Source organism: Almyronema sp., from assembly GCF_052168255.1.
GTDB lineage: Bacteria > Cyanobacteriota > Cyanobacteriia > Phormidesmidales > Phormidesmidaceae > Sphaerothrix > Sphaerothrix epifaneia.
The window spans coordinates 57,672-115,342 of record NZ_JBQLZL010000039.1; the positions used below are offsets into that span (position 1 = coordinate 57,672).

The 57,671-nt window shown below is 50.9% G+C and carries 47 protein-coding genes (2 of these 47 cut by a window edge); 25 read left to right on the forward strand and 22 right to left on the reverse strand.

Annotated features, from left to right (window positions below):
• On the forward strand, positions 1-578 hold the final stretch of the coding sequence (gene nadB / locus ACTS3T_RS08905) for an L-aspartate oxidase (RefSeq protein WP_377964145.1). Its footprint begins 1,105 nt before the window's first position; 578 of the gene's 1,683 nt are visible here — the last part of the coding sequence; its start codon lies off the left edge, out of view; the stop codon is at positions 576-578.
• A gap of 380 nt (positions 579-958) precedes the next feature.
• Here nadB and ACTS3T_RS08910 read toward each other — a convergent pair whose 3' ends face one another.
• Together ACTS3T_RS08910 and btpA are read right to left on the reverse strand one after the other, a co-directional pair.
• Entirely contained in the window at positions 959-1,882 is a 924-nt protein-coding gene (locus ACTS3T_RS08910; RefSeq protein ID WP_462934912.1) for a vitamin K epoxide reductase family protein, read from the reverse strand.
• 239 nt (positions 1,883-2,121) lie between these two features.
• The gene (gene btpA / locus ACTS3T_RS08915; RefSeq protein WP_377964149.1) at positions 2,122-2,976 is read right to left on the reverse strand and encodes a photosystem I biogenesis protein BtpA; all 855 of its coding nucleotides are present in this window, start codon (positions 2,974-2,976) and stop codon (positions 2,122-2,124) included.
• Between the two features lie 421 nt (positions 2,977-3,397).
• Between btpA and rimO the strand changes: the two genes are divergently transcribed.
• The 8 genes from rimO to ACTS3T_RS08955 all read left to right on the forward strand — a co-directional run bounded on the left by rimO (position 3,398) and on the right by ACTS3T_RS08955 (position 12,126).
• Positions 3,398-4,714 carry a 30S ribosomal protein S12 methylthiotransferase RimO gene (gene rimO / locus ACTS3T_RS08920; RefSeq protein WP_377964151.1) on the forward strand — a complete coding sequence of 439 codons (1,317 nt, stop codon included), beginning with the start codon at positions 3,398-3,400 and terminating at the stop codon, positions 4,712-4,714.
• Positions 4,715-4,758: 44 nt separating this feature from the next.
• A complete protein-coding gene (locus ACTS3T_RS08925; RefSeq protein WP_377964153.1) occupies positions 4,759-6,171 on the forward strand; it encodes a DEAD/DEAH box helicase in 1,413 nt (470 codons plus the stop codon).
• Between the two features lie 295 nt (positions 6,172-6,466).
• The gene (locus ACTS3T_RS08930; protein ID WP_377964155.1) at positions 6,467-6,664 is read left to right on the forward strand and encodes a hypothetical protein; all 198 of its coding nucleotides are present in this window, start codon (positions 6,467-6,469) and stop codon (positions 6,662-6,664) included.
• 282 nt (positions 6,665-6,946) lie between these two features.
• On the forward strand, positions 6,947-7,420 hold the full coding sequence (locus ACTS3T_RS08935) for a Tic20 family protein (RefSeq protein ID WP_377964157.1): 474 nt from the start codon (positions 6,947-6,949) through the stop codon (positions 7,418-7,420).
• A gap of 126 nt (positions 7,421-7,546) precedes the next feature.
• Positions 7,547-8,437 carry a ribonuclease HI gene (rnhA, locus tag ACTS3T_RS08940; protein WP_377964159.1) on the forward strand — a complete coding sequence of 297 codons (891 nt, stop codon included), beginning with the start codon at positions 7,547-7,549 and terminating at the stop codon, positions 8,435-8,437.
• A gap of 262 nt (positions 8,438-8,699) precedes the next feature.
• Positions 8,700-10,139, forward strand: a complete 1,440-nt coding sequence (locus ACTS3T_RS08945) for a folate/biopterin family MFS transporter (protein ID WP_377964161.1) — start codon at positions 8,700-8,702, stop codon at positions 10,137-10,139.
• 87 nt (positions 10,140-10,226) lie between these two features.
• Entirely contained in the window at positions 10,227-11,720 is a 1,494-nt protein-coding gene (locus tag ACTS3T_RS08950) for a carotenoid oxygenase family protein (RefSeq protein ID WP_377964163.1), read from the forward strand.
• 76 nt (positions 11,721-11,796) lie between these two features.
• A complete protein-coding gene (locus ACTS3T_RS08955) occupies positions 11,797-12,126 on the forward strand; it encodes a hypothetical protein (RefSeq protein WP_377964165.1) in 330 nt (109 codons plus the stop codon).
• A gap of 139 nt (positions 12,127-12,265) precedes the next feature.
• Here the strand turns inward: ACTS3T_RS08955 and ACTS3T_RS08960 are convergent, their stop codons facing one another.
• Positions 12,266-12,760 (reverse strand): hypothetical protein, encoded by a 495-nt coding sequence (locus tag ACTS3T_RS08960; protein WP_377964167.1) that lies wholly within the window; start codon positions 12,758-12,760, stop codon positions 12,266-12,268.
• A 23-nt stretch (positions 12,761-12,783) separates the two neighbouring features.
• Between ACTS3T_RS08960 and folD the strand changes: the two genes are divergently transcribed.
• The 4 genes from folD to ACTS3T_RS08980 all read left to right on the forward strand — a co-directional run bounded on the left by folD (position 12,784) and on the right by ACTS3T_RS08980 (position 15,947).
• On the forward strand, positions 12,784-13,668 hold the full coding sequence (gene folD / locus ACTS3T_RS08965) for a bifunctional methylenetetrahydrofolate dehydrogenase/methenyltetrahydrofolate cyclohydrolase FolD (RefSeq protein WP_377964169.1): 885 nt from the start codon (positions 12,784-12,786) through the stop codon (positions 13,666-13,668).
• Between the two features lie 43 nt (positions 13,669-13,711).
• The gene (gene crtE, locus ACTS3T_RS08970; protein ID WP_377964171.1) at positions 13,712-14,632 is read left to right on the forward strand and encodes a geranylgeranyl diphosphate synthase CrtE; all 921 of its coding nucleotides are present in this window, start codon (positions 13,712-13,714) and stop codon (positions 14,630-14,632) included.
• Positions 14,633-14,644: 12 nt separating this feature from the next.
• Entirely contained in the window at positions 14,645-15,100 is a 456-nt protein-coding gene (locus ACTS3T_RS08975) for a divergent PAP2 family protein (protein WP_377964173.1), read from the forward strand.
• Between the two features lie 118 nt (positions 15,101-15,218).
• Positions 15,219-15,947: a DUF429 domain-containing protein gene (locus ACTS3T_RS08980; protein ID WP_377964175.1), complete on the forward strand. Its 729-nt coding sequence runs from the start codon at positions 15,219-15,221 to the stop codon at positions 15,945-15,947.
• Positions 15,948-15,959: 12 nt separating this feature from the next.
• Here the strand turns inward: ACTS3T_RS08980 and ACTS3T_RS08985 are convergent, their stop codons facing one another.
• The 8 genes from ACTS3T_RS08985 to ACTS3T_RS09020 all read right to left on the reverse strand — a co-directional run bounded on the left by ACTS3T_RS08985 (position 15,960) and on the right by ACTS3T_RS09020 (position 24,412).
• Positions 15,960-16,619, reverse strand: coding sequence for a hypothetical protein (locus ACTS3T_RS08985; protein WP_377964177.1), 660 nt, complete (start codon positions 16,617-16,619; stop codon positions 15,960-15,962).
• A 23-nt stretch (positions 16,620-16,642) separates the two neighbouring features.
• Positions 16,643-16,975 carry an MgPME-cyclase complex family protein gene (locus tag ACTS3T_RS08990; RefSeq protein WP_377964179.1) on the reverse strand — a complete coding sequence of 111 codons (333 nt, stop codon included), beginning with the start codon at positions 16,973-16,975 and terminating at the stop codon, positions 16,643-16,645.
• A gap of 71 nt (positions 16,976-17,046) precedes the next feature.
• Complete coding sequence (locus ACTS3T_RS08995; RefSeq protein ID WP_377964181.1) at positions 17,047-17,769, reverse strand: pyridoxine 5'-phosphate synthase; 723 nt, start codon at positions 17,767-17,769, stop codon at positions 17,047-17,049.
• 89 nt (positions 17,770-17,858) lie between these two features.
• Positions 17,859-20,057, reverse strand: coding sequence for a GumC family protein (locus tag ACTS3T_RS09000; RefSeq protein ID WP_377964183.1), 2,199 nt, complete (start codon positions 20,055-20,057; stop codon positions 17,859-17,861).
• Positions 20,058-20,120: 63 nt separating this feature from the next.
• The gene (locus ACTS3T_RS09005; RefSeq protein WP_462934913.1) at positions 20,121-21,278 is read right to left on the reverse strand and encodes a polysaccharide biosynthesis/export family protein; all 1,158 of its coding nucleotides are present in this window, start codon (positions 21,276-21,278) and stop codon (positions 20,121-20,123) included.
• 292 nt (positions 21,279-21,570) lie between these two features.
• Positions 21,571-22,296 carry a cyanoexosortase B system-associated protein gene (locus ACTS3T_RS09010; RefSeq protein ID WP_377964187.1) on the reverse strand — a complete coding sequence of 242 codons (726 nt, stop codon included), beginning with the start codon at positions 22,294-22,296 and terminating at the stop codon, positions 21,571-21,573.
• 26 nt (positions 22,297-22,322) lie between these two features.
• The gene (crtB, locus tag ACTS3T_RS09015) at positions 22,323-23,219 is read right to left on the reverse strand and encodes a cyanoexosortase B (protein ID WP_377964189.1); all 897 of its coding nucleotides are present in this window, start codon (positions 23,217-23,219) and stop codon (positions 22,323-22,325) included.
• A gap of 11 nt (positions 23,220-23,230) precedes the next feature.
• The gene (locus tag ACTS3T_RS09020; RefSeq protein WP_377964191.1) at positions 23,231-24,412 is read right to left on the reverse strand and encodes a DegT/DnrJ/EryC1/StrS family aminotransferase; all 1,182 of its coding nucleotides are present in this window, start codon (positions 24,410-24,412) and stop codon (positions 23,231-23,233) included.
• A gap of 234 nt (positions 24,413-24,646) precedes the next feature.
• Here ACTS3T_RS09020 and ACTS3T_RS09025 point away from each other — a divergent pair, with 234 nt between their 5' ends.
• Positions 24,647-24,988, forward strand: coding sequence for a Dethiobiotin synthetase (locus ACTS3T_RS09025; protein ID WP_377964193.1), 342 nt, complete (start codon positions 24,647-24,649; stop codon positions 24,986-24,988).
• A 2-nt stretch (positions 24,989-24,990) separates the two neighbouring features.
• Here the strand turns inward: ACTS3T_RS09025 and ACTS3T_RS09030 are convergent, their stop codons facing one another.
• Positions 24,991-25,686 carry a COP23 domain-containing protein gene (locus tag ACTS3T_RS09030; RefSeq protein ID WP_377964195.1) on the reverse strand — a complete coding sequence of 232 codons (696 nt, stop codon included), beginning with the start codon at positions 25,684-25,686 and terminating at the stop codon, positions 24,991-24,993.
• A gap of 269 nt (positions 25,687-25,955) precedes the next feature.
• Between ACTS3T_RS09030 and ACTS3T_RS09035 the strand changes: the two genes are divergently transcribed.
• Positions 25,956-26,942 carry an NADPH:quinone reductase gene (locus ACTS3T_RS09035; protein WP_377964197.1) on the forward strand — a complete coding sequence of 329 codons (987 nt, stop codon included), beginning with the start codon at positions 25,956-25,958 and terminating at the stop codon, positions 26,940-26,942.
• A gap of 72 nt (positions 26,943-27,014) precedes the next feature.
• Here the strand turns inward: ACTS3T_RS09035 and ACTS3T_RS09040 are convergent, their stop codons facing one another.
• The 3 genes from ACTS3T_RS09040 to ACTS3T_RS09050 all read right to left on the reverse strand — a co-directional run bounded on the left by ACTS3T_RS09040 (position 27,015) and on the right by ACTS3T_RS09050 (position 31,169).
• A complete protein-coding gene (locus ACTS3T_RS09040) occupies positions 27,015-28,019 on the reverse strand; it encodes a hypothetical protein (protein ID WP_377964199.1) in 1,005 nt (334 codons plus the stop codon).
• Between the two features lie 178 nt (positions 28,020-28,197).
• Positions 28,198-29,424, reverse strand: a complete 1,227-nt coding sequence (locus tag ACTS3T_RS09045; protein WP_377964201.1) for a glycosyltransferase — start codon at positions 29,422-29,424, stop codon at positions 28,198-28,200.
• Positions 29,425-29,483: 59 nt separating this feature from the next.
• Complete coding sequence (locus ACTS3T_RS09050) at positions 29,484-31,169, reverse strand: glycosyltransferase family 39 protein (RefSeq protein ID WP_377964203.1); 1,686 nt, start codon at positions 31,167-31,169, stop codon at positions 29,484-29,486.
• 255 nt (positions 31,170-31,424) lie between these two features.
• Here ACTS3T_RS09050 and ACTS3T_RS09055 point away from each other — a divergent pair, with 255 nt between their 5' ends.
• On the forward strand, positions 31,425-32,663 hold the full coding sequence (locus ACTS3T_RS09055) for a tetratricopeptide repeat protein (RefSeq protein WP_377964205.1): 1,239 nt from the start codon (positions 31,425-31,427) through the stop codon (positions 32,661-32,663).
• A 34-nt stretch (positions 32,664-32,697) separates the two neighbouring features.
• Here ACTS3T_RS09055 and ACTS3T_RS09060 read toward each other — a convergent pair whose 3' ends face one another.
• Both ACTS3T_RS09060 and clpB read right to left on the reverse strand, forming a co-directional pair.
• Positions 32,698-33,285, reverse strand: coding sequence for a late competence development ComFB family protein (locus ACTS3T_RS09060; protein WP_377964207.1), 588 nt, complete (start codon positions 33,283-33,285; stop codon positions 32,698-32,700).
• A gap of 556 nt (positions 33,286-33,841) precedes the next feature.
• Entirely contained in the window at positions 33,842-36,460 is a 2,619-nt protein-coding gene (clpB, locus tag ACTS3T_RS09065) for an ATP-dependent chaperone ClpB (RefSeq protein WP_377964209.1), read from the reverse strand.
• A 246-nt stretch (positions 36,461-36,706) separates the two neighbouring features.
• On the opposite strand from clpB, the gene larB reads away from it, so the two are divergent.
• Both larB and ACTS3T_RS09075 read left to right on the forward strand, forming a co-directional pair.
• The gene (gene larB / locus ACTS3T_RS09070; RefSeq protein WP_377964211.1) at positions 36,707-37,486 is read left to right on the forward strand and encodes a nickel pincer cofactor biosynthesis protein LarB; all 780 of its coding nucleotides are present in this window, start codon (positions 36,707-36,709) and stop codon (positions 37,484-37,486) included.
• Between the two features lie 9 nt (positions 37,487-37,495).
• A complete protein-coding gene (locus tag ACTS3T_RS09075) occupies positions 37,496-38,881 on the forward strand; it encodes an FAD-dependent oxidoreductase (protein ID WP_377964213.1) in 1,386 nt (461 codons plus the stop codon).
• A 254-nt stretch (positions 38,882-39,135) separates the two neighbouring features.
• On the opposite strand, the gene ACTS3T_RS09080 is transcribed toward ACTS3T_RS09075, so the two are convergent.
• The gene (locus ACTS3T_RS09080) at positions 39,136-41,049 is read right to left on the reverse strand and encodes a transketolase C-terminal domain-containing protein (protein ID WP_377964215.1); all 1,914 of its coding nucleotides are present in this window, start codon (positions 41,047-41,049) and stop codon (positions 39,136-39,138) included.
• A 245-nt stretch (positions 41,050-41,294) separates the two neighbouring features.
• Here ACTS3T_RS09080 and ACTS3T_RS09085 point away from each other — a divergent pair, with 245 nt between their 5' ends.
• Entirely contained in the window at positions 41,295-42,491 is a 1,197-nt protein-coding gene (locus tag ACTS3T_RS09085; RefSeq protein WP_377964217.1) for a hypothetical protein, read from the forward strand.
• Positions 42,492-42,493: 2 nt separating this feature from the next.
• Positions 42,494-43,375: a mechanosensitive ion channel family protein gene (locus ACTS3T_RS09090; protein ID WP_377964219.1), complete on the forward strand. Its 882-nt coding sequence runs from the start codon at positions 42,494-42,496 to the stop codon at positions 43,373-43,375.
• 94 nt (positions 43,376-43,469) lie between these two features.
• Here the strand turns inward: ACTS3T_RS09090 and ACTS3T_RS09095 are convergent, their stop codons facing one another.
• Positions 43,470-44,543: a radical SAM/SPASM domain-containing protein gene (locus ACTS3T_RS09095; protein WP_377964221.1), complete on the reverse strand. Its 1,074-nt coding sequence runs from the start codon at positions 44,541-44,543 to the stop codon at positions 43,470-43,472.
• A 187-nt stretch (positions 44,544-44,730) separates the two neighbouring features.
• On the opposite strand from ACTS3T_RS09095, the gene ACTS3T_RS09100 reads away from it, so the two are divergent.
• Complete coding sequence (locus ACTS3T_RS09100) at positions 44,731-46,272, forward strand: adenylate/guanylate cyclase domain-containing protein (protein ID WP_377964223.1); 1,542 nt, start codon at positions 44,731-44,733, stop codon at positions 46,270-46,272.
• 7 nt (positions 46,273-46,279) lie between these two features.
• On the opposite strand, the gene ACTS3T_RS09105 is transcribed toward ACTS3T_RS09100, so the two are convergent.
• Entirely contained in the window at positions 46,280-47,050 is a 771-nt protein-coding gene (locus ACTS3T_RS09105) for a class II glutamine amidotransferase (RefSeq protein ID WP_377964225.1), read from the reverse strand.
• A 176-nt stretch (positions 47,051-47,226) separates the two neighbouring features.
• Here ACTS3T_RS09105 and ACTS3T_RS09110 point away from each other — a divergent pair, with 176 nt between their 5' ends.
• From ACTS3T_RS09110 to ACTS3T_RS09120, 3 genes are all read left to right on the forward strand, one after another.
• On the forward strand, positions 47,227-47,880 hold the full coding sequence (locus ACTS3T_RS09110; protein WP_377964227.1) for a DUF4033 domain-containing protein: 654 nt from the start codon (positions 47,227-47,229) through the stop codon (positions 47,878-47,880).
• 120 nt (positions 47,881-48,000) lie between these two features.
• On the forward strand, positions 48,001-48,363 hold the full coding sequence (locus tag ACTS3T_RS09115) for a PAS domain-containing protein (RefSeq protein WP_377964229.1): 363 nt from the start codon (positions 48,001-48,003) through the stop codon (positions 48,361-48,363).
• 20 nt (positions 48,364-48,383) lie between these two features.
• A complete protein-coding gene (locus ACTS3T_RS09120; protein ID WP_462934914.1) occupies positions 48,384-52,814 on the forward strand; it encodes a PAS domain-containing hybrid sensor histidine kinase/response regulator in 4,431 nt (1,476 codons plus the stop codon).
• Here the strand turns inward: ACTS3T_RS09120 and ACTS3T_RS09125 are convergent.
• Complete coding sequence (locus ACTS3T_RS09125) at positions 52,811-54,079, reverse strand: tetratricopeptide repeat protein (protein ID WP_377964233.1); 1,269 nt, start codon at positions 54,077-54,079, stop codon at positions 52,811-52,813. The two genes, ACTS3T_RS09120 and ACTS3T_RS09125, sit on opposite strands and share 4 nt — an antisense overlap.
• 62 nt (positions 54,080-54,141) lie before the next feature.
• The gene (gene hpsE, locus ACTS3T_RS09130) at positions 54,142-55,272 is read right to left on the reverse strand and encodes a hormogonium polysaccharide biosynthesis glycosyltransferase HpsE (RefSeq protein ID WP_377964235.1); all 1,131 of its coding nucleotides are present in this window, start codon (positions 55,270-55,272) and stop codon (positions 54,142-54,144) included.
• 533 nt (positions 55,273-55,805) lie between these two features.
• On the opposite strand from hpsE, the gene ACTS3T_RS09135 reads away from it, so the two are divergent.
• Positions 55,806-57,671, forward strand: partial view of a hypothetical protein gene (locus ACTS3T_RS09135; protein ID WP_462934915.1) — the 5' portion only. The gene runs 3,834 nt beyond the window's last position; 1,866 of the gene's 5,700 nt are visible here — the first part of the coding sequence; its start codon is at positions 55,806-55,808; its stop codon lies beyond the right edge, outside the window.

Here is a 57,671-nt window from a genome sequence, read left to right on the forward strand (position 1 = left end):
GCGAAAACGCCAGTACAGGCGTGCATGGAGCCAATCGGTTAGCCAGTAATTCTCTGCTCGAGTGCTTAGTTTTTGGCGCTCAGCTTCGTTCGCTCACGCTGCTTGAACCTGAAAACCCGCTTCCAGCAACAAGCTACCGACCGTTGCCTGAGAACTGGCACTATCAAAGGGCACAGCTACACCAGTGGCGGCAAGCACTGGCAACGCTGATGTGGCAAAGTGCAGGCATCTCGCGAGAGCAAACAACTCTAAACCTAGCGATCGCTCAGGTTCAGCAATGGCGGCAACAACTACACCAGTTGGAAATTAGCAGCTTCATGGCGCAGCTACAACCGGGGGAAAGGGTCAAACTCTCACTGGCAGCAGAGCAGTTTTTAAGAGAGTGGGGCGAACTTCACAATCTGCTTGATATTGCTGGGCTAATTCTTCGCAGTGCGGTTTTTCGTACCGAAAGTCGGGGCGGGCACTACCGCAGCGATTATCCCCAATCTTTGACCCGCTGGCAGGTGCATACACTCATTCAAGCCGATCGCTGCTGGCCGTCAGAACCCATCTCCACTAACGCGTCTATGGTTTAAGAAATCGCTGTGCTACCAGAGTAGGCCATTTAATGGCTGCAAGCTACTTATAGAAAACCTTTCGCGCTGCCTTTGGCTATAAAGGCCATTCAATAGATTGCAAATCTTTGAGCGGTTTGCCGAATGTTAAAGTGTCTGATTGAAGATAACCAGACAGCAAATAAAAGATAGAGGTAAAAGCGATCGCATGCAGGAGTGTTGAAAAGCGCCAGCTATGAAGTTTTGCCATGAAGCCCGACCGATAGAAAAACCTACTCTAGTTGTGTCATACCAAAGATAGATTTCCCGTGATCAGGCAAGGATAGAGGCGTAATCAAGATCACAAGCCACTCGCTGCTGGTGCTGATCTCACCCCTACCTCATCGCCCATTTAATTCAGCTTAGTTTTTGAAATCACGTGGCCCTTCATAACCAGAAACATCCGCTAGCGTTTCCAAGCGCTGCGTGCCCGAATAAAATTCACCGTTTACTTCCCAGGTGGGAAATCCTTGAATCTGATCACTAGCCTGACAAAGTGCTGTTTGAGCATTGGCTCCCTGGGGATCACACTCTATATAAGGAATTGCTTGGGCAGCTTCCTGACCAAAGAGTTGCTTTTGATCATGGCAGTGCGGACACCACCAAGCGCCATACATCTTTGCTCCCACCGCAGCCAAGTGATCTGCCAGCGCTATTTCTGCCACCCCAGAAGTGGTTGTAATAGCAGGGCCAACTTCACCTGCCGCAGCGGTCTGGGAATTTCCACCGCCATTGACAGGCGCATAAACTCCCAGCGTGCCGACCAAAGCAACAACCGCTACAATCAACCCCGTAAACATAATCTGGCCTGTGTCTTCCCAGCGGTGGCCAAGTAGGGTCAGCCCCAGCATTAACACAGTAAAGATGGCTGATGTCAGGCAGTACAAGCACAAAGCCTTAATTTCAAAAGCCAGCAGATACATCAAGTAGCCGCTAAACACCACCATGCTGACCGATCCCACCAAGAGTAACAGCCGGGTCCAATCATGGACTTTTTGCCGTAGCTCTTTGTGAGTTTCGGGGTTGATTAGCAAAGGCGCGATCGCCAGAACCGCCATTGAGAGATAGGCGAGAAAGCCAAAGAGCGTTAGAGGTAAGCCAAAAATCTCGGCGTAAGGGCTAGACAATACGCGATCGCACCCCTCAGTCGGGCAAGCAGCTTCGCCCCCCATAAATTTAACAACGGTCAAATAAGCGGTTCCAGTCGCTCCAATGGCTGCGATTGTGGCGATTAGCGGTCTTGCCCAGCGATGTATCCAGCGATCTTCTTGACGGCGGCGTCTCATATCAAGTTACCCAATAAATTCTCTAGCGTCTTGTTGCTCAGCATAAGGGTCAGTGGCTTTAGTTTGTTCACACCCAGGCTGGCAGACAAACCTAAAACCAAATTGTTAACCTAGCACTCCGCATCAACTGCTTCTATTTTGCCCTAGACAGTCTAAGCTGCCAAAGCGATCAGCCCAAAAATAGGCTGATCAAATCTGAAAACCCTATCAGCTTTGCTCGGCTCGAACTGCATCAGCGCTTAACGTTCAGACGCAATTGGCAAGGCTGACATCGTACTTGTCTCTTGCTTCATGGCAATGCTACGGTGAGTAGCCTCAACAAATTGGCTGACTCGGATGGGATCGATGGGCTGATCGATCAGGCCATGGCGCTTCAGTGAGCTTGAGACAATAACCCCATCAGCCGCCTGCATCAACTTGGGGATATTTTCCCAGTTGGCACCGCTGCCAATAAACACAGGGGTTTCGCCAGCCGCAGCTTTAGCTAGCTCTAAATCTGCCAAGCTAGGTGGGCTACCTGTTGCCCAACCAGACAAAATAACGCCATCTGCCAAACCCCGTTCAATCGTTTCTTGTACCGCTGTTGTTAGATTGGGTGAACCCAGCGGACGAGCATGCTTGACCAGCACATCGGCCAAAATCTTGACATCGCTGCCCAGTTCTCGCCGATAGCGCATGAGCTGATGGGCCTGTCCTTCAATCAATCCTTGGTCGGTCGCCATTACCCCAGTCAAAACATTGACTCGAATAAAAGCTGCTTTTACACAGGTGGCGATCGCTAAAGCACTGCGAGCATCATTGCGCAGCACATTGATCCCAATTGGCAACGCCACAATTTGCATCAGGCGTTGCACAATCAAACTCATAGCACTGACAACGGCTGGATCGACTTGATCCTTAGTGAAAGGAGCATCAAAAAAGTTTTCGATCACCAGGCCATCAACGCCGCCTGAAGCAAAGGCCGTTGCCTCTTGCTCAGCACGAGCCATAACCGCCTGAAAATTTCCCTGCCAGCGAGCAGAGGTTGGCAGCGGCAAAAGGTGAACGACGCCAATGATGGGGTTTGGGGTATTGAAAATCTGAATTAAGTCCACTGGTGGCTTGTTCTCGGACTTGGCACTTGCTAAACATACGAGTGAGAAAGGCAAACGTACCTTTCTCTCAATCTCAATTTACCTTAACAATGGTTAGTCTCTAAGTGTGAACCAATCGTTTGAATAGAGACAACCCCGCTGTATACCCCACCCTGAGAAAATGTCTGCTCTACAAAATGTTTAGATATGTTATGATGAGGCATCAAGGCTGGATAGTTTCGCCTCCTAAATTCACGAAGTAGTCTTACTTCAAGGCAAACAGGCGTCGGTAGACGTTGCCAAGTTTTATCAGGTGTCGAACTACACTTCTGCAAGGCGCTATCCGCTTCTAAGCCCTAGACTGCTCTAAGATTTTGTTCAGATTTGGGCGGTTTAAGGCAGCGCTGGGATCAGGAATTCGATTACTGTATTGGTTCTGTATATGGGTCATAAGCCGACGATTGCGGTTGCTCACTTGGGCTGTGAAAAAAATCGAGTAGATACCGAACACATGCTGGGCTTGTTGGTCAAGGCTGGCTATGGGGTAGACTCCAACGAAGACTTAGCCGATTACGTCATAGTTAACACTTGCAGCTTTATCGAGTCTGCGCGAGAAGAGTCTGTACGAACGTTGGTAGAACTGGCAGAAGCTGACAAAAAGATCGTTATTACGGGTTGTCTGGCTCAGCACTTCAAAGATGACTTATTAGGAGAATTGCCCGAAGCGATCGCTCTTGTTGGTACGGGCGATTATCATCGAATTGTTGAAGTAATAGAACGCGCAGAAGCCGGAGAACGCGTTAAGCTGGTTTCTGCTGAACCCACCTACATTGCAGATGAAACCGTACCACGCTACCGCACAACCTCAGAGGGCGTTGCTTACGTGCGTGTGGCAGAAGGCTGCAACTACCGCTGTGCTTTTTGCATTATTCCCCATTTGCGCGGGGATCAGCGATCGCGCCCGATCGAGTCTATCGTGGCTGAAGCTGAGCAGCTAGCGGCAGAAGGTGTACGAGAAATCATTTTGATTTCTCAGATCACAACTAACTACGGCGCAGATATTTACGGTGAACCCAAGCTAGCTGAGTTGCTGCGGGCTCTAGGCCAAGTCGATGTGCCCTGGATCAGGATGCACTATGCCTATCCAACCGGCCTAACGCCAGCCGTGATCGCCGCTATTCAAGAAACGCCTAATGTTTTGCCTTATCTAGACTTGCCACTACAGCATTCTCATCCAGATGTGCTGCGGGCAATGAACCGTCCCTGGCAAGGACGCGTTAACGATGGCATTATTGAGCGGATCAAAACAGCCCTGCCCGATGCAGTGATGCGAACCACGTTTATCGTTGGTTTTCCGGGTGAAACTGAAGCACATTTTCAGCATCTACTTCAGTTTGTTCAGCGTCATCAGTTCGATCACGTCGGTGTGTTTACCTTCTCGGCTGAAGTGGGCACACCTGCTTATGCCTTGCCTGATCCCGTGCCGTCAAGGGTGATGGATGAGCGACGCCAGCAGATTATGCTGGCTCAGCAAGAAATCTCGTTCCAACGTAATCAAGCAGAAATTGGCAAGACTGTTGATGTTCTAGTTGAGCAAGAAAATCCCACGACGGGTGAGCTTATCGGCCGATCGGCCCGCTTTGCTCCTGATGTGGACGGTTTGGTGTATGTCAAAGGCGAAGCCGCACTAGGGCAGCTGACGTCTGTGGCAATTCAAGCAGCCGATACTTACGACTTGTTTGGCTCCGTCGTCCCCTAATTCAAACGCTTTCGCTCTTTGTTACCGACTCATAAGGAGATTCAATGACCCTTTCTTTTGCGAGCCTTGGGCTATCTGAAACACAAGTTCGTCAACTTGAGAAAATTGGGTTTACTGCACCCACTCCCATTCAAGCCCAAGCCATCCCGCATTTACTCGCTGGTCGCGACGTCGTCGGCCAAGCCCATACTGGCACGGGTAAAACGGCAGCTTTTTCATTACCCATTTTGGAGCAAATCGATCCCAAAAATTCTGCGGTGCAGGCGCTGATCCTAACGCCTACCCGAGAGCTAGCCGTACAGGTTTGTCAGGCAATTCGTAATTTTAGCGAAGACCGTCGTGTTTATACCTTAGCTATTTATGGTGGCCAATCAATTGAGCGCCAGATTTCGCGCCTAGAGAAAGGTTGCCAAATTGTGGTAGGTACACCGGGTCGAGTTCTAGATCTGCTCCAGCGGGGATCGCTAAAACTCAATCAGCTCAACTGGCTGGTGCTGGATGAAGCTGACGAAATGCTCAACATGGGCTTTATCCAAGATGTAGAAAAAATTCTGAGTCAGGCTCCTTCCGAGCGACAAACAGCGTTTTTCTCTGCCACGATGGAAACAGCCGTGCGCGAGTTGGCAGCTAAGTTTCTGCGATCGCCTGTTACTGTCACCGTTGAGCAACCCAAAGCAGCTCCAACTCGAATTAACCAGGTGGCTTACGTTTTGCCCCGAGGTTGGAGTAAGTCACGAGCACTGCGCCCCATCTTAGAAATGGAAGATCCGGATTCTGCCATTATCTTTGTGCGCACTCGGCGGACAGCGGCTGAATTGACGCGGCAGCTACAGGCAGCAGGGCACAGCGTAGACGAATATCATGGCGATTTAACTCAATCTCAGCGTGAACGGCTGCTACTGCGGTTTCGTCAGCGGCAGGTGCGTTGGGTGGTCGCCACTGACATTGCGGCGCGGGGTCTGCATGTGGATGACCTGACCCACGTAATTAACTACGAATTGCCCGATAGCCCAGAAAACTATGTACACCGCATTGGTCGAACTGGGCGAGCCGGCAAAGAAGGCGTTGCTATTTCTTTGATTCATCCTCTAGAAAAATACAAGCTCCGTCAGATCGAGCGGCACGTACGTCAAAAGCTGGAATTTGGCAAAATTCCGACGCGGGCAGAAATTGCGGCTCGGCATTTGGAAAAGTTACAAACTCAGGTACAAGAAGCTATCACTGGAGAGCGTATGGCCTCCTTCTTGCCAATCGTCTCTCAACTTAATGAAAGCTACGATCTGCGCACGATTGCCGCTGCTGCTTTGCAAATGGCTTACGATCAAACCCGCCCAGCGTGGATGCGGGTAGACGCTCAGCCCGACCATCAAGAAGAATCTACTCCCGCTGCCCCCATCCGCAAAGGATCTAGTCGGCCTACGCGGAAGCAAGCTTCAGCTTCTCCGCACAAAGACTAAGTTACGGCTAGGCAGTCGTTGCCTAGCCCAAAGCAAAAGGAAAGCTTTTCTGTTGGGGTTTGCAGCTATTCGGAGGTTCAACGCTTGTAGCTACAGCGATCGCTTGTAGACAGTTCTTCGCATTACCTCAAACTCACCGCGCCGCTAGCTTCTTGTTTCTCAATCAGAAGCAGCGGTGCGAATACAAAGAGGTGATTAAGCTGTGTATGCTCCACTACAACACTCCCTTAGGTGTGACTTACAATTGATCCTAAAGAAGGATCCTGCCTGTAAGTGACGTGGGGGTGTTGCTGTTATGTTGGTTATTTTGATGGATGACCAGCTCCTGCTGCCTCAAAAGGTATGTCAAAGCTGCTTGATGGCTGATCAAACAGGTCAGCCCCGGTGGCGGCAAGGTCGGTTGCGCTGTGGGCGTTTAGTTGAAAAACTTTCAGATACTCAGCCTGACCAGTACGAGTGTCAAATGGGGTTTCGCGTGGCTAACATTGAGTGAGGTTAGGTGTTGGCCGCTTAGGTGATGCTTTGAAGTTCTTAAGGAACTGAGCACATTAAAACGCCATTTTTTGATGTATCAAAATCAAACTAGACTTTAGGTAATTGAGTATAGACACCTAAATTTTATGGCTTGGCTTAAAGGTTGGAAGCGGATAAAGCCGTTGCTGGCAGAAACCATTTAGCTATCTTGACTGTGCCTGTTGGGTGATGTTTCCCATACGGCAAATTCCCTATAATTGAATGATTAAAAATTAAACTTTATCAAGGAGTCCCTTGTTTTATGAACTGGCGTGGGTCAACAACTGTTTCAGATAGAATCTTTGCTGCTCTGCCTTATATATTGCCGTTAGTATATGGCATTGGCTTTGGTGTCTTTATTTTCAGAGATTTTCCCATCGTTCAACTGTTACTAGTGCCGCTGACTCCTTTCTTGGCCGTTTATAATTTCCCCTTTGCTGGCATCATTATCTTTTTCTTGCTCTTTTTCCTGGTTGTCAGAAATCCGGACATTAGCCACTTTATTCGCTTCAACACGATGCAGGCGATTTTGCTGGATATTATCTTGTTTCTTTGCCAGTTGGTGTTTGGTCTTTTGGCAGGTTCACTAGGCGAAGGTTTATTGGTGCAAACGCTATCTAACGTCATCTTTTTGGGAATGTTGGCGGCTGTTGTTTATTCAGTAGCTCAGTCTTTGATGGGGCGCTACGCAGAAATTCCAACCCTGTCTGAAGCCGTACACATGCAGGTACGGTAGTCAAAAGCGGATAAGTGCTTTGCGGGTTGACTTCTCAGCATGAGTTCAATAAGTTACTGAATGTTCCTCACCTCGTTTGGGGTGGGGAATTGTTTTGGGAAACCTTTTAATCTGCGATCGCTACTCATGTCTCAACCGTTTATCGACACAATTTATACAGATGGTGCCTGTTCAGGAAATCCCGGCCCTGGTGGTTGGGGCGTCGTCTTTCAAAGCAGCGGCACTACCTGCTACGAAATCGGTGGACGTGACAGCCAAACAACTAACAATCGCATGGAGCTTCAAGCAGCGATCGCTGCTTTAGAGTTTTTGCTACAGCACGAAGTCTCTGAAACGATCAAGCTTTATACAGATAGTGAGTATGTCAAAAAAGGCATCACTCAATGGATTCGCGGTTGGGAAAAAAAAGGTTGGAAAACAGCAGCGGGTAAGCCCGTTCTCAACCGCGATTTGTGGCAACAACTGGGAGAACTCAACCAACATGTCCAGCAGCAACTAGGTCAGGCGGTAGATTGGCGCTACGTCAAAGGACATGCAGGTATTGCGGGTAATGAGCGCTGTGATGAGATTGCACGTGCCTTTGCCGCTAATCAGCCTATTGACCTCAAGCAGCGATCGCCTCAAACCATTCACAAGCAAGAGGATGAATCTTCTATCAATCCAGCAAAAAGCAAAAATCTCTCGCCAGAGATAAAATTAGAACAGCTATCTGACGAAAATGTAGTTGATTTATCCATGGCAGATTCGAGCGACGTTCAAATTTCTGATAATTTAGAGCCAGTTTCCAGAGAGGCTAGAGTTACCAACCTGCGCAATGTTGTAGAAACGCTTCATATGGCCGATGAAATTGCCAAGCAGGGTTATCTCATTACCAGTTCTGAACTCGCTGATTTAATGGACGTTAACGCCAGCGCTGTTACCAGTCGCGGAGAATATTGGGCTTGGCGTAACTGGACGGTAGCCCGCGTGCGCCGAGAAGGTAATCAAATTTTGTGGCAGCTAGAGCGAATTGATTAAAAGATCTTCGCCAGCAAGGTATCAGGTTTCAGCTACCGCTACCGTCAATCAGCTAAAACCTGGTGGGGTCAAAAGTTCAGTCCTGAAGGCTGCGATCGCAATCGGGCAAAAGTTTGTGTTCTGGCTGGCAGTTTAGGGGCTACAGGAGAGTAGCGAAGACACCTCTAGGCGTAAAACAAGTCCAGTCACTTTAGCAAGGGCGCTATGATAAGGGCAGTTGACATTTCTTAATATTCTCGCTGTTGGCATTAACCCAGATCGCATGACATTTTCAATGCCCATCTCCGATCGCGTCAAAGCCTTTTTAGAGGAGAAAGTTTTTTTAGGTCAGCCTTTGACCCTAGAACTCACAGCCATCCTGCTGGTCTACTTTGTTCAAGGAATTGTTGGGTTAGCACGGTTAGCCGTTAGCTTCTTTCTCAAAGATACGATTGGGCTTAACCCAGCTGAAGTAGCTGCGCTAACCGGTATCGCTACGTTGCCGTGGACGATCAAACCCGTCTTTGGCTTTCTCTCAGATGGATGGCCTCTGTTTAATTATCGCCGTCGTCCTTATCTGATTTTGGCGGGGGTTTTAGGTGCAATTGCCTGGATTTTGATGGCAACGGTAGTGAATACGGCTGGAACCGCGATCGCCGCAATTACGCTCAGTTCCCTATCCATCGCTGTCAGCGACGTCATTGTAGATTCACTGGTAGTTGAACGCGCTCGTCAGGAGTCACAAAGCGCTGTTGGTTCCATTCAGTCTTTAGCTTGGGGAGCAACAGCGCTAGGCGGGCTAATTACAGCTTATCTGGGTGGATTACTGCTACAGCAATTTAGCACCCGCTTTATCTTTGGCATTACAGCCATTTTTCCGCTCATCGTCTCGCTAGTTGCCGGATTGATTAGTGAAGATCCGGTGACCCAAGCGCCTAGTTTTGCTGTCGTTCGTGGCCAGATTCAGCAGTTGTGGGGAGCCATCCGCCAAAAAGCTATTTGGATGCCAGCTCTGTTTTTGTTTTTGTGGCAGGCGACACCCACCGCTGACGCAGCTTTTTTCTTCTTTACGACCAACGAATTGGGATTTGAGCCAGAGTTTTTAGGACGAGTAAGATTGGTGACCAGTCTGGCTGCTTTGCTAGGTATTTGGATTTTTCAGCGTTTTTTGCGCTCTGTTTCGTTTCGGCGTATCTTTGCCTGGTCTACCGTCTTATCAGCCCTGCTAGGAATGACCATGCTGCTGCTGGTCACTCATGCCAATCGCACTTTGGGCATTGATGACCACTGGTTCAGCTTGGGTGACAGCTTAGTACTAACGGTTATGGGAGAAATTGCTTTCATGCCAGTGCTGGTACTATCAGCCCGTCTATGCCCACCTGGCGTAGAGGCAACCCTATTTGCCTTGTTAATGTCGATTGTGAATTTAGCAGGGCTACTTTCTCATGAATTTGGCGCGTTGCTAACGCACTGGTTAAGTATTAGCGAAACAAATTTCGATCGCCTCTGGCTCTTGGTTTTGATCACTAACTTCAGCACCCTTTTACCTTTGCCCTTACTCTTTTTGCTGCCAGGTACCTCAGCTCAAACGGAGACAGCCATCGAGGAATCAACCGAACAACTCACGACCGGGAAGCCATCTGTCAATTTGGTCGCTATTCGCCAAGAACTGCCCGAAACACCTGTGGCCGTTGGCAAGCTCGATTTAGAACTGCAAAAATAATTTTTCTATTGAAAGCAGCTATCCCTACTGAGATGTTGCCGTTTGTCTGAGCCTACCAACAGTTAATTAAATCTCCCGCAAAGCGCCATGCAATCTATTGAAAATCCAATGCAAACCTTGTCTCACCAAAACTTCGCAATGGAGGATTGGCGCGGCGGTTATCGTTCTCAGCCTGAAGAATTTGCTTACTGGATTGACGAAGTTGAAGGACAAATTCCGCCTGAGCTAGAAGGCACCTACTTTCGCAATGGCCCAGGATTACTCGATATTGGTGGCTACGAGCTTCGTCATCCTTTTGATGGTGATGGCATGATTAACGCGATCGCGCTTTCAAAGGGGCGTGCCTTTTATCGCAATCGCTTTGTTCGCACTGAGGGATACGTCGCCGAGCAAAAAGCAAGAAAGCCCTTGTTTCGAGGTGTCTTTGGTACCCAAAAGCCAGGTGGCTGGTTCGCCAATGCCTTTGATCTACGGCTTAAAAATATTGCTAACACAAACATCATTCACTGGGGCGGTAAGCTGCTAGCGCTTTGGGAAGCAGCAGAACCCCATCGCTTAGACCCACACACGCTAGAAACTCTCGGACTAGAATATCTCGACGGGGCGCTACAAGCTGGCTCTGCCTTCGCTGCGCATCCTAAAATTGATCCCAGCTGCGATCGCCTAGGGGGTGAACCCTGTCTGGTTAACTTTGCAGTCAAACCTGGCCTCTCAACCACCATTACCCTCTACGAATTTAATCCCCTTGGGCAACTGATTAACCAGCATAGCCACTCGGTAGCAGGCTTTGCCTTTTTGCACGACTTCGCGATTACCCCTCACTACGCCATCTTTTTTCAAAACCCTGTCACTTTCAACCCGCTCCCTTATGTGTTGGGTTTGAAAGGGGCTGCCGAATGCATTGAGTTCAATCCGAAAGCTCCGACACGGGTCATCTTGATTCCTCGCAGTGGCAAAGGTAAGGTCAAAATTTTAGAGACTGATCCTTGCTTTGTTTTCCATCATGCCAATGCGTTTGAGCAAGAAGAGAAAATTTACATCGATTCTATTTGCTATACAGGCTTTCCCACTCTCGACGAAGGCAGCAGCTATCATCAGGTTGATTTTTCAGCCATTCCCGCAGGTCAACTCTGGCGCTTTACCCTTGATCTCGAAACTGACTCAGCCCGTTCTGAACAGTTGATTCAGCGCTGTTGTGAGTTTCCTAGTTTGCATCCTGCTCAAATAGGGCAGCCTTACCGTTTTGTCTATTTGGGATCAGCCCACGCCGCTACTGGCAATGCTCCTTTACAGGCAGTGCTTAAACATGACTTAACAACGGGAGAACAACAAATTTGGAGCGCCGCTCCTAAAGGGTTTACCGGAGAGCCTTTGTTTATTCCTAGACCGGGAGCAACCGCCGATGATGATGGTTGGCTGCTAATCTTACTCTACGATGCCGAGCGGCGCTGCTCAGAATTGGCAATTCTTTCGGCTCAGTCATTTGCTCAAGGGCCTATTGCGCGGCTAAAGCTGCGTCACCATGTTCCCTATGGACTACATGGTAGCTTTACGCATCAGTATTTTGGCCCTCACATATAGGTAATTTATGTGACAAAGCTGGGTATACTAGCCATGCTTGTAATGAGGCTTGAGTCGCATTGCCCCAGCGCCAACTATGTTCCTGAAATCTCACACTGTTTGCTATCGGTTAACCCCCAAAAAAGAAGGTTATCGCTTAGAGCTGTGGGAACCCGCCATCCCCAACAGCCTTTCCCGCAAACCTTACTGCTTTATGGTGAGCTATGGAGTGAAATCTAAAGGAGAAGCCCAGCAAATACTCAACGGTTATCTCGTTGCTAACGGGGGGCAGGCTGCTGATATTTCTAACATTTCAATCAGTACAGCAGACGGTAAGGTATATACAACCTCTTACTGGCCTTTGGCGGGCACCTGCGGTGTAGCCGAAGAAACGCAGCTGATCTACCACTCCTTAGAGCGTAATTAGCCACTAGGCGCTTTGCCAACGGCTGTAGCCCAACTACTAAAGGTGAAGCATTTAGATTGCTGAAAGCTTAGTCACAAAACCCTTTTCATTTTGCCGACAGCCTTTAGCTTAATTGCCTGCTGAGGCATCCGTTTTGCTTTCACTCTATTTGCTCTATTTCTTCGATATAGCGTTCACCCAAGTCTTCATTCACTACCCGAATATTCTCTTGTCGAACTTGTCCTTTAATTAGGATTTCATCCCCCAAGGCTGGCTGATTGGTCTGCGTCACAATCCAAATCAGTCCGGTTTCATCTTGAAGCTGATAAACCCAACCATCTAATAAAGGTACCTGTTGCTGCACCTTACCCTGCAGATAGATAGGATGCTCAGGTAAGGGGTGGTTGTGGACATCGGCGATCGCTTTAACTTGACCATTTAAGCGAACAGGTTTAGGGACTGCCAAGTTAGCGATAGGGTTACTACCGCTATCAGTCAAGCGACAGCCCAATAGGTTTGTTCCCAACAGCAACAAGCCAAAGAAAAAACAAGCCCGATAGACGCGTAATATGAGGTAAGGGCGATGCAAAAAAGTTACGTGAGAAACTAAAGCAGGGCCTTTTTTTTTATGAATGGCTGCAATTTTCGCTGTCATTGCTCACCTATGCATGTTTTAGTATGGCGCAAATTCTTGATGGCAAATCCCTGGCCCAGCAAATTCAAGCTCAACTAAGAGAAAAAATTCAGACGTTAGAACCGCAGTTGGGTAGACCTCCGGGTTTAGCCGTGTTGATGGTTGGTGATAATCCGGCGAGTGCGGCTTACGTCCGCAATAAAGAACGGGCTTGCGATCGCGTTGGCATTGCTTCTTTTGGTCAGCATCTACCCACCTCAATAAGCCAGACAGAACTGACTCAGATTATCCATCAGCTTAACCGAGACGAACGTATTGATGGCATTTTAGTGCAATTGCCGCTACCAGATCATCTAGACGATGTCGCTTTGCTCACAGAAATTGCGCCTCACAAGGATGCAGATGGTTTGCATCCGACTAACCTAGGACATTTGGTTCGCAAAGAAGTGGGGCTAAGAAGCTGTACACCAGCTGGCATTATGCGACTGCTCCAGGCTTATGAAATTGATCCGGCAGGGCAACAAGCGGTCGTTTTGGGGCGGAGTATTTTGGTGGGTAAGCCAATGGCGCTAATGCTGCTAGAAGCCGATGCTACCGTGACCATTGCCCATTCGCGATCGCAGGATCTCGCTAGTTTGACGCAAGCAGCTGATATTTTGGTGGTAGCGATTGGCCGTCCAGGATTAATTACACCTGATATGGTCAAACCGGGTAGCACCATCATTGATGTTGGGATTAATCGTATCACTGATGATCACGGGCAGTCACAACTGGTCGGAGATGTTCAATATGATCAGGTTGCTCCGTTAGTGGAAGCAATCACACCTGTCCCTGGCGGCGTCGGCCCCATGACTGTGGCCATGCTGTTGCAAAATACAGTATGGAGCTACTGTAGACAACACAACCTTTTAGAAGCATTTTCTGCCTAAATTAGCCCCTTCTATAGATAGATAACGATTGAGCAGTAACCCAATGGTGCTAACCAACTTCCCTCATTCACAAGCGACTCCTTTTGACCTGTCGGCTTACCTCATAGAACGCAAGCAGCAGGTTGAGACAGCCCTTGAGCAGGCGATCGCCGTGGTTTATCCTGAGCGCATTTATGAGTCAATGCGCTATTCCTTGATGGCAGGGGGCAAGCGGCTCCGCCCGATCTTGTGTTTGGCCACGGCTGAGCTAGTAGGCGGGACGATAGAAATGGCCATGCCTACTGCCTGCGCCCTCGAAATGGTGCATACTATGTCGCTCATCCACGACGACCTGCCCGCCATGGATAACGATGACTTTCGCCGGGGAAAGCCGACCAACCACAAAGCATATGGTGAAGACATTGCCATTTTGGCTGGCGATGCTTTGTTGGCCTATGCTTTTGAATTTATTGCTACCCAAACTCAGCAAGTACCTGCTGATCGGCTGTTGCGTGTGATTGCTCACTTGGGCAAGGCCGCTGGAGCTGCGGGTCTAGTAGGCGGACAGGTTGTAGATCTAGAGTCGGAAGGTAAGTCGGAAGTAGGTGTCGAAACCTTAAATTTCATTCATCTGCACAAAACGGCTGCTTTGCTGGAATCTTCTGTCGTTTCAGGGGCAATGCTGGCAGGAGCGCAGCAGTCTGACATTGAACGGCTATCTCGCTATGCTCAGCACATTGGCTTAGCCTTTCAAATTGTGGATGATGTCTTAGATATCACCTCAACCCAAGAAGAGCTAGGCAAGTCTATTGGCAAAGACATGCAGGCTCAAAAGGTGACTTACCCTAGCATTTGGGGAATTGATGAGTCTAAACGGCAAGCCCAAAAACTGGTGGAAGACGCAAAGCAAGAACTGCAAGTTTTTGGCGATCGCAGGCGACCCTTGGCCGCCCTTGCAGACTACATCACAGCTCGTACACATTGAGGTTGGCGACACATGCGGGACGTTAGCGAGATCTTAGATAATCATGTGCTTTTAGTGGCGCTAATTGCCTGTTTAGTGGCTCAGGTCCTCAAAGCCATTATTGAGTATTTACGACACGGCAAGATCAATCTACGGGTTTTGGTCGAAACGGGCGGTATGCCGAGCGCTCATTCTGCTTTAGTGACTGCTTTGGCGGGTGGGATTGGGCAAACAATGGGTTGGGCAAGTCCGGCGTTTGCCGTTACTTCTGTCTTTGCGGTCATTGTGATGTACGACGCTGCCGGGGTACGACAAGCGGCTGGCAAACAAGCCAGAATTCTCAACCAAATTGTGGACGAGTTTTTTCAAGAAAACACTGAATTCAACGAAGATCGGCTGAAAGAACTGCTAGGGCATACCCCTGTACAGGTAATTGCTGGCTCTGCTTTAGGAGCAGCTATTTCTTGTCTGGCTGCCCCAGCCTATTGACACAATTGTAGCCACTAGGGTTGACGTCCCTCAAATGGTCGAAAGCTTCTGATAGAGAACCTTTCATTTTGCTTTCTGTCTTTAGTCTTCTGCATTTAGCAATAGAGCGGCAATCGTCATGTTCATTGGACTTGACTTAGGCTGGCTCGCCAGCTCTCGTAGCGGTGTATGTGTGCTACAGCCAGAAGCGTCAGCACTAGTCTTTGGCAGTTGGCACATTCTTAGCCCCCATCAAGCTTTGCTGGACTGGTTAGATCAAATCATTCTCAATCAGCCGCAGGTGGCGATCGCCGTTGATGCGCCTTTAATTATCCCCAATGCCAGCGGTATGCGCTTGCCCGATCGCTTATTACACCAGCACTTTGGCCGTTATCACGCTGGCTGCTATCCCGCTAATCAGAATCTGCCGTTTTATCCAGCTATGCGCGATTTCACGGCGGCGCTTGAACAGCGGGGTTTTGTTCACGCTGTCGATGGCACCACCCATGGACGCGTCATGCTAGAAGTCTATCCTCACGCCGCCAGCATTGCCCTATTCGGGCTACCCCGCATTCTTAAATACAAAAAAGGCAAAGTAACTGAGCGACGGCAAGGGTTAGCACAGCTCTTTGCTCTACAGCAAAAATATTTTTCTAGGCTTCAGCCAAGTTTAGCGCTTGACTTCACCATTGACCTTAACCAAAAAGGGGCAGCCCTGAAAGCCTTAGAAGACAAACTCGATGCGCTGACCTGCGCTTATCTAGCGGCCTATTGGGTCTGGCACGGACAACGTCAAAATAGTATCTACGGCGATCGCCAAAGCGGCTACATCATCGTGCCGACGTTTATTCCTGGCACTGATGGCTAGTTTAAACATCTGCTAGGGCTGAATGGCAGCAATTTCAGCCGTCAATAACATCACTTGGCTGCTATCTACAATAAAGGTCGTAAAGTCGCGATCGCTCAACGAAGCCAGCGCCCGCCCAACTGCTGTTACGTCTGTACTTTGAGTCACCAGTAGATAGGGCTGCTGACGATATACAACCAGTCCAATCGGTTGATTGAGTACCTGCTGCACATCAAAAGCGACTTCAAGGCGATCGAAGTAATCTACTAGTACCGCATAACCCGCTGGCAGAGGGCGGGGAGCGTAGGACGGCGCATTTGCCTGCCCCCCATTGGCCGTTTGCAAAACGGCTGTTGCTTCATCCGGGCTAGGCGGACGGGCGACAAAAGCCTGCAACCCCTCTACTTCAGTCATGTACTGTGCCCAGGCATTGGCGGTTTCCAAGCTGGTAAAACCGCCAGCGCGGACAACAACATCATTGAGATAGTTGCAGACCATCGCCGTACTGCTAGCAGGCAGCGCTTCTTGCACGCGATCGCGCTCGGCTGAGGTTTCGCCTCTAACCAATAGCAGATACTCGCTGGCCGTTGGCGGCGGGCAGGGCGGGAACTCATCTTGAGCGATCGCAGGCGCGCCAACCAGACCAACCGCCGCCGCTAACATAGCTGGCAAAACTTTAGCTTTGCTGTTCATAAAAATCCTGGTTGCAGTCTCCATCAGCTAGCCGTTGTAGCCAAAGAAGCCAGCGGATCGGGAATAGTGGCGGAGGGAGCCTCAAACTCACCTGTGGCAACGTACTCTAGCCGGAGTTTGAGCCAGGTAATAAAGGTTGCATTAGTAGATACAACGGCGGCGGCTGGCTGAGGACATTTAGCCTTAACTGCAGCTAATTCAGGCGCTTCTAGAAATGCAGGTTGACGAATCAGCCAAAAGTCTTTTTCTTTTTCTTGCTCTTGATAGTGGCGGGTACGCTCGTTGATCACCTCTGCAAACGGTTCTTCTTCTAGCAAAAAGTGCTGGCTAGCAGCCGCATAGTAGTAGGTTGTCATGGCAATTAAATGGCTAAGGTAGCAACAAAATCATCTCCACAGGAAGTCTATTATCTAACGTTCCGCTGCTTTTAGAGCTTTCCGCCAATCACTTGTTTCATTTCTCTAACCGCTCGCTCTAAGCCAACCAAGACAGCCCGACTGATAATGGTATGACCAATGTTGAGTTCTTCCATGCCCTCTAAACAAGCGATCGGGTACGTATTCCAATAGGTTAAGCCATGACCCGCATTGACTCTTAATCCGGCAGCGATCGCCTGCTGACAGCCTTGTTTCAACATCTGCAATTCTGCCGTACGAGCCGTTTCTGACTCAGCCTCAGCGTAGCGTCCTGTATGCAACTCAATAAACTGGGCCGAGGTGGCTGCCGCCGCCTGAATCTGCTGCGGTTCAGCATCAATAAACAAACTCACTGGAATACCCGCCGCTTGCAGCGTTTTGACGACCTGACGCATCCGGTCAGTTTGCCCAACCACATCTAGCCCTCCTTCCGTCGTCACTTCTTCACGCCGCTCAGGTACAAGGGTGACGTAATCGGGCTGAATCTCTAGCGCAATTTTCACCATCTCGTCCGTAGCCGCCATTTCTAAATTGAGGTGGGTGCGCACTGTTTGGCGCAGCAATCTGACATCGCGGTCTTGAATATGCCGCCGATCTTCTCGCAAATGTACGGTAATGCCGTCTGCCCCTGCCAGTTCTGCTAAAACTGCTGCCGCTACCGGATCGGGTTCTACAGTGCGACGGGCTTGACGAATCGTGGCGATGTGATCAATATTGACCCCTAACGTTGGCAAGCTTAGCTCTCCCCTTTAACCACGCCGTTTATCATTTTACCCGATGCGATCGGCGCTATTGGGACAACCCTCAACGCCTCTAAAACTTGCTAAAACTCTATTGGCCGTATGGGGACAGCATATTCAGGCTCAGCTTCTAGCTCATCGTCTAAAAGCGGTTCAATGTCGTCCCATTCGGCGGCGGTCGCAATGGGAATTTCTGCGCTGTTGACAATAGCCCCCAAAAGCCGTACGTTGTCTGCCTCTTCGAGTTGCTCTAGAGCCGCCAGCAGCACTGTTTTTTCCGTGTGATTAGGACGCGTCACCAAAATAATTCCGTCTGTTTGCGTCTCTAATAGCATGGCGTCGTTATTATGACTCAGCGCTGGCGCATCCAAAATCACCATGTCGAAACGAATGCGGGCATCTTCAAAAAATCGCCGCATTTCACTAGACTCTAAAATGGCGGCTGCCTGTCGCTGAGGCCCAGGACTGGGAGAAATGTAAAGATTTTCGACGCTGGGAACTAAGCGAATGTTGTCGCCCAGCTTGCCGCCATAGTAGCGCAAGGGTTCAATTGTCGCCTGTCGCTCTGGCGTGATACCTAGCTGCGCTGATTGCGAAGCGGCGCGTAAATCGGCTTCAACCAAGAGGGTTCGTTTGCCCGCCCGTGCTGAAGCGATCGCCAGATTGTAAGCACTAAGGGTCTTGCCTTCGCTATTTTTGGTGCTGGTTATTAAAATAACTTTCGGTTGCTTATTATCGGCTGACTGATTAGCCACCAGCTGAATATTGCTGCGGAAGCGCTCATAAATCTCTTCGTAGGGAGAATCAGGCTGTAGCATCAGCGGTAAGGCTTTGGTCGAGCGTACTGGCAGCGTTGGAATAACGCTTAGGATAGGAACCTCTTGGTCGCGCAGGATATTTTCTAGCTCTTCATGGGTACGAACTGTGCTATCCAGCATATCGAGCAGATAGACAATGGCACCCCCTGCTACCAGCCCAATTAAGCCACCTACCGCTAAAATAACCAGAGCATTGGTAGCTTCTACCTCAACGGGTCTGACTAGCGGTGGTTTAGAAACCGTCAGACTGCTAACGGTTTCAGCCTCAGCCGCTTCAGCGTCAATGCGCTTGGCTTGAATTTGATCATAAAGGGCTTGTTTAAGCGCCACCTGTTGGGCTAGGCGACCCCGTTCTAGCTGCTTATTGGGAATACTGGCGTATTGCTGCCGCAGTTCTTGTTCTGACTGAGCCAGGGTTTGCTGTTGCTGGAGAACAGTTTCTCTGAGCGTTTGCAAAGCTACTAGCTGATTGGCTAAAGCGGCTCGTGCTGGATCTAAGCTGCTATCTTGACGCACTTCCGTTCCACTTGGCAGAGGCAATAAAGAGCCACCTCCAATCACTTCGCCTGCTCGCTCTCGCAGTAGCTGTGTATAGGCGTCTCGCTGCTGCCGCAGTTCAACCATGGTTGGGTGAGCCGGACGCAATTGAGCAGATAGCAACTGCATTTGAGATTCTGTGCTGTAAATTTTGGCTCTCAAGTCAGCAATGATTGGATCAGCACTCAACGCCGAAGATGCATAAGCTTGCTCTGGGGTCATTCCTAAGCGAGCCTGGAGGCTGCGCATCTGGGCGTCGATACTGGCTAGCTCTACTTGATTTTGCCGTCTCTGGCCCTGGCTAGCCGAAATTGCCCCCAATAGAGAACCATCTAAAGAAGCCTGAATAGCAGGGCCTTCAATCCGGTCGTAGCGCTCAAGTGCCTGTTCTGCATTGCGTAGTTCTGTTTCAACTCCGGGCAACCGTTCGTTTAAGGCATCGATAATGCTACGCAAACGGGCCTTGTTGTTGAAGCGGCTAAATTCGACCATGCCTTCAAACAACAAGCTGAGAGCAGCTTCAGCTTCTTCTGCCTGTTCTGATGTATAGCGAACCGTTACGCTGCGCCGACTACCTTCGCCCTCATCCGTGACATTAATCGCAGTTTGACGACGCAGATTTTCAGGAGAAATTTCTGTTCCTTGTGATTCAAGTCGGTCGGAGACCTGCTGCAGCAAGATATCGGCTAATAAAACTTCTTTGTTGAAAATGCCTTGACCACTGGCTTGAATTTCGCTACCCGTGGCGGTGAAGGTCAAAATAGGCGCGTTTTCAATTAATGCACCTTCGGCCACATATTCTTGGGGCGGCGGTGGCTGCAAAGCAACAACGCCTGAAGCACCGAAAACCGCTAAAAATCCAGCTAAACCTGCCCACTTGTAGCGGTTTAGAGCAATAAGATAGCGTTTAACAAAGGTCGGCATCATAGCTTGTTTAGGGGCGATCGCTCAGCCGAGTATTCCCGAAACGGTTCTATTATGACAAACATTTTAGTCGGCATTCCCTGGGCCAAACAGGTTAGTAGCGGCATCAGAGAGAGAATCAAAGAAGAGTAAAAAGCCTAACACATCTCTAAAGGGCTGGGTAAAGGTGTTTAAAGCGTAAGTAATCCGTGCCACTAAATTTCTGTTAACGATGATGACGTCATTGTTTTCGAGGGGGGGGTTTTGAGATAGATCGCCATCTAAAGCCTCATAGGTATTGATCCGTAGCGCCACTGCTTTGCCCTGTTCTGGGTCAAAGCGAATTAAAGCTACGTCTCGTAGCGCATTTCTATCAGCGTTAACCCCAATTTCAGTGATGGCATCTAAAAAGCGGCTACCGTTGGGTAACTGCACAGCTCTAAGAGCGCCTCCATTAGGAGAGTAGGTAAGGGTGCGAATGGTTACCCGAGGTTGTGCCAAGGTAGAGCGTGACACTAAATAGCGATCGTATTCGTCCAGTTCGCTTAGATCCAATCGAGGGACAAAAACCACATCCCCGTCGTCTAGTCGCAAATCGGGTAGGGCTTTGCCTTCTGCTAGGGGCGTAAACAAATCTACCGTTTCTTCAATGGTTTGGCCTTGCGGTAACTGCCGCTGAATTTGCACGGCTCGTAAGTCTGCGGTGGTGGTTGCGCCGCCGGAGGCTAGCAATGCAGTGGAAACGGTGGGAGCCGGGAGGGGATAGAAGCCGGGGCGAACCACTTCACCCAAGACGGTCACTTCAACCGACCGCTGAGCCAGTAGCGTTAGAGAAACATCTGGGTTGACGACATACTGGTCGTAAAGACTGCGAATCTTTTCTTCAGCTTGCTCTAGGGTCAAACCTTCTAGCGAAACAGCGCCCACGATCGGTACGATGACGTTGCCTTGCAGGTCTAAGGTTGCCTGAAAGCTAAGGTCGCCAAAACGCTGAACGCTGACAAAGATGGCGTCTCCAGGCCCCAAACGATAAACATCAAAATCAGGTTGGACAGGAATACCCAGCAGGCGATCGCGCAGATCAGGTGTCAACAGCGGTCGCTCAACCTCTGTTGGCACCTCTGGGAAAGCTGGCGGTAGCCCACTAGGAGGGACTTGATTCGTTTCCCAGTCAAATTCAGGCAAGGGATCTGTTTCCGCCTGCGAGGTTTGGCCCCATCCGGGGGAACTGTTGAACGCCGCCACACCCAAAAGTAAGCCACTGAAGACGACTGAGCGAGTAACCGGTAAAGACAGTCTTGGCAGAAGGTGCCAGCAGGTGAGCTGACAAAAACAAGATCGGTAGCAGAAGGAGTTCACAGCGGCTAAACGGTAGCGATGATGAAGTTATGGCTAGGGGCAGAATGCAAAAGCAGAATCAAGAAAGTCAGGTTTTCTGTAAAAGACTTTCAGTAATTGAGGTGTCTCAACCTGGGTGGCTATAGCTATCAATAGCTTTCAGCAAAATTGATCAGCCCTTTCGCCAGAGACGCGCTAGCTAAGCAGGGGTTCCAAACAAAGAAAGTAAGTTGGATGCAAGGGGCCCTGATTGCAAACTAGCCTGGACTTGACTGGCCAAATCACTCATTGAGGCTTCATAGGGTTCTAAGGAACTCAGAGGTTCCATGGCTGTAATCAGACACACCGCTACCCAAGGCAAACGCTGGCGATCGCGCCATTGCTTAATTTGGTCGGCAACAAACCAATGACTGGGTGAATAATGACCGCCATCGCTCCAAGCGTACCACTGCAGCACGGCAAATGTACCGCGCTCATTCCGTCCTCGAAAGAAGCGGGCTTGAACCGCTAAATCATCTGTAGTTGGCGATGATAGCCTGAGCGACTGCGGAGACTCAATTTGCCAGCCTTGAGATCCCATCAAATCGATCCACTCTACTTCAGGTTGCTCTGTATGCCAGGGCTGAGGCCGCAGGAGCAGCGTTGCAGTGGCCAACAGTGGCGTAGGATTAGGCGACTGCAACTCCATCAAAAACCAGTCGTGACCGCTAATCTCAACCGTTTGAGACTGAACCGTTTGCCAGTTTGCAATAGAAACGCCAGCTTCTGACACAGCCTTTAGCTGCTCAATACGCTGCACCTCAGGCGGCTTTGTCCAAGGCCAGTTACCCCCAACATAGTTTGGCAAGGCCGCGATCGCCACTAAAACAGCCAAAACCGCTATTAGTAAGCCTTTGGTCAATTGAGGAGAAAGCTTCAAAGACATGATTGCCGCATCCTGCTACAGAGTTGCTAAACAGCAGAGTCATGATCGATTTGCAGCGCTAACGTAGAGGGGATATAGCGCTGCACACCCCGAATCAAGACAATGAGCAAAAACAGCATAATGGCTGAATAAAGATCGCCCCCCCAGCTTTCGTGCAGCCAGTCAAAGGCTCCATTTTGTCCCGTACCGTGAAAAAAGCTCAGCAGCGTGTTGCGCACGATATTGCCAACGACGCTCAAAGCAATAGTTGCACTTAGAAATAAGCCTGTTTGTAGCCGCGATCGCCAAACGCCAGTCCAATAGAGCAGCATTAGCCCTACATACAAACTGGTGAAAAGCATCTTTAGCCCAGCGCAGTGGGGTGCCACTTCCACGGGTTGATTGTTGACCAACAGGTAGATTTGGTTGACATCCACATCAATGCCAAACTGAATGAGTAAAAAGCCAGCGGCTCCCGCAATAAAACGCTGCAAAGGCAAAATATAAGGCTCAATCAGATAAGGAGCTTGAGACGGCGTTGCTAAAGCCACCAGCAGCAGTGGAAAAGCTTCTAATCTCAGTCCTGCTGTTCCTTTCAGCACTAGACAAATACCCGTCAGCATCAGCGGCAAAGAAACGTTCATCCAGTCGCCTAGACCACTGAGGTAAAAGACTGTTGCAATTCCAATCAGCCCTAAGCCTACTGGATTTATTTGGGGCACGAGTTGTTGCCACTGCTGACGCTTTTCCCAGGCAATATAGGCGGCAAAGGGCAACCCGATCAAGCCATGACTAAAGTATTCGTGTTGAATACTGATGGATTTGTTAACCCAGCCATCGATCCAGTGCAACAGTAAAGGCCCATAAAGGGCTGCCAAAAGCAAGGCTAAGGCTATTTCTAACGGATGGCGTTCCAAATATCGCAAGTGACGGTTGGCTAACATATCGCTCTCCTTTAGGGGCTAGCTTTGAGAGGCTGACGCGAAGCTGGCTTAGCGGACTCTAGCTGAGCTTGCAAAGCATCAACCACTCGATCAATCTGAGCAAAGGTAAGGCCAGGATACATCGGTAGCGACAAAATTTCTTCGCACAGCCGCTCGGCTTGGGGAAATTCGCCTGCTGAATAGCCTAAATCGCGAAACGCTGGTTGCAGATGGCAGGGTAGAGGATAATGAATTCCCGTTTGAATGCCCTGTGCGGCTAGAGCCGACTGCAATGGCTGGCGATCGCTGACTGCTGTGAGGCGAACGACAAAAAGATGATAGACGTGACCTGTGCCAGCCTGATTGACAATAGGAAAAACGCCGAAGTCTTCTAATTGCTGCAGCCGCTGATGGTAATACTGAGCCGCTTGATAGCGGGCTTGGTTCCACTGCTCTAGATAAGGCAGCTTGATTTGAAGGGCGGCAGCCTGTAGCGTATCTAAGCGGCTGTTGGTACCGCCAGCTTCGGTGTGAAAGTATTTGCGGGTGGCCCCATAGTTCCTTAAGGAGCGAGCTTTTTCGGCGACTGTGGCAGTTGAAGTGACCAAAATGCCGCCATCGCCCAAAGCACCTAGATTTTTACTGGGATAGAAGCTGAAGGCAGCCGCAGTGCCCACCGACCCGGCGCGATCGCCTTCTCGTTCAGCTAGATGAGCTTGAGCCGCATCTTCAAAAATAATCAGGCCATGACGTTGAGCCAGTTGTCGAAGGGCGCTAGGCGATACCATTTGCCCGTACAAATGAACCGGAACAATCGCTTTGGTTTGAGGCGTAATGGCAGCTTCAGCCGCTGCTAAATCTATGAGTGCTGTGGTTGGGTCACAGTCTACCAAAATAGGTTTAGCGCCTGCCCGCAAAATACCAATTAACGTGGCGACAAAAGTGTTAGCGGGCAAAATTACCTCGTCACCCGCTTCAATTCCACAGGCTTGTAGCCCCAGCGCGATCGCATCTGTACCACAGGCAACGCCTATGCCATACTCAACCTGGCAAGCAGCCGCAAAGGCTGTTTCAAATTCACTCAGAGCCTTGCCTAAGATAAAGTCTCCCTGGTCTAATACAGCTTGCACAGTCGCCATTAGCTCAGCCTGAATGGGCTGATGTTGACTGGATAAATCTACAAAAGGAACCTGGGAAGCGTTTGTTAGGGTCATACAGCTAATGACGACAAGTTAACCAGCAACTAACCCTTACAACCACAGCATGATAACTGTGTTGTTTAGCTTAGTGTGGCTAGATTCGCAGGTCTTTGAACACCGTAAGATAATGAAGTGTTAATAAACCTTGCAACCATAGTTTCACTGAGCCGGGTGCAGTTACAGGGTTCCCATAAAGGTCTTCGGGAATGACAACTCCGTTTTTTTTGGGCACAAGAAGCCTTTAGCAATATGGACTTTACAACCGCACGTCAGTTTGTTGTCAATCAGATGCTGCCAACAGCAGAAAAATCTGATACTTTCTTGCAGCAGCTTCAACAACGAGAAGCGCCGATTCCAGGTCAGGTCACGTCTCTGCTGCTGGCGCTGAAAGCCCTATTTGAAGGGCTGCGCTCGGCTCAGCAACTAGATCGCGAATTGGCTTATGCTCTCTTTCGCTTGGCCCACGAAAGCCGTCGGGCGTTTGAAGCGGGCAAACGCGCCGGGGTGGAGTGGCCTCCTTTGTTAGACGAAGATCTCAGCCGTATCGCGATCGCCGTTACGAGTATTTTTGCGGATGAGTGGCAAGGCTAGCGCTAAAAGTTGCCTGGATTTAACCGCCGACCTGGGGTAAGGGTAGAAGGTCTAAGCTGAGTGCCTGTACCCCCATCCACCTCGTCTAAGAACGGTTGTAGATTGATACCGCTACTGCGGCGGCGGTTCAAGCCACTGCCGCCAAGTACCGCTTCAATCTGACCGAGGATATCGCTATTGTTGCCAGCAAAAGTGTTAATGCCTTCAGTTGCTTGTCCTTGGTCGGCAGCTACCAGGTTCTCAAAAACGCGATCGCGGGTGAGAACAGCATTTTGACCAGGAGGCACCGTAAACACAATACGGCAGCTATTGTCTTGTTCGGTGGTGACGCAAACAATGTCATAGCCATTGAGGCGATCGGTGCGCAGTTCTAGCAATCCATCGGGGCGATAAAACTCCAGACGCTCACTAATGACATCACAACGACGCTCAGCAGGCCAGTTGTCGCCCATAGCTTCGGGGACAGCCCAAGGATAGGTCTGCTCAGGCTGAGTAGAGGGGCGATACATGACGGTGTATTGGCCGTTGTTAAGCTGGCATTGAAATCGAGGCGATGAATCAGCAGCAGGCTCATTTTGGGGTTCAGTTGTCTGAGCTTGGGCTGGAAGAAGCATGCCTACGGTAGCCAATAGGGCGAACAAGCCACTCCTGAGTATGCGGTGAGGCGATTGAGCAAAGCGTAGTGTTTGTGGGGTCATCGGAGTTTCCTTTGAAGCTAATGCGTTGGGTAGACTTTTCAAGTTTGAGGGTGACAGTTCACTGCATAAAGGCAGTTTGCCCTACAACGTCGGCAGGTGTCGGTTTGCGATCGCCTATCATCGTTACCCAAAATAGTAAGGCTGTGATTTACCAGATGTCTCTACTAATGAGTCTATAAAATTGGGCCAGAATGTTCCCCGATACGCTGAGATTGCAGCAAACTTTGGCTTAAGCTTTAAGAGCAAAACCAGTCAAACTCAAGCTCTCTATGAAGGCGATCCAGGTTCATCAGTTTGGCGAACCCGCAGTCATGCAAGTGGCAGACGTTGAAGATTTGCAGCCTGCTGCGGCACAGGTTGTGGTTCAAATTCAAGCAGCGGGCGTCAATCCGGTTGATGCCTATATTCGAGCAGGCAGCTATAGCCGCAAGCCTGACTTGCCATATACCCCTGGAATCGATGGTGCTGGAATCGTGGTGGCCGTCGGCGAAGGGGTGACTCGGTGGCAAGTAGGCGATCGCGTTTATGGCGGCTGGCCGCTTAGCGGTACCTATGCCCAACAAGCACGCTACTCGGCTGAGCAAGTCTATCCCTTGCCTGAGCAGTTGAGCTTTGCCCAAGGGGCGGCTGTTTTTGTCCCTTGTTCGACGGCTTACCGAGCTTTGTTTGACAAAGGACAAGCCCAGCCAGCAGAAACGGTGTTAATTCATGGGGCGACAGGTAGCGTTGGTCTGGCAGCGGTGCAGTTGGCCAAAAGTCGAGGCTTAACGGTTATTGGCACAGGTGGTTCCGCGACAGGACGACAACTCGTCGTCGAACAAGGAGCCGATTATGTACTTGACCATCACGCTGATGATTACCTCGATCAGGTGATGGAATTCACGGCAGGACAGGGCGTAGCAATTATTGTAGAAATGCTGGCAAACGTCAATTTAGGTCACGATTTAGACATTTTGGCTTTAGGTGGACGCGTGGTTATTGTTGGCAATCGGGGCACGGTTGAAATAAATCCACGCGCCATCATGGCAAAAGAGGCAACCCTTACTGGACTGACGCTGTTTAATACGTCAGCTACCGCAATGAGCCAAATTCAGGCTGCTTTGCAAGCAAGCTTACAAAACGGTACGCTGACTCCAATTGTTTGCCAGCAACTCACCCTTACCGAAGCCGCTCAAGCCCATGAACAGGTTATGCTGTCTGGTGCCCAAGGCAAGATTGTGCTGCTGCCCAATCAGCCAGAGCAGACATGGGGTTAAAGCGACAGTCAGCTAACCGCCCTTTCCTGTACGCCGAAAGGGGTAAGTTGCCAGTTGGCTAGCCGGAGAACCTCAAGCTGCTTCTTCAAACACATCGGCAGCAAACATAGCCTTGGTGGCACTCAAATAAGGTTTGAGCATCGCCATTTGAGACTCTGTCAACAACTCGTCAAAATGCCGTTCTAGCAAAGCCAGCATTTGCCGCACCAGTCCCCAGCGTACATTCAGGGTGGGATAGAGCATGACGCACAGCGGAAACAGCTCTTGTTGAACTGCGCTGACGTTGTTTTCCAGCAAACAGACCCACAAATAGGTTTGAAACATTTCGGCATCGCGCAGGCTAGAGGCACGAACTGCACTATTGCTCAGTGGCCCGCTATAGCAACGGTGATGCGGATTGGCGTGCATAATCTCGTCAACCACTTGCCGAGCAATCAGGCTGCTATGGGGTAGTAAAGTTTGTACAACTTTGAGTACAGGAGAGCTGAGGGGGTGGCTAGCGGCAGCACTATAGGCTCGCTGCAGGGGCATATAGAGATGGTCATCAATGGCTTTGAAATAAAGCTGTAAAACTTCCTGACGCTCAGCGGCAATTAGCTTGAGCAGCAACTGCCCCGTGTAGTGAAATTGCATGCTTACAAAGCCAATTACCCTGGCATCTTCACGCGTATATTTGGCTCGAATACTGCCTAGCTCAGGCGCTAGATCTGTCGCAAAGCGCTCTGGTGAAATACCATCGGCATAGCCAACAAAAGCTTTGTCGTAGATGGTGTAAACATCTTTGGCGATCGCCCAAGGATCGATCAGATCTGGGTTAATCTGGTGCCGAATCACTTCTTTCGCCAGCAAGACCTCAGTTTGCGTCCAAGCCTGCGCACTCACAGTCCGTAATTCTTGATTTAAATATTGGGCGATCGCCTTGCGGGCATCGGCTTCGGTAACCACGTATTTTGGCTGCTGGGATGTATTGCCTTTAACCTGTTGCACGTAGCGTTTAGCCCAGGCTTTAGAAAAAGAATGGAGTTGACTAAACGAGTTAGACAGCGAATGATCGAGGGCTCCCCAAGCAATTTCCATGACCCATACTCCCTTTTAGATAGATGCCGCTGTTGGTAGCCGATGGCTTACCGACAGGGTTTGATCACCATCATCAGGGAAAGTACTTAACTTTTGCTTAATATATTTATATTTCTTTGAGAGGTACCGACTTTCGTTAAATTTTGTTGAGCAGTGTAAAGATATTTTTCGGGTGCTGCTATTTTTTAATCTGCGTGACGCGCCAGCTCAGCTTGAAATTAACCCAAAAATTCCAGAGGGTGACTACTGCGATCGCGATTAGGTTAGCTAGGTAGCGATGCTGCTGTCCAAACACCACATTAAACAAAAAGTTCAGCAGTAGGACGTTCAAAACCAAACCAGCCAAACAAATGGTGTTGAACTTTAAGAAGCGCTTGATCCGGGCATTCCAGCCTTTCTGAGCCTGAGCAATATCGGCAAAAGTCCAGGCATCATTCCAGAGAAAATTGTTGAGGATGGCAATTTCTGCAGCAACGATTTTGCTGCGGGTTAACCCCCAACCTAATGTACTGGGGTCGCTCAACAGATACAGCACCGCCATATCCACAAAAACGCCACTTAGACCCACAATGCCAAAGCGGAGAAAACGTCCGACAGGGAACTGGCGACGCAGTCTAGCAATACGTCCGCGCGATCGCAAACGAACCAAATGACCCAGATAAGTCAGATAATGCTGCCAGGTAACTTTACTTTCGCCTTCTTCGCGCTCTTGAAAGACGTAGCCCACTTCTCCAATGGTTTCAACCCGACCCCGGCCAATGACTTCTAATAAAATCTTGTAACCCATGGGGTTTAAGCAAGGCCCAGCGATCGCGCTACGATGCACCATAAAGTAGCCGCTCATCGGATCGCTCACCCGCCCAACCACATTGGGCACAATTAGCAGCCCCAACACTTGAGCCCCACGCGACAAAAAGCGGCGAATGAAGCTCCACTCGCTCACCCCGCCGCCTTCGACATGGCGACTGGCTACGGCCAGGTCAGCACCATTCTGTATCTGCTTCAGTAGCTGAATCAAAATCTCAGGTGGATGCTGCAAATCGGCATCAATCACTCCCAAAATATTGCCTCTAGCAACCTGCCAGCCACGAATGACCGCTGACGAAAGTCCTCGCTCAGTTTCTCGCCGCATGACCCTCAGTTGAGGATAGTGAGGAGTCAGCGCTTGAGCTATCTGCCAGGTTTTATCAGGGCTATTGTCATCTACCAGAATTAGCTCATAATCCCCTGGCAGACAGTCATCCAATAGCTCAGTCAATTGTTTGACGATTTTGGCGACGTTTTTGCTTTCGTTGTAGGTCGGCACGATCAGCGAAAACTGAATTAAGGGGGCAGACGAATCGGCGGCTGCTCCAACTTGTAGGGGGCCAACTGGCACAGGAATCAGAGCATCTGTATAAGTCATTGTCTGATAAAAACAAATATCAATCGGCAGGGGTTGGGTCGGGTCACAAAATGCTCGGTCTAAAGCCGCTCATAGGCGGTCAAGCTAAAGCGGTCAAGCGACATAGTACCTGTCAGTTCTTGCTGCGCTGTCGGGGCATAATTTTTTGCCAAAGTTGAAGTCACCGATTGCCGAATCTGGTTAGTTTCAGCCGCCGTTTCGGGCTGGTTCCAGAGAGGATCATGCGCCTCTAGCCACAACACTCGTGCATAGGGCGTTGTCGCTGAGGCCGATAGAACTGTTTTTAGGGTACCCGGCAACTCAGCAGGAGAGACAGCCAACAAATCAACGGACGCTTCGCTGGGAACGTAATAGGCTAGACGGCAAACGTGACCCCACGCTTCGGAATTCATCACCAGCAAGGTTGGTTCGGGCGCGGTTTGTATTTCCTGAGATACTTGCCGAAAAACCTGTCGTTCCCGACCTGCCATATCGCCCAGATCAATCACCAAATAGACCAGCAGACAGAATGCAATCACGGAGCGCTGCCACTTTGGAGGCAGTTGCATCATCCACACAGTCGCAAGCAGCAACAAACCGGGCAGAATGAAAATCACGCTGCGGCCATAGCCCCAAGCCAGAGTGGCACGGCCACTGACAAGATCCATCCCTAACGCTAAGAGCAAGGGTAAAACCCCCAAGATCAAAGCAATGCTGGCTAGCTGTAATTGCCCTTTATAGAAAAGTTGTACGACCATGCCCGCTAAGAGCAAACCCAGCACCAACCCAACTACGATGGGCATAAAAGCGGGCAGCGAGGTTACCCAATCTCCCAAGCCTAGCTGAATACCTATTACCTCTAAAATGCCCTTGACATGCTGCAATATGCCGTTCAATAGGGTTGGGCTGCTGGCAAATCGATCTAGATCGGCGTTGCGAAGCTGCTGAGGTAAGCCCCAAGCGTACCAAGGCGAGACGATTACGATACCGATTGCTAGGCAAAGACCATACTGCCACCAGCCCCTGCGGCAGCGAATAAGCCACGGACGTTGCGGGTCAAGCGTTATCAACGCCAACACACCTAAGGCCATCAGCCAGAGGGCATATAAATAGAACGTCATCAAACCGCCAACTATCGCTGCTGTCAAAACTATGGCCCACAGCCAACGCTGGCGTCTTGGCAGGCGATCGCAGGGGTCGTAAAGCGCTAGGGTCGCCCAGCCGCTCAGGGCTACCCACATTACAGTCGGCGCATACATCCGCATATTGAGCGAATGAAACCAGAAAAAAGGATTCAACCCTAATAGCGCCGCCATTAGTAAGCCCGCGCGATATCCCAACAAGGCTCGTCCCATGCCAAACGCCGCAACCATCGCGACCAAGCTTAGAAGCAGGTTGAGGCTGCGCAAGCTACCTTCAGCGGTGCCTGTGACAAATAGCCAGACATACTGAGCCAGAAAGAAGAGGGGCGGATGAGGCTCTTGGCCGACAATCCCCTGCAAAAGAGGTTTGAGCAGGTGCAAACTTGCAGTTAAATTTGATAGCGGTGGTAAGCCCAACAGTTGGGTATAGTCTGCTAGGGCAACCGGATGATTGGGAGGGGTGAGATAGCTAGTTTTTTGACCTGTTGACAGCAACAGGGATAGGGCTTCGTCGTACCAAAGTTCTCGCACACCGACATAGCAAACGCGAATCAGCACAGCTACCCCAATAGCCCCTAGAAGCAAGGTTTCTAAGCGCAATGTCTCAACCGTTTTCTTTAACATAGTCTGGTTTTTCTTTTCCCACCGCTGACGGTTTGTTGGCCAAAATTGCCGGACTCAAAGACTGCCATTCCCCTTTAGTCAGTTTTGCCAGAGCGTCTGAAAAACTAACGAGGACTCAAGCTCAACTTGTTTTAGTTGGGTTATACACTGGATGAGAAAAGCCGGAGATCTGGTTGTGCGATGTTGAGTGATAGCAGGCTATAGCTGTTTATTGTTGACTAAGCGTTGATTGGGCGATCGCTCCTTTCTTGGTTTATGACGTTAACCCTCTGCATGATTGTTAAAAATGAGGCGGCTAGAATTGGCGGTTGCCTCGACAGCGTCCAATCAGTAGCTGATGAAATTGTCGTAGTCGATACTGGCTCTACTGACCAAACTGAGCAGATAGCGCGAATGCGGGGGGCGCAGGTTTACGCCTATGAGTGGCAAAATGACTTTGCCGCAGCCCGTAACTTTGCTTTAACGAAAGCTAGCCAAGATTGGATTTTAGTGTTAGACGGCGATGAAAGGTTAGCCCCCCAAGCGGGCGCTCAGCTCAAACGGCTGCTGGCGGGTCAAACGATCAATGGCCTTTCGCTAGAAACGGTTTTGGCTTTGAACCTGATCCGTCAGGAAGTTGGAGCCAACCAATCGCCCTATACGCTAGTCGCTCGCTTATTTCGCAATCGAGCGGATATCTGTTTTGCTCGCCCCTATCATGAAACCATTGACCAAAGCGTGCAGGCAATTTTGGCTCAAGAACCGAGCTGGCGAGTGGTGGACTGGCCTCAGGTGGCTCTTTTGCATGAGGGCTATACGGCTGAAGCGATCGCCACCCAAGACAAGTTTAACCGAGCTAAAACGAGCTTAGAGGGCTATTTGGCGCATCATCCTGACGATGCCTACATTTGCAACAAGCTAGGTGCTCTCTACACGCAGACGGGAGATTGGCAGCGGGGCAGCGAATTGCTGCAGCGAGGGTTAGCAGCCGTGCAAGCCGCCAATTCAGAGATGGAGGCAATGACGCTGTATGAACTGCACTACCATCTAGGGTTAGCCCAGCGACAGGCACGCGCCCTACCGGAGGCAATGAATCACTACCAGCAGGCGATCGCCCAACCCATTTTAGCCAAACTAAAATTGGGGGCTTATCTCAACTTAGGGGCTGTGCACATGGCTCAGAAACAGGTTGATGCGGCTATTACCTGTTTCCGACAAGCTACCGTTATTGATTCCACCTTTGCGATCGCCTTTTACAACCTGGGTATTGCCTACCGCACCAAAGGCTATGGCTATCTTGAGCCAGCGATCGCCGCCTATCAGCAAGCGATCGCGCTACAGCCTGCTTACGCGGCGGCTTATCAAAATCTAGGAGTAGCTTTGTTTAAACTTGGTAAACTGCCTGAGAGTCTACAAGCCTTTCAGCAGGCGATCGCACTGTACGAAAAGACTGATCCTGCTGCCGCTGCTCACCTCAAACAAGAACTCAAACAGCTAGCGCTGCCCAAGCAGTAGCAGCTCAAGCCGTCGTCGTCACAGATGTGTCGGTTTATATCCGGTAGTGCGGATCATCCCAGCCGTAAGAAGCCGGTTTGCTATGGGGTGAACGAGGCGATCGCGGTTGTCGCTGCCGCCAAGCCACTTCACCCCCATAGGTACCAGGACGCCAGGTTGTCGTCGGCTGATCAACCGGGGGCGGCGACTGCGCGGCGGTAGTCTTCGCTCGAATAATAGACTTAATTCGCTTGAGAACATCTTCCCAAGAGAGATCGGGCTGTTTTAGCAGTTCTCGAAAAGCTTGTAAAATCGCTTGAGAATCGACTTCTTCTTGGAGGTTGAGGGGCTGAGAAAGCCGAATCGGATCAATCTGCACGGCAGCGAAAGCCTGACGCACAGCGTGAACAATTTTGCTGCGCAACTCGCCCTGAGCTTTTTCGACTTGGTGTTCCCATCCCTTTTCGCTAGAGGCGTAGAGAGCGGGTAGACGATTGAGGGCATAGGTTTCGACTTCTGCCCGTTTAACATATTTTGATACGCGTGATGGTAATTTTTTGAGCTGCTGAGCGACTTCTTCAGCAACCAAAATTTCCATTACGTTGATGTACTCCCGTTTCGGGGCTGTGGGAACCACGGCCATGATTTGTAACTCGCAATAACAGCATAGGGTGAATGATGCAGAATCCCTGATAGCCAAGCGCTACCTGCTGCTTGTCAGAGCCTTATCCAAAGATGCAACTTGAGAGCTGGCTGCCAACTCGGGTTGCTGGCTCGAATGCTAATAGAGTATCAACCTGCAATGGCTAGATGCATGAGGTTGTTCTATTGAACTTTGAAAGAGGTAAACCTCTCAAAAATGTTCTAGAACCCTAGCGATTGTTCAGAACCTGAAATCTATTTTTACTAAAGTCACAGCCAAATCCAAAACCACGAAATATCTTTATAAAAAGTTAAAGATGTATTTACGAGATTTTACGTGAGCAACAACAAGTACCAGGCCATTAAACCTCTATTTTAGAGATTATAAATCTGTTTTAACAACTAGAGATACATCGTCCCTTTCAGCAATTCTGTAAGTTTTTGCCAAATTTACGCATAATTGCGTAGAAACTAGTCAAATATGCGGATAGTCCGCGCCTGACGCGGCTAGGCCAGCGAACCGTCAGTCCGCTAGCCTAAAGCTCGCCAAACAATACCTAAGTAGTGAGCAATTCAGCCGGAAGGCGCTTAAAGGAAAGGCGCTCGTTTTCGACATCTACATAGATGGTGTCCCCCCCCGTAAATTCGCCTCGTAAGATCGCTTTGGCGATTTGAGTTTCAAGTTCGCGCTGAATGGCTCGTTTGAGTGGACGAGCCCCATAAACCGGGTCGTAACCCACTTCAGCTAGAAAGTCTAAAGTGGCTTCTGCTAGGCGTAGCGCCATCTTCTTATCGTCCAAACGCTTGGATAGCTGCTGAACCTGCAATTTGACAATTTCTCGCAGCTGTTCTTTGCGCAGGGCATGGAAGATGATAATTTCATCGATGCGGTTGAGGAATTCGGGGCGGAAGTTAGAGCGTAGGGCGTCTAGGACTCGCGATCGCATTTCATCGTACTGCTCATCATCTCCCGCTACATCCAGAATGTACTGAGAGCCAATATTGGAAGTCATGATGATGATGCTGTTTTTGAAGTCCACGGTGTGGCCTTGAGCATCGGTTACACGTCCGTCATCCAAAATTTGCAGCATGACGTTAAACACGTCGGGGTGAGCCTTTTCAATTTCGTCAAACAGGATCACTGAATAAGGTCGCCGCCGAATGGCCTCTGTAAGTTGCCCACCTTCGTCGTAGCCGACATAACCCGGAGGGGCACCAATCAGGCGAGAAACGGAATGCTTTTCCATGTACTCTGACATGTCAATCCGTACCATCGCGTCTTCGGTATCAAACAGGTAAGCGGCTAGGGCTTTACCTAACTCGGTTTTACCAACCCCGGTAGGCCCTAAAAAGATAAAGCTCGCCGTGGGACGATTGGGGTCAGCTAGCCCCGCTCGCGATCGCTGAATGGCATCCGCCACAGCGGTAACCGCTTCTTCTTGACCAATCACCCGCTGGTGTAGCTCGTCTTCTAAGTTGAGTAGCTTTTGCATTTCTGACTCAACCAGCTTGCTGACGGGAATGCCTGTCCATTTTGAGATGATTTCGGCAATGTCTTCTTCCGTCACTTCTTCTCGCAGCAGCGAAGCCCCGCTGGTTTGAGCGTTGGCCAGCTGCGCCTCGGCTTGTTCAAGTTCTCGCTGGAGGTCGGTCAATTTGCCGTACTTCAGCTCGGCTGCTCGGTTGAGGTCGTAGTCTCGCTCAGCTTGCTGAATCTCGATATTGACTTGGTCAATTTCTTCTTTCAGCGATTGGATGTGGTCGATGCTGCCTTTTTCAGCCTGCCACTGAGCATTGAGGGTACGCTGTTCTTCTTTGAGGTCAGCAATTTCTTTTTCTAATCGATCTAAACGCTCTAGAGACGCGGGATCGGTTTCTTTTTGCAGCGATAGCCGCTCCATCTCTAGCTGCAGGATTTTGCGATCGACCTCGTCTAGCTCCTCCGGCTTGGAGGTAATTTCCATCTTCAGCTTGGCGGCGGCTTCGTCTACTAGGTCAATAGCCTTGTCGGGCAAAAAGCGATCGCTAATGTAGCGCGTAGATAGCGTGGCGGCTGCCACCAGGGCATTGTCAGAAATTTTTACCCCGTGGTGGACTTCATAGCGCTCTCGCAGACCTCGCAAAATGGAGATCGTATCTTCTACACTGGGCTGATCGACAAATACCTGCTGGAAACGCCGCTCCAAGGCTGCATCTTTCTCAATATATTTGCGATATTCATCTAGGGTGGTGGCTCCGATGCAGCGCAGCTCACCGCGTGCCAGCATCGGCTTGAGTAGGTTGCCAGCATCCATTGCGCCTTGGGTGGCACCAGCGCCTACGACGGTATGGATCTCGTCGATAAAGAGAATCACCTGGCCGCTTGAGTCGGTGACTTCTTTTAAGACTGCCTTGAGCCGTTCTTCAAACTCGCCGCGATACTTGGCTCCAGCAATCAATGCCCCCATATCTAGGGCTACCAGCTTGCGATCGCGCAGCGATTCAGGCACATCGCCTTTGACAATCCGCTGGGCGAGTCCTTCGGCGATCGCCGTTTTACCGACACCCGGTTCACCGATGAGCACCGGATTGTTTTTGGTGCGGCGCGAGAGAATTTGCACCGTGCGGCGAATTTCATCGTCGCGGCCAATTACCGGATCTAACTTGCCTTGGCGGGCAAGCTGGGTCAGGTCGCGGCCATATTTTTCTAATGATTCGTACTTACCTTCAGGATTTTGGTCGGTCACCTTTTGATTGCCTCGAATCTGAGTGATGGCATCTCGTAGCCGATTTTCGGTGATGCCAAACTCTTGAAAAAGACTTTTACCAAAGCGATCGTCTTTGAGATAGCCCAGAATCAGGTGTTCAATTGAAATAAAGTCGTCGCTATATTCTTTGCGGTAATTTTCTGCTCGATCGAGTAAGGAATCAAGCGATCGCCCTAAGTAGACAGAAGCCCCACTACCTGATACCTTGGGCTGCTTTTTGATAAAAGCGTCGGTGCGATCGCGCAGTTGCGGTACAGCCACTTCTAGCTTATGCAAAATACTGGCTGCTAAGCCGTCTTGCTCTAGCAGAGCGGCCATTAAATGTTCGCTCTCAATTTGTTGGTGTCCAGACTGCTTAGCAATATCTGGGGTGCGGGCGATCGCCGCCCAGGCTTTTTCAGTAAACTGATTGGGGTTGGTTGGTTGCATGGGCACTCTCCCCGGCTAACAATTACGTGTCGTCAACACAATATGTCTGCATTGTAGGCAGGCTGAGGCGATCGCAGGGATCGGTGTTTACGATTTTTCTCAGGGGGGTTGCCGTCTAAGGGGAGTTCTGGCGTCAAAAGTAAAGAGAAACTTTTGAGGTGCTAGCCCTCTGCCTCGCTGTTAACGCCGTTGAGAAGCGATAGCCTAGAACAGAGTTATTTTGATAGCGGGAAGGCGCAAAAGTCTGTGAATCAAGCTGAGGCGTTACGGGGGCTGCTCAAAGCAGTCGCCCAAGGTGAAGTTAGCCCGGAAGGGGCCTTTACCCAACTTAAAAATTTAGATTTTGAACCCATTGCTGACTTTGCCAAAGTCGATCATCATCGAGCCATTCGGACGGGCTTTCCTGAGGTGGTTTGGGGCCCAGGGAAAACGGTAGATCAGATAGTGCAGATTATGGAGCGGCTGCGGCTGCGCAATTCGGTGGTCATGGCCACTCGGATTACCCCAGAAGTTTACGCTCAACTCCGCATTGCCCTGCCAACGCTGATTTACGACGAAATGGCTTGCATTTGTGCCCTGGTGCCCGATCCGGTGGTGCCCCAATATCCAGGGACAATTGCCATTTTGACGGCTGGCACCGCCGATCTACCCGTGGCTCAAGAAGCGGCTGTGACGGCTGAGTTGTCGGGCTTTCGGGTGCGGCGGCTGTGGGATGTGGGCGTAGCCGGTATTCATCGGTTGCTCAGTCATCGCCAGGTGATTGACGAAGCTGAGGTGCTGATTGTCGTAGCGGGCATGGAGGGGGCTTTACCCAGCGTCGTGGCTGGGCTAGCCAACTGTCCGGTGATTGCGGTGCCGACCAGCGTGGGGTATGGGGCTAGCTTTAACGGTCTAGCAGCCTTGCTGACAATGCTCAATTCTTGTGCCGCTGGCATTGGCGTTGTCAATATTGACAATGGCTTTGGCGCAGCTATCTTGGCCGGACAAATTTTGCGGACAGCGGCTAAACTCAAAAACGCTGGCTAGGGTTAGGGCATGGTAGTAGATTATGACCTGGTGATAGTGGGGGGGACGCTAGAAGCCCGTCAAGCCGCGATCGCTGCTGCCGCTCAAGGGGCACGAGTCGCCCTGGTTGAACCGGAGGTCGATCGGGTAGCGCGATCGCTGCAAGCGACCTATTTGAGCCAGGTAGAGGTTTGGCAGCAATGGCACCATCGCCTACCAACGGCTAATTGGCAAAGCTGGCAACAGTGGACAGCTAGCGTTAGTCAACAGCAAGCAGCGTTGCGATCGCCGCAGAGCCTGTTAGCCCAAGGAATTGATTATATTGAATCACCGGGGCAGTTTTGTCAGCTACCGCAGTTGGCGTTTGCCGTCAATCGCCGCTTACTTACCGCCAGCGCCTATTTGATCGCCACGGGCTTTTTTACCCCCCTGCCGCCGCTGCCAGGATTGCCCCCGCAGATCTACACCCCCGAAACGCTGGCTCAACTCCCCGAACAACCCCAGCGGCTAGCTGTTTTAGGTGCAACGCCTGCCGCTTGGGCGATCGCTCAATTATTTGCCTGTTTAGGAACGCAGGTGACTTTGCTGCTAGATGACACCTGGCTAAAACAGCCAGATCTAACGCTAAGTCACTGGCTGATTGCCCAGCTAGAGGCCGAGGGCGTTGAGATTGCCGCTTTGGCTGCCGTGAAACAGTTCACCGCCAGCGAAACGACTGATCAAATCTGCCTAGGGCAAAGCGAAGTGAGCGTTGATCAACTGATTGTGGCTTCAGCCCCCAGCCTGTGCAGCTTTGACCTAGGCTTGGAAAAAATTGCGGTGAAACAAGATGGCTTTGGGCCAATCACAGACGACCACTTGCAAACCCTGCATCACCGCATATTTGTTTTAGGCAGTGTATTAGGACGGCAGGGCATCCGGGCGATCGCGCCGACAGAAATAGCTTTGACGATTAAAAATGCGTTGCTGTTACCGCGCTTTAGCCTGACTCGTCGAGCTGTGCCGTGGTCGATTATGACAGCGCCCGCCGTCGCCAGCGTTGGGATTACGCCTGAACAAGCAAAAGCCTGGTATGGCAAAGATGCTTGGTTTTTTAAGCAGCCGCTTTATCAGGTCGCTCAAGCCCAGCTATTGAACCAGACAAGGGGCTTTTGTCGGCTGATTGTGCATCGCAACGGTGAAATTTTGGCCGGACAAATCGTATCGGCGCAAGCGAACGAGCTGATTCAGCCCATCGCGCAGGCGATCGCAGAGCAGCAGAGTATTCGGGCAATTGCGCGATCGCCTTACCTGCCTCAAAGTCTATCTGCCATCCTGGTGCAAACGGCTCAGCAGTGGCAAACGCGCCACCACTCAGTCGGCTTTTGGCGACGAGACTGGCTAGAAAACTGGTTTAATTGGCGGCGATCGCGCTAAAGAGGCGCTAGGCTCAAGCCGCTCAAACAATGAGCCAAAACCACCCAGCGACTAGGCATTGCCTGCAAAGCAAACAATAGAGCCGTAGAGCCAGACAGCGGCTCTAGAAAAGGCAAAAGGCTGAGGGCAGAAGGCAGAAAAAAGCTTTTCTGTCAGCGGCTTTCAGCCTTTTAAGGGTCTCACTGTCCTATAGGGACTGCTCAGACAGATGAGCTGTTTGAGCAGCCGCTACCGATGAAATGAAACAACCCGGTCTAACTGGCGAGTTCCTTCACCTTTTTCATGATGCCGCTGGGGTCAATGCCTTGGTGAGGATACTGCTCCCACAGCCCTCCACAGCCTTCTTCGTGGGTTCCTATATGGGCAAACTTAGGCGTATAGCCCCGCTCTAGCAGCCAAGAGCCAAAGCGCATACCCAAACCCGTACGACGATTAAAAGCTTCTGTGACCAAGACAAAGGGCGCTTTGCCTACTTTTGCCATCATGTCTTCATCGACGACATTGAGCGTTGGCTTGTTAATTAGCCCCACCTCAATGCCTTCTTGCTTCAGCCGCTCGACTGCGTCTAAAGCGCGATATAGAGAATCGCCAAAGGTGACAATATAGCCCGCTGACCCTTCTCGAATCACCTCATCTTTACCAGGGGTAAAGGTATAGTTGCCCGCAAACATTTCATTGCCGTCGGCATCTAAGATCATCGGCACCTTAGACCGGGTCGAGAAGATAAAGCGCAGCCCCGGATCGCCAAAGACTTTTTTAACGCAGGCTCTCATCTGATTGGCGTCGGCTGGAAAATAAAGCCGCGTCTCATGGCCATCATCTAGACCATTATCGGCAAACATGTTGTTGATGCCGAAGTGGCAGGTGTTGTCGGCCATGTCATCAATTCCAGCGTGGGAGAAGTGACAAAGCAGATTAGCAAAGTTGAGCCGCGCCATTGTGATTTCAGAGATTGACATCTCTAAAAAGGCGCTAAAGGTGGCATAAACCCCTTGCTTGCCTTTCTCCATGCCAAAGCCTGCCGCCGCCGACAGGTTGCCCCGCTCCATGATGCCACCGCTGACAAAAATTTCAGGGTAGGCCTTGCGTATTTGGGTCAAGCCGCAAGAGCCTTCGAGGTCGTTGTCTACCACCAGCACGCTATCTTTGCGATCGCGCTCACTCATTCCCCCCAGCACCTCTACCATGGCTTCGCCAAAAACGTTGCGGTTAGAGCCAACCTTGTCGGAAGACCCCAAAAAGGTGTAGCCATGCTTGGGCTTTTCGATACTTTTGAGCATCTCAACCGCCGCATTTTGGCCGCGAGATTCCAGGTAGCGAATGGCCGCATCTACTGGGATAACATCATGGCCGTGGGTGGTGCCTTCAATACCTTCAATGCCAACACTCATGGCTCGCTTATTGACAAGGGCAACCGGGCCAGGGGTGCTAATTGCTTCACAAATTCGGGCGTACAGACCGTCTAAGTCTTCGCCATCACCTTCTAGCACCTTCAGACCGTGCCCTTCTAAGGTTTGGCGCACACTAAAGCCAGGTAAATACTCGGAGGGATGGCCTGCAATGGTCACGTCATTGTCGTCAATAATTAGCTTGACGTTGAGGTGCTGAGCCACTGCTAAACGAGCCGCCTCGGCATCATTACCTTCTTGCTGAGAACCATCTGATCCTAAGCAAAAAGTTGTTTTGCCCGGATTAGCCAGTGCTACCCCATTAACAAAAGGCCAGATATGACCCAGACGACCCCCGCTAAACTTAACCCCAGGTGTTAGCCCCAACTCAGGGTGCCCCGGCAGCTTTTGATGGGCTTCGCGGTAGTGCATCAGTTGTTCAGCCGGGAGATCACCTGCTAAAGCTGACAGCAAATACTGAGTGGCTACGCGGTGTCCAGCTTCGTCAAAAAAGACGGGCACAAATTTGTCAGGGTTGCCGCGAAAGAGGGCATCGAGAATCATTACTTCGGGCACCGTATCGTAAGGGCCACCCGTATGACCGCCAACCCCTCTAGCCGCACCGGTTGCAGTAAAAAAGACGATGGCGTCCCGGCAAAGCTGAATGTTGGATTTGAGCGCTTGGCGCTGTTCGTCCGTCAGGGTAGATACGGCAGGATCTAGCGAAATATATTGGTAAGCACCTAAATCAATGGGAAAGGTAGCTTGAGCAACAGTCATAACTTTTTTCTTCTTGCGGCAGGGTTAACGGTCAAGCGTGAATTTAATCAGTTCACACCACAGTCCAGTTAAGGCTTTTGATTTATCTTCGATGATGATGGGTATCAGCGTCTACCAAGATAAAGTTAAAGCGGAAGCGTCCCCTTGGGCAACCGCCCTAAGGGTGAAGTTGGGTCTACAGATAGAGGCTCAATAGAACAAATCCCCCCATTCTGGCAGTATGCAACGCGACAAGGTCACTGGAAATGAGCTGGCCGTTTGAGCAGATTCGGGCCTGGTTATCAAAAAAGCGGGCTGATGTTATTGAGCAAGATGACCTTGGGCCTTTACCCGCTGCGATCGCTCATCAGATCGACCAAAAGCTGCAAGCTTCCGGGATTCATCCTACCTATCGGCACCATTTACTCACGGTTCTAGACCAGCATTTGGCGGCGTGGCAAGCGGACAACCCGACGGCCAACAGTCTGGCAATTTTGCACAGCCCGGTGGAAGCGCTGACGCCCATCTTGCAGCACACGTTGCAACATTGGCCAGCGGCAGCCAACTACAGGCTACATTTTTTGCCGCTAGAGGTGCGCCCCAACCAAACCGACGATATTAGCCAACTACTAGAAACAGCGCGATCGCAGATTTTGACTGAACTTTCGCTGCAACCGTCTAGCGATCGCCCTAGCATTGTCATTATTCCGCGGCTAGATGTTTACTTTTTGCGCTGTATTGGGGGATGGCAGGCAATAGAGCAACTGCGGGATATGGTGACAGCCGATCTATCTCGGTTTTGGCTTATTGGCTGCAACGGCTGGGCCTGGACTTATTTTGATATTGTTTGTCAAATTGAAGCTTACCTAGAGCAAACCACTCAGCTCCCTGAACTAGACGGTGAGCAGATACAAAATTGGTTACAACCTTTGCTCAAAAGCTTAGATGGCCCCATTCACCATGCAACCAAGCGAACGCAATCGACCGAATCAAGTTCCCCAGCCGAAAAAGCAGCGGCGCTCTACGCTGATTTAGCCAACATTTCCCACGGCATTAGCAGCGTTGCCGTACAGCTCTGGTGGCGCTCTTTAGGCTATGAGCTAAACACCCCTGAACAAGACGAGGCTACCTCGCCCGCCCCCCCTGCCGAGGCCGATATAGCCAAGCTTTTTCAAGTTGGGCACTTGAAGCAGCAGCGCCCTAGCTATCCAGAGATGCCTAATTTATCAGCCATTGAAGACTATTTGATTTATTCGGTGCTGCTACACGGCAGTGTCACCGTGGCGCAATTGGCGATTAGTTTGGGTGAGCTAGAAGGGCAGGTACGAGCCCAGGTGCAAAAACTCTTGCGGCAGGGCATTTTACGCAACCAAGACGGCATGATTACCGTAGCGCCTGCCTACTATCCCAAACTGCACGACCGACTGCGGCAAAACAACTTTGTCATTGGAGGCGATCGCTAAGCATGCATTTACTCAAAGCTGTAGCTAGCGTCGATCTGCTGTTACAAAGCAACACACCTAGCGATTTCGCCAAGCGCTGGCTGGCTGAAATTAACTTTTCTACCGTACTGTCGGCTTTGACTGCCCTGGCGATCGCCTATGGCGTGCTGTTTGCCATTGATACCCTCACCGATTGGGTTTCAGAGCGGGTACCCCGACGGTTTCGGCTATTGACGAAGCAAGGCTTACCGTTTGTGCGGGCGCTGGTACTGCTAGCCGCCATTGTCTATGTTTCCAATTTGTTTTTAAACCTGTCGGCTCGTAACCTGTTTGCCCTAACGGGGACGCTGGCTGTTGCCCTAGGGTTTGCCTTTAAAGACTATGTCAGCTCCATTATTGCTGGCGTTGTTGGCCTCTACGAAGCACCTTACCGAGTGGGCGATCGCGTTCGCATTGGTGACACCTACGGCGAAATTATGGACTATGGCTTGCGCCGCATCCAAATCCGCACCCCCAGCGATAGCTTGGTCAGCGTTCCCCACAGCAAAATTTGGACTGAACCGATCATCAATGCCAATAGTGGCGAACTCGAAGCCCAGGTCGTCACTAATTTTTATTTTTCTCACGCGGTCAACGTCGCCCAAACCCGACGCATTTTGTACCAAACCGCCTACAGCAGCAAATATACCCGCTTAGATTTGCCAGTAGTGGTCATTGTGCAAGAGCAACCCTGGGGTACTCAGTTCAAGCTCAAAGCCTATCCCATGGATGCTCGCGACGAGTTTTTATACCAAACTGACTTAATCCAGCGGGCTAAACAATATTTTGCTGATCACGCTTTTGAATACCCGCAGCTTTCGGGCTATTTAGAAGGGCTAGAAGGGGGGGCGGCGGTGGGCGAGTAGGCTCAAAGCTGTCGGCTGCAGGCAAAATGAAAGGTTTTCTCGCAGCGGCTTTCGCCAGTTTGGGTCGTTCAATTTTAGTGGCGATCGCGCTATTTCAAACCTCACCCCAACCGGGCTGCAACCGCTTCTTTAGCGGGCTATAGAACTTGAAATAGGCAACTGATCCCGCTTGTCGCAACAAGGCTTTTGTTTGAGAATCGGCTCCCATGCAGCGTTGGCAAAGCGGATTTTTCACCTGCAGGCGATCGAAATTTTGCCGTAGCTGGCAAGCCGGAGCGCTGGCCAAAATTTCACTCAGCGGTGTCTGCTGTACGTTTCCCAGCGGGATTTGACCTTCAAAGTCTTTGCAGCAGGGGACAACCGTACCATCGTACAAAATTCCGGCCTGTTGACTGGCACCGTTGCAATAGCCAAATTGAGCCGTGACCACGCGATCGCTTTCGACATTTCCCCAGCTATCTAGCGGAAACACTTCTAAAGCCAGCTTCGGACTTAACTCAATGATCTGCCAGCGACCTGGTTTATAACGGCTGATCCGCTGCTGTAGGGTTGTTGCTTTGGGAGCGGCGGCATACCCTGCTAGCAGACGCTTAGCCCAGTTATACAGCTCTTGCTGCATCTGCGTTTTACCCGCAATCACCGAAAGCGGTTTGTGCGGCACTAAAAAGGGATGGGGCGTTGTGTCTAGAAACTTTAGATGCACCCGCGTAGGGGAGTCAGCCGCCAGGTGAGCCTGAACATAGCGAGTGATCCCGTCGAAGTATTGCTCTGGCTTGAGTTTAGGCGGTGCCCCCCGAATCGTAAAAGTTTGAGGGTCTGGGGTTTGTAGCGAAATAGTCAGCTTAGGCAGGCCAGAGGCCACTAGGCGCTCAATGTGGTCAGGTCGCAGGTGAAAGGTGCTGCCATTGGTTGTCAGGTGCAGCGCCAACCCCCGTTCAACCGCTCGCTGGATGGCCATAAAAATAAACGGATAAATCAGCGGCTCTCCCATCAGATGAAAAGTCACAATACGGGCCAGTTGGCGATCGCTAATTTCATCGATCAGGCGTTCTAACAAAGAAAAATCCATGTGACCGCGCGATCGCTGCATGATAGCGTCTGGACAAAATTCGCACTTAAAATTACAAACATTGGTGACTTCGAGATGGAGTCGATCTAACCGATGCATAAGTGTTGATCCGCAATGAGTTGCCCTACTTTATCAACTGGCTTTCGGCTGAAAATGAGCGGTAGCTGAAAAGACACCCCTGTTTTTGTGAACAAAGTAGTCTGAATCAGTCAAAAGGTTATTTTCAGATGCCGTAAACTTGACTAGTCTCTGTAGAGACGGGCGACTTTCTCATTCCTAGCCCTGCATGGAGTTTTCTGCTGCAACTGCCCTTTCTGAGCTAGCCGAGCTTGAACTGCGGCTGCGGTTGCTGCTGCCTGCCGATCTCTATGCTGTCGCCTGGGTGGATCCTAGCCCAGCCACGCTGATGCAAATTTTTGAACATTTGCGCACGTTGCAGCATCTACTCACCAACTACGTGCCCAGAGAGGTCTGCGATCGCCTGCCGCGTCCCGGCCATCCTCAATACCGCTGGCAGACAGGTAGCCTGCTCTTTACAGATCTTGCTGGGTTCACCCGGTTGCTAGAGGCTAGCGCCACCCAGGGCAGAGCCGGGGCAGAAACCCTTTTAACCCTGCTCAACCGTTACTTTGCTCAAATGATTGAAATTATCAGCAAGTCTGGTGGCAATCTGCTGGAATTTACAGGCGATGCCCTGCTGGTACAGTTTACGGGCGACGGTCAGCGCAACGAAGTAGAGCAAGCTGTCCACGCGGGGCTAAGAATGCAGCGAGCCATGCAGGATTTTGCCACGTTAAAAACTCCTCAAGGTTGCTTATCTCTCAAGATGCGGGTGGGGGTGCATGCGGGTAGCTTTGTCACTGCCGATATTGGCACGCCAATGCGGATGGGCCATGTGCTGCTGGGTCGAGCGGTACAAATTGCCAAGCAGGCTGAAGGCGAGGGAGAAGTCGGCTGCGTGTCGCTGACGCAAGCAACCAGCGATCGCATTCGTCAGCAGTTTCGCTTACGGGCGGGTCACCCCGGTCATGTCTTTGTCGTAGACGATTTAACGACGGCAGGGCTAGGAGAATACGACATTACGCTCAATCGGCGGCGAGCCGCTACGCCCATCTTGTTTGACCGCAGCCTGAGCGGATTGATTGCTGAAGTGCAGGCAGCGGTACAGATGATTGAGCCACTCGCTAGCTATTTACCGCGATCGGTGCTGCAATTACTGGTAGACAATGCCGCTCAGCGCAACATTCCGCCCGCTTTCCCTACGATTGCTGTGGCTTTTGTCAACCTGATGGGGTTGCCAGAGTCAGTCGATGACGCCCGCCCAGAAGAAATTGGCAACATTGTTCACTGTTTCTCGCAAGCCTTTGCCCTGATGAACGGAGCCGTTGAGCGCCGCGGCGGCATTTTGCAAAAGGTCACTTACCACTCGGTCGGATCAGAAATTTTAATTCACTTCGGCGTCCTCAACCCTGACGAAGGCGATGCTCAGCGGGCATTTGAAGCCATTTTAGCCATTCGCCATTTAATTAACCAAATTCCACCGCCGCAAGTTCAAGGAGAAACTATCCAGCTCTCCTGTCGGATGGGCATGACTTACGGCCCTGTTTTTGCGGCTGAAATTGGTGCCCCTAGAGGTCGCCGCGAGTTCAACGTGCTAGGCGATACCGTCAATACCGCTGCCCGCTTAATGAGTCGAGCCAAGCGCAATCAAATTCTAGTGAGTGAAGCCCTATACCAACAAATTGGCGATCGCTATGAAGCTCACTTACTCGGCAAGCTACTGCTCAAAGGAAAAACGCAGCCGCAACCCGTCTATAGCTTCGACTAAACCCGGCCTAAAAACTCAGCGGTAAACCATCTTGAAAGGCCAGCAGTTCTCCCGGCTGCAGCGGTGTCCAAACTTCATTGTCTGTCAAAGGTGCCGTGGTAATGACAGCGACGCGATCGCTGGGCGTTGTTAGCTCTTGAAAATCAACCGTCAGATCGGCGTCAATCAAATGAGCCGCCGCAAAGGGAGCCTGCCGCACCAAGTAGCACAGCTTAGTTGAGCAATGAGCAAAAAAGTGTTCGCCATCCGAAAGCAAGTAATTAAAGCTACCTTTAGCCGCGATCGCCTGTGTAACTGTCCGCAAACCTTGGTAAAGCTGGGCGATGGGTGGCTTTGCCGCCGGAAACTGCTGCCGTAGCGTATTGAGAATCAAGCAAAAAGCTCGCTCGCTATCGGTTTGGCCTACTGGTCGATAAAATCCAGCCGTCTCCGGATAAAAGTCAGGCAGATCGCCATTGTGAGCAAAGATCCAGTAGCGACCCCATAACTCCCGCCGAAACGGGTGGCAGTTTTCTAACGCCACCTGCCCAAAGGTTGCCTTGCGAATATGAGCCACCACATGCGTAGACTTGATCGGATAGCACCGCACCAGCTCTGCCACCGGAGACGCACAAGAAGGCTTTTCGTCAACAAACATACGGCAGCCTGCCCCTTCAAAAAAGGCAATGCCCCAACCATCTTGATGCTCGTCAGTTTTGCCACCCCTAGCGGCAAACCCTTCAAACGAAAAACAAATATCGGTAGGAACGTTACAGTTCATACCTAGTAGCTGGCACATAGCCGTTGGCTGCCCTTGTCTGAGTGACCTCGTTCACCGATTGTATCGACAGCCAGCCCCCCTAGGCGCGTATGATGAACAAACTGAGGGCAAATCTCATCCCAGCGATCCATTCACGCTAGTTTTCACTTTAGGCAATACTTGAAAGAGATCCTGCCGCCTCTCCTCATCAAGCTGTGTCTATTCCAGAAAAGGAAGTTTACAACGACAACCTATTTGATCGCGCTTTTATCTGGCTCTTTAGCGCCAAAATGGCCAAGGCGCTGGGTCAAGGAACTTCGCTGCAGGGCTATGACGGCTTTGTAGACCTCTCTCAAAAAATCATGCAGGGTCGCAATGCTCAAGAGCAGCAAGAAACGGTTGCAGTCGTGCTGCAATCTCTGGTACCTAGCCCCGTATTGTGGCTGATTCGCCGTTTATTTTCACCCACGCAATGGGTGTGTGAACTCAACGCCTGGTTTGCCACTCTTTTGTTTGAATGGTTAGTGGGGCCGTGTGAAGTCAAAGCAGTTGAGGTTAAAGACCCTCAAGGCAACCCCCGTCAGCAAAATAGCGGCGTGCAAATTAAAAAATGCCGCTATCTAGAGCAAAGTCGCTGTGTCGGCATGTGCATCAACATGTGCAAGCTGCCGACTCAAGACTTTTTCACCCAAAAGTTTGGTATTCCCCTCACCATGACGCCCAACTTTGAAGACTTCAGTTGTGAAATGATTTTCGGCCAACCGCCGCCGCCACTGGAAACCGAAGCCGCTTATCAGCAACCCTGTCTAGCTACCCAGTGTACGGTTGCCAGCCCTGCTGCCCCCACCTGTCCCCGAGTCAGAGCCTGAGTGTACTTCAGAGAGCGGGTGACAAACCGACTCCCTCTTAATACAAACGCTATATTTATGTTGAACGCTCCCAGAATGCGGGCATCTTAAGCCTAACCCCCAAGCCTGAGAGGTGACGCTATGGAACCACGCCGACCTCAGAATTTAGCTGAACTCAAAGCAGTTGAAAACGATCCGGTCGTTGTTGCCGATCATCAGGGATTTATCATCTACGTCAATCCGCAGTTTGAAGCTGTCTTGGGCTGGTCTGCTGCCGAAATTGTGGGGCAGCTTCTGACGACCATTTTGCCAAGTAGCTTTCAAGATTCTCATAATCTCTCTTTTTCGCGTTTTCAGGCGTTAGAAAAGGCGAACGTGCTCAATCATCCTTTGCGCCTGAAAACAGTCACCAAAGCAGGCAATGAGATTGTCACCGAACACTACATCATCGCCGAAAAGCTAGAAGGACTTTGGCATTTCGGAGCCATGCTCCGTCCGCTATAAACTGTTTAATCTATTGCTGAATGCCGCTTTCCATGACTGCCGACCTTACTGCCTTAGTCAGTCAGCTACGTACCACTCTCGGCAAGATGGAAGTGGCCTTAGATGCAGTCACCGATGCCATCGTTTGGACAAATGCCAGTGGTCAAGTGCAGTGGTGCAACGCTGTATTTGAAGACCTCGTCGGGCAGCGTCAGCTTTTCATTTTGGGACAACCGCTCATAGAGCTTTTACCCCTGGCGCAGCAAGATCAGCCACTTGCGCCTGCTCAGCATCCGGGGCAAATCGCCTTAGCTCAGTCATCTAAGGGATCAGACTGCTATCAGCTTCTAGCCACTCAGAGCCTGCTAGAAATTTCTTGGGCTTCTATTCAGTTTGGTGCTGATGAAGAAGTTAGTGCTGTTTTAGCCATACGAGATGTTACCGAGCAAAAACAAGCCGAAACCGATTTAAAGCAGCACCGGGTTCAACTAGAAGCCATCGTGGCAGAGCGAACCGCCGCGCTTCTAAAGAGCCAGGAAACTTATTTAAACCTCTTTCAACACTCAAATGACGGCATTTTGCTGCATGACTTAGAAGGCCATATTTTAGATGCCAATCAAAAGGCGATCGCCCTGTTTGGCTATCCTTACCAGACGTTGTTAACCATTCCGATTAGCCAACTGCATCCAGCCGCAGAACTGGAAAAATGCCGTCATGCTTTTCAGCAAGTGACCGAGAAGCAGCACTACTGCTTTGAAACTTATTTTCAGCGGCAGTCAGGCACTCCCTTTCCGGCTGAAGTCTCTGCCAGCCTGTTTAACGTCTCTGGTCAGGCTGTTATTCAAGGCATTATTCGAGATATTACTGAACGTAAACAGGCTGAACTGGCGCTTAAGCAAGCTGAAGAGAAATATCGCAGCATTTTTGAAAATGCGATCGGCGGTATCTTTCAAACGACGCCTGAAGGTCGTTATCTCAGCGCTAACCCAGCGCTAGCGGCGATGTATGGCTATTGCTCGCCAGCGGAGCTAATCGAGCAACTGACGGACGTTGGCCAGCAGCTCTATGTCGATCCGGGTAGACGGGCGGTTTTCATCCAGCTTATTCAGCAACAGGGTGCCATCTCAGACTTTGAATCTCAGGTTTATCGCCAAGATGGCAGTGTTATCTGGATTTCGGAGAGTGCTCGCCCCATTTTGGGCGATGACGGTACGTTGCTTTATTACGAAGGGACAGTAGCCGACATCACTGCACACAAGCAGGCAGCAGCGGCGCTCAAGCAACAGCGCCATAAAGAACGTTTAGTCGCCGAGATTACGCTACGCATTCGTGAATCATTAGATTTACAAGAAATTCTCAACACCACCGTTACTGAAGTTCGCAATTTTCTCCAAACCGACCGGGTCTTGATCTATCGCTTCAATGAAGACTGGAGCGGTCAAATCGTGGTGGAATCGGTCAGCGATGGCTGGACTTCAATTCTTGATATGCCGATACACGATCCCTGCTTTGGGGCTAGGTACGCTCAGATGTACAAGGCCGGACGGGTGGGATTGCTGGAAGATTCGCATAGTGCTGAGATTAAGCCTTGCTATGCGGAACTGCTACACCAATTACAAATTGTTGGCAACTTAACCGTGCCGATCTTGCAGGGGGAAAAGCTTTGGGGTTTGCTGTTTGCGCACCACTGCCAAGGGCCTCGGCAGTGGCAAGCAATTGAAGTGGACTTATTGCAGCAGCTCGCAACGCAGGTTGGCATTGCTGTGCAGCAGTCAGAGCTGTATCTGCAAATGCAGTTTGAGTTAGCTGAGCGCAAGCGGATTGAACAGGCGTTGATTGCCAGCGAAGCCGCCATTCATAAGCTTTATGAAGTGACCGCTTGCCCCAATTTGGACTTTGAACAAGCGCTGCAGGCGCTTTTACAGTTTGGTTGTGAGCAATTTGGTCTAGATTTAGGGGTGCTATCTCACATTCAAGGCGATCGCTACGAAGTGATCGCCGCTCGCCTGCCCAATCAAATTCTGCTACAAGGCATCACGTGTGATTTAGCCCAGACCTACTGCTACGAAACCATTCAAGCGTCAACCCCTCTAAGTATTCCTGCTGCCAGCAAATCACAGTGGGCCGATCATCCCTGTTATCAAAAGCTGAAGCTAGAAGCGTATCTAGGCTGTCCGGTGATGGTGGCTGGCAGTCTCTACGGTACCCTGAGTTTTTCGAGCCAGACGGTTCATCCTACAGACTTTAAAGCCTTTGAAAAAGAGCTTATTCGCCTCATGGCGCAGTGGATAGGTCGAGAAATTGAGCGTCATGACATTGCGGCTGCTTTGGCGTTAGCGCGTGATGAAGCCCTAGCAGCGACCCGCGCCAAAAGCGAATTTTTAGCCACAATGAGTCATGAAATTCGCACACCCATGAATGCGGTCATCGGCATGACGGGTTTGCTTTTAGACACAGCTTTAACCTCCGAACAAAAAGACTTTGTGCAAACCATTCGCAACGGTGGCGATGCTTTGCTCAGCGTTATTAACGATATTTTAGATTTCTCGAAAATTGAATCTGGCAAGCTAGATCTAGAGAAACAGCCTTTTGACCTGCGTGCTTGCATTGAAGAAGCGTTTGATTTACTGGCGACCAAAGCAGCCGAAAAGCGTTTAGAGCTGGCGTATCAAATTGATCCATCCGTCCCTCGCTGCATAATGGGAGATGTGACACGGCTGCGGCAGATTTTGGTAAATTTGCTCAGCAACGCCGTCAAATTTACGCCTGCTGGCGAAATCGTTATTTCGGTCGTGGCCTACCCCGCTGTGGCTAATGAAAGTGGCCAGCGGCGATCGCCGTTTGAAATTTGCTTTGCGGTTAGAGATACCGGAGTAGGCATCCCTAGCGATCGCATGGATCGCCTCTTCAAGCCCTTTAGCCAGATCGATTCCTCCACCACCCGGCGCTATGGAGGAACCGGATTAGGACTGGTGATCTGCAAGCAGTTGGCAGAAATGATGAACGGTGAAATGCGGATCGAAAGCCAGCTAGGGGTGGGCACAACGGTCTATTTCACCATTTTGGCCGAGGCTGTTGCGATTGAATCGGTTGCAGAAAGAGAAATTAGAAAAGATTGTTTAGTGGGCAAACGGCTACTGATTGTTGATGATAACGAAACGAATCGACAAATTTTAGCCAGACAAGTTGCCGACTGGGGCCTCACCACACAGGTCGCCCATTCTGGAGCTGAAGCGCTGCACTGCCTGGACAATGGAGCAGGGTTTGACCTGGCTATTCTCGATATGCAAATGCCTGAAATCAACGGCTTAACCCTTGCCGAAATGATTCACCAACGCCCTGAAACTCAGACTTTACCGCTGGTGATGCTGACTTCTATCGGTCGATTTGAGGTGGATCAAGCCGCCATCGATCGGCATTTTGCCTTTTTCCTCAACAAACCGATTAAGCAGTCACAATTGCTGGATACTTTGGTGACGCTATTTAGCGGCGATCGCGTCTCGTTGAATCCTGCTCCCCCGCTAGAGCCAGCAATCGACCACCATTTAGCCGAACGGCTGCCTCTGCGAATTTTGCTAGTGGAAGATAACGGCATCAACCAAAAGCTGGCTACTCAGCTATTGGCGCGTATGGGCTACCGCGCCGATACCGCAGGCAACGGCTTAGAAGCGTTAGAAGCGCTGCGGCGACAAACCTATGATGTTGTGCTTATGGATGTACACATGCCGGAAATGGATGGGTTGAGCGCTACCCAGGCTATCTGCCAAGAATGGCCTGTTGGCAAACGACCCTGTATCATCGCTATGACGGCTAACGCCATGCAGGGCGATCGCGAGATGTGCCTCGACGCTGGCATGAACGATTATGTGAGTAAGCCTATTCGCATTGACGAACTGGTGCGGGCACTCAGCCAGTGCAAAGTTGCACCCGCTAAAGCCCTACCCACCGCCAAATCCGATGAGTTACCTGCTCAAGCTGGCTCTGGGGTAGCCGCTGCCGCCACCCAGCCACCGCCAACTGCCGCTGATGCTCTGCCGTCAACGCCTGCAGCCGCTCAATGGCTAATAGCGCAGCCAGCATCTGCCACCGCTGAAACCCCCAGTCCTATTGATGCAGCAACCCTACAGGCCGCTTTAAGCGTTGTGGGCGATCGCGCTGATGAACTGCTGGTCAACCTCATTGACCTTTTTCTCAAAGAGACGCCTCAGCTAATAGACAAACTCACAACAGCGATCGCCCAACAAGACGCCGCTACCCTGCAATACGCCGCACATACCTTAAAGTCTAGCAGCGCAACTTTGGGTGCCTTGCAGCTAGCGCACCACTGCGAAGCCTTAGAAAAGCTAGGTAGAACAGAGCAATTACCAGCCGCATCTGCGCCGCTGGCCAATCTCCAACTCGAATATGAGCGGGTTTGTCAGGCGCTACGTTCACAGCCCGACTTTTTGGCCGCAGCCGTTCGAGCAGTTTAGCGATCGGCTTCTAAATCTTCAATTACCCGCTGTAGATACCAGGCTTCCGACTTATGAGGATATCGCTGGCGGACAAGGGTTAGCAGGCGTTCGGCTATTTCCCACGTCCCGCCAACCAGTTGACTCAACTGACTCCGCAGTTCACTTAAGCTTGGCGGTGAATTTTCTGTAGAGCGCTGTTCTGAGGGCAGCTTTTGCTGCAAACGCTGCACCTGTACCAGCGCCTGTTGGTAAGGCGACCAATCTCCCTGGTTAAACCACAAGTTTGCCGCTTGCTGATAGTCTTCGACTGCGCCACTGATATCGGCAAACGCTTCCCGCGCACTAGCCCGTTGCCAGTAGATCGCGGCGGCATCGGCTTTGATCTGTAGCGCTTGGCTGTAGCACTGAATGGCTTGCCGATAGTCTTGCAACTGCTGGTAGGCGTTGCCGCACTGAAGGTAGAGATCTACCCATTGCGGACTTAGCTCTTGTAATTGTTTAAAGTCTGCGATCGCGCCTCTTGCATCTCCTAAAGCAAGCCGTACGAGCGCCCGCTGGTATTGAATCTCCCGGTCTTGAGGAGCCAGTCGCATCGCCTGAGCCAGATCTTGTAAGGCTGCTTGAGCATTTTTGAGCTTGGCCCAAACCATTCCCCGTAAGCAATAAGCCTGCGCGTCTTGCGGATCGGTCTGCAACAGCCAGTTTAGATCGGCCAGCGCGCTGCTGTAGTGTTGCTGATCGATTTTTTGGCTGATCTGACGCCGATAGGTTTGGGCATCTATTAAAGCGGTCGTTGCCAGAGAGGGGGTTTGCAGTTGTTCTAGGGCTTGCAGGCAGCGTTGAGCGCTGGTTTTGTCTTTTTGCTGAATATAACCTTGAGCCGCTTGTTTATAGGCGGCGATCGCGGCTGATAGATTACCTACTTTGCGATAGGCCGTGGCCAAGAGATTGTAAGCGGCAGGTAGAGAAGCTGACAGCGTCAAAGCCTGTTCGGCATCTGCCAGACAACCCGCAGTGTCTCCTGTGGTTAGTCGAGCCAAGCCTCTGCCTAAAAAAGCGGCTGCGGTCGGTTGCCGCTGCAAAGCTTGGGTATAGTCAGCCATTGCCCCGGCATAATCACCCTGACCAAAGCGGGCTTTAGCTCGATGAGCATAGGCTTCAGCCCAGTCTGGCTGTGCTCTTAAGACTCGGTTGAAAGCCTGAATTGCGCCTAGGCGATCGCCGGAGCGCAGCTTTTCTAACCCCTGCTGATAGTCTGCGTTGTCCATATCCAATCTTGCCATTCATGCTCAGTGTAGCTTGAATGACTTAAGCCGCTAGCGATCGCTGTCTCACCGGGCTGCGGCTAAGAGCGCCGCTGCTGCCAGTAGCGACGAAAACTGCGCTGCCAGATATAAAACGGACTCAGCAAGCTGTAGACGTACAACGTCATTTCACAGGCCGCAACCACATCGGTTTTGATCGCCCCTCGATACTTCATCAGATGGCGTAATAGCTTGCGCACATCATTGCTCAGGTAGGCAAAAAACCACACGGGTCGTTGCCAGGTTGGGCAGCTCAGCATACGCGTATGGTAGCGGCTCAGACCAATGCCCCGGCACAGGCGAATTAAATAGTCACGCTGGAGCCGACTACCGGGAATGCGGTGATAAAGCCGCATATGGGGGTTATACCAAACTTCCCAGCCCGCCCGCTGAATATACAAAACAGCTTCTAAGTCTTCGCCTGCTTCGCGGTTTTCGATCCGCCCTGCCAAGACCTGTTCAGTGGGAACATGATCAAGCCAAGCCTGCCGTCTAACGACCATGCCCGCGCCAGGGGGCAAGACTTTCTTTTGGGGATCGTAGCGTTTGGGTTCGTGGCCGCGATCGGTAATGGCTAAAAAGCCCGAAATCCGCTCAAAGTTTTCAGGCGGGGCAATTTCAAAGTCGCCGTAGATGCGGCTACCATAAACCCCAGCTTCTGGATGTTCTTGCCCAAAGCGGTAAGCGGCCATCACCCAGGTCATGGTGGGCAAATTGTCGTCATCGAGAAAGCCGACGACCGGGCTGCGGGCTAGCTGGATCGCTTTGTGACGGGCAAACCCGGCTCCCTGACGCCCTTCAAAGGCGTACTGCAACGTTGAGTGACTCGGCCACTTAGCCTGAAAGTCTTTCACAACCTGAGCAGTGGCATCGCTGCTGTTGTTGTCAACGACAATCACTTCCCAGCTAATGGCCTGAGTATTGAGTTGCCAGCATAAGCTTTCTAAAACGTCTGGCAGTCGCCGCTCACCGTTGTAGGTACAGATCGCAACTGTAAAATCTAGCTGCACTTGCTTAGGAAAAAGACGACCTAAAATTTCTCGCGTTTTAGAACGAGTCTGTGCTGATGCAGCATCAGCCATGAGCTTTTGAATAAACTGCTCAAGGGTGAGGCGATCAGCAGATAACTCTATAGAATCACTTTTTTCCTGATAAAACAGCAATTTCCTCATGAATATCTGCGCTGAAAACAACTAGCTGCGTTAGCCATCTCGCTGATCACTCCAAGCTTTCCCTTAGTTTTCCCGCTCTAGAATTGGGCTGCAACAGCGTCAACCGCTCCCCATCAGACTTCCGCAAAGCTACGGGAGTCTCAAGCCTGCTCAACGAAGCTCTAATAAAGCGATGCCTCAGTATTATGAGCATGGGGTTAGCCGTTGCCAAAGCAACCTGCACAGCGATCGCTTGTTTGTTAAAAAGTTGCTGTCGATCGCCGGAATTGAGAAAGCCATAGGGTTAGACCGTACTGGCTTTAACAAGAATTCATACACATTGGCACGGGGCCAAAGCCAGTTTGTATACTCTAGGAAAACTTCTCAGTCTACGACTTCGCTTGTAGCCAGCTTGTTGGATTTTCCTGAGCTTGCTAAGTGGCTAGCAATCTAGCCGCCCCCGACAGAGTGCTCTCCCCTCGACGATGCCAAAATTTTGAGTGCCCTCCCTAGCAGCCCTGAGTCTGCTAGTTCACTAGCCTTGAAGCTTGCTTATGAGCACCTATTCTTCTCCTCAAGCTGCTAAAAATTCGGCCAAAGGCGATCGCCCGAATACACTCAGTTTGTCCTCCAATCAGGCTGATGCCGCTCAGCAGTTTCAGTCTCGCTCGTTTACAGAACCTTCCGCCAGCGAGAGTACCCCGGTACCACCGCCGATGACGGACGTACAGACACAGTTGGCTCGCGCTCAAGTATCAGGGTTTGACGCTAGCCAGATTAGCCTATTTGCCAGTAAACCTACTTCTCTGCCCGCGCTAGCGCTTCAGCAACCGTCAAGCCCCCAGCCGCCCTCCTTGCAGCGCCAGCCGCCGTTGGCCAGCCCAGGCGATCGCCCCGCTTCAACTGCTAGCCAGCGTTCGCCAGTCAACCAGCCACAGCCGCCGCAGCCCCTGCCGTTACCGCCTACAGCGCCGCCTCAAGCTGAGCCTCAGCCCGATAACCTCCAGGCAAAAGTCGATCGAGCCAAGCAATCTGGTTTTCATCTCGGCAATGTCAGTGTGCTACCGCCGGATGGTTTACCGCCAGCCACCCCGGGGCAAGCGCTATCGGTTCGCGAATTAACCCCTGTGGCGTCCCCTTTGGCAGGACAGCCTTCACTCATTCAGCGAGATGAAGACGACACCTGGCAAGAAGCTCATCGACGCGCCTCAAACATCAAAGTCGCCTTGCTAGACGGCTGGACAGAAGACGAAGAAGAAGCCCTACGTCAAATCCGAGGACAGTCGGTTTTGATGCTCAAAGAAATTCGGGCACAGTACAAAGCGCTAACGGATGGCCATTCGCTAGAAGCCGACTTTAGAGAATACTGCAGCAGTGGCGAATACAAAGAAGCCCTCTCTTGGCTCCATGCGGCGCTTTCCTTAGAAGACCGCATTCGCACCAACATTGACGAAGGCTGGCTTTTTACCACCGAAAACGAAGCGGGTATTTTAGAGGTTTTGCGGCAGGCGAGCCGACCTGAGCTAACCCAGGCAGCCCAGTCTGCGTCCCTAAAGAAATTACTGCGCGAAGCCCTCAATGACGATGAATACTACGAAGCTCGTAAACTTCTAACGCCCAATGATTTATATGACCTGGTCGTAGAGCGCATCAGAAACGCCAATGGCTGGATCAACGACGACGAAGACGCAACCTACAACGTTCTTTTAGATCTAACGCCAGCCCAGCGAAAACAACTCTGGCTCAACCACGATCCACAAACCACGGGTTCTACTCTGTTTGGCTTTATGAGCGCCAGCGAACGCGCTTCTGTGAAGGTGATGTGCCTGGGCAGCGAGGCGATCGCGCTTAAAGAGCGGCTGGATGTTGCCACGACTGGTTTAGGAACCGATGACGAAGCGGTAAAGCTGGTAGTCGAGAAAACCAAAAGCGCCGCTCAGCAAGAGCAAGCCATTGCTCAAATGTTAAAAACGGGCAAAGATTCGCAAGGCCAGCCGCTCACACCAGAACAGCTAGCCAAACTGCAAGCCCAGCAAAACAGCCTGGGGGGAATTCAGCAAAATCTGCTGACGGCTGAGCGCGATCAATCCGGTGATTTAAAGTCAGAAACCTTTCTGGAGATGCTGCATGGGGACGTCAGTGAAGCAGAATTTCAGTCGTTTACTGCCCAAATTGGCGTTTCTCAGTATGAGCGAGCCAAGCAGCAAATTTTAGACGCCATTGGCTTCTTTAATGATGACGAAGCGGCCATTTATAAAGCTTTTGATCAGGTAATCGGCGCGATCGAGGTGCCTTTGGGAACAGAGGCCGCTCAGCTCACTGCCGACCAAAAAGCTCAGTTGCAGCAAAAGGCGAGTCGAGAACTACGACAAAAGCTGATGAGTGACCCGCAGGTGAAGGCAGCTTTAGCCCACCTCAAC

Bases quoted from the DNA above. Each gene is read 5' to 3' on its own strand.
- ACTS3T_RS08910 (WP_462934912.1), bottom strand. From the start codon at position 1,882: ATGAGACGCCGCCGTCAAGAAGATCGCTGGATACATCGCTGGGCAAGA.
- rimO (WP_377964151.1), top strand. From the start codon at position 3,398: ATGGGTCATAAGCCGACGATTGCGGTTGCTCACTTGGGCTGTGAAAAA.
- ACTS3T_RS08925 (WP_377964153.1), top strand. From the start codon at position 4,759: ATGACCCTTTCTTTTGCGAGCCTTGGGCTATCTGAAACACAAGTTCGT.
- ACTS3T_RS08930 (WP_377964155.1), top strand. From the start codon at position 6,467: ATGTTGGTTATTTTGATGGATGACCAGCTCCTGCTGCCTCAAAAGGTA.
- ACTS3T_RS08935 (WP_377964157.1), top strand. From the start codon at position 6,947: ATGAACTGGCGTGGGTCAACAACTGTTTCAGATAGAATCTTTGCTGCT.
- rnhA (WP_377964159.1), top strand. From the start codon at position 7,547: ATGTCTCAACCGTTTATCGACACAATTTATACAGATGGTGCCTGTTCA.
- ACTS3T_RS08945 (WP_377964161.1), top strand. From the start codon at position 8,700: ATGACATTTTCAATGCCCATCTCCGATCGCGTCAAAGCCTTTTTAGAG.
- ACTS3T_RS08950 (WP_377964163.1), top strand. From the start codon at position 10,227: ATGCAATCTATTGAAAATCCAATGCAAACCTTGTCTCACCAAAACTTC.
- ACTS3T_RS08955 (WP_377964165.1), top strand. From the start codon at position 11,797: ATGTTCCTGAAATCTCACACTGTTTGCTATCGGTTAACCCCCAAAAAA.
- ACTS3T_RS08960 (WP_377964167.1), bottom strand. From the start codon at position 12,760: ATGACAGCGAAAATTGCAGCCATTCATAAAAAAAAAGGCCCTGCTTTA.
- folD (WP_377964169.1), top strand. From the start codon at position 12,784: ATGGCGCAAATTCTTGATGGCAAATCCCTGGCCCAGCAAATTCAAGCT.
- crtE (WP_377964171.1), top strand. From the start codon at position 13,712: ATGGTGCTAACCAACTTCCCTCATTCACAAGCGACTCCTTTTGACCTG.
- ACTS3T_RS08975 (WP_377964173.1), top strand. From the start codon at position 14,645: ATGCGGGACGTTAGCGAGATCTTAGATAATCATGTGCTTTTAGTGGCG.
- ACTS3T_RS08980 (WP_377964175.1), top strand. From the start codon at position 15,219: ATGTTCATTGGACTTGACTTAGGCTGGCTCGCCAGCTCTCGTAGCGGT.
- ACTS3T_RS08985 (WP_377964177.1), bottom strand. From the start codon at position 16,619: ATGAACAGCAAAGCTAAAGTTTTGCCAGCTATGTTAGCGGCGGCGGTT.
- ACTS3T_RS08990 (WP_377964179.1), bottom strand. From the start codon at position 16,975: ATGACAACCTACTACTATGCGGCTGCTAGCCAGCACTTTTTGCTAGAA.
- ACTS3T_RS09000 (WP_377964183.1), bottom strand. From the start codon at position 20,057: ATGATGCCGACCTTTGTTAAACGCTATCTTATTGCTCTAAACCGCTAC.
- ACTS3T_RS09010 (WP_377964187.1), bottom strand. From the start codon at position 22,296: ATGTCTTTGAAGCTTTCTCCTCAATTGACCAAAGGCTTACTAATAGCG.
- crtB (WP_377964189.1), bottom strand. From the start codon at position 23,219: ATGTTAGCCAACCGTCACTTGCGATATTTGGAACGCCATCCGTTAGAA.
- ACTS3T_RS09020 (WP_377964191.1), bottom strand. From the start codon at position 24,412: ATGACCCTAACAAACGCTTCCCAGGTTCCTTTTGTAGATTTATCCAGT.
- ACTS3T_RS09025 (WP_377964193.1), top strand. From the start codon at position 24,647: ATGGACTTTACAACCGCACGTCAGTTTGTTGTCAATCAGATGCTGCCA.
- ACTS3T_RS09030 (WP_377964195.1), bottom strand. From the start codon at position 25,686: ATGACCCCACAAACACTACGCTTTGCTCAATCGCCTCACCGCATACTC.
- ACTS3T_RS09035 (WP_377964197.1), top strand. From the start codon at position 25,956: ATGAAGGCGATCCAGGTTCATCAGTTTGGCGAACCCGCAGTCATGCAA.
- ACTS3T_RS09040 (WP_377964199.1), bottom strand. From the start codon at position 28,019: ATGGAAATTGCTTGGGGAGCCCTCGATCATTCGCTGTCTAACTCGTTT.
- ACTS3T_RS09045 (WP_377964201.1), bottom strand. From the start codon at position 29,424: ATGACTTATACAGATGCTCTGATTCCTGTGCCAGTTGGCCCCCTACAA.
- ACTS3T_RS09050 (WP_377964203.1), bottom strand. From the start codon at position 31,169: ATGTTAAAGAAAACGGTTGAGACATTGCGCTTAGAAACCTTGCTTCTA.
- ACTS3T_RS09055 (WP_377964205.1), top strand. From the start codon at position 31,425: ATGACGTTAACCCTCTGCATGATTGTTAAAAATGAGGCGGCTAGAATT.
- ACTS3T_RS09060 (WP_377964207.1), bottom strand. From the start codon at position 33,285: ATGGCCGTGGTTCCCACAGCCCCGAAACGGGAGTACATCAACGTAATG.
- clpB (WP_377964209.1), bottom strand. From the start codon at position 36,460: ATGCAACCAACCAACCCCAATCAGTTTACTGAAAAAGCCTGGGCGGCG.
- ACTS3T_RS09075 (WP_377964213.1), top strand. From the start codon at position 37,496: ATGGTAGTAGATTATGACCTGGTGATAGTGGGGGGGACGCTAGAAGCC.
- ACTS3T_RS09080 (WP_377964215.1), bottom strand. From the start codon at position 41,049: ATGACTGTTGCTCAAGCTACCTTTCCCATTGATTTAGGTGCTTACCAA.
- ACTS3T_RS09085 (WP_377964217.1), top strand. From the start codon at position 41,295: ATGAGCTGGCCGTTTGAGCAGATTCGGGCCTGGTTATCAAAAAAGCGG.
- ACTS3T_RS09090 (WP_377964219.1), top strand. From the start codon at position 42,494: ATGCATTTACTCAAAGCTGTAGCTAGCGTCGATCTGCTGTTACAAAGC.
- ACTS3T_RS09095 (WP_377964221.1), bottom strand. From the start codon at position 44,543: ATGCATCGGTTAGATCGACTCCATCTCGAAGTCACCAATGTTTGTAAT.
- ACTS3T_RS09100 (WP_377964223.1), top strand. From the start codon at position 44,731: ATGGAGTTTTCTGCTGCAACTGCCCTTTCTGAGCTAGCCGAGCTTGAA.
- ACTS3T_RS09105 (WP_377964225.1), bottom strand. From the start codon at position 47,050: ATGTGCCAGCTACTAGGTATGAACTGTAACGTTCCTACCGATATTTGT.
- ACTS3T_RS09115 (WP_377964229.1), top strand. From the start codon at position 48,001: ATGGAACCACGCCGACCTCAGAATTTAGCTGAACTCAAAGCAGTTGAA.
- ACTS3T_RS09120 (WP_462934914.1), top strand. From the start codon at position 48,384: ATGCCGCTTTCCATGACTGCCGACCTTACTGCCTTAGTCAGTCAGCTA.
- ACTS3T_RS09125 (WP_377964233.1), bottom strand. From the start codon at position 54,079: ATGGCAAGATTGGATATGGACAACGCAGACTATCAGCAGGGGTTAGAA.
- hpsE (WP_377964235.1), bottom strand. From the start codon at position 55,272: ATGAGGAAATTGCTGTTTTATCAGGAAAAAAGTGATTCTATAGAGTTA.